Below are 55,241 nucleotides of genomic sequence, written 5' to 3'. Positions count from 1 at the left end.
CGAGCATCCCGCCGACCGCTCCCTGCTGACGGCCAAGGGCATCCTGAATCTGAACTGGGACCCGGACGTCGCCGCCGAGTGCTTCAGCCGCGCGCTGGCCGTCCAGCCGTTCGACGCCCACCAGCACTACAACCGAGGACGTGTCTACCTGAACACGTTCCGGCGCTCCGAGGCCCTGGCCGCCTTGGAGCTGGCGGTGCGCCTGGACGCCGAGGACAACTGGAAGTGGCACTTCCTCGGGGTGGCGCGGTACCTGCTGCGCGACTACGAGGTGGCACTCGGACACTTCCGCACGGCGATGACGGTCGCCGCCCGGCACGACGACGACCTGATCAGTTGCGAGATCGACTGGATGTGGCTGTGTCTGGTCCACCTCGGTCGTCCGGACGAAGCGGCCCGGGTGGTGGCCACGGTGACACCGGAGACCAAGGTGGTGCCGGTGATCGGTGACGACGAGGGGTACCGGGACATCTGCCTGCTGCTGAACGGCACGATCCCGGTCGACGAGTACGTCGCGCGCATCGATCCCGGCGGGGAGGGTGGCAGCTACGGGGCACTGTTCGCGGTCGCCCGGTACCACTACCACCTCGAGCGCGACATCCCCACGGCCCTGGAGTACTTGCACAGGGTCCTCAGCCTGCCGGATCCGCCCGACGACCGCGGCAACGGGATCCTGTCCCGGCAGAAGGGCTGGGGCTACCAGCTGGCGCTGCACGACCGGGACGAGTGGGAGCGGGCCGCGGCCGCGCTCGGCGGTCCGGCTCCGACCACCAGCACGACACCACCCGCAGCGAGCGGGAACTAGGGAGACGCAGCATGGACAGGGATGCGAGCCGTCGGCAGATGCTCGAAATCGCCTACGGCGGTGGACCGGCCAAGGGCTACATCTGGATGGAGCCCGAGGAGGAGACCAAGGTCGATGCCGCCCTGAGCTCGGATCCGGGCAACCGGTCGCTGCTGACCGCCAAGGCCATCCTCAACTTCAACCACGACGCCGAGGTCGCCATCGAGTACTTCTCCCGGGCGCTGGTGCTGGATCCCTTCGACGCGCATCAGTACTACAACCGAGGCCGCAAGTACCTCAACACCGGTCGCACCGCCGAAGGCATCGCCGACCTCACGCTGTCCGTGCGGTTGGACGCCGAGGACAACTGGAAGTGGCACTACCTCGGCGTCGGTCACTACCTGCGACGCGACTACCGCACCGCCATCGAACTGTTCGAGAAGGCCGACGAGGTCTCCGCTCGGCACGACCGGGACCTGATCAGTTGTGAGGCCGACTGGATCTGGACGGCTGCGGCCCACCTCGGCGACATGGAGCGCGCCCGGGCGGCCGTCGCCGGCATCACTGCCGACACCCTCGTCGTCCCGGTGATCGGTGACGACGAGGGCTACCGGGACATCTGCCTGCTGCTCAACGGCACCATGTCGCCCGAGCAGTTCCTCGACACGGTCGGACCGGACAACGAGGGCGGCGCCGTCAACGGCCTGTACGCGCTGGCCAAGTACTTCCATTACGTCGAAGGCGACGACCATCAGGCCAGGGCCTTCCTCGACCGCATCCTGGCGGACACCGCTGCCAAGGGATGGGGACTACGACTGGCCCGGATGGACGCCGAGGACGACTGGGGACGTGGATCCCGGACGCATCCCGCGCCGGGCTGACCGATCAGCACCGTCGAGCGGACGGTCAGGTGCTGCATCGCAGCACCTGCTGGTCGAGTGGCGACGGGAGTCCGCGGCGCTCAGATGTCGACCTTGGCCCGGTTGCGCACCTTGTTCACCGCGACGACCAGGATGCCCAGGGCCAGCAGGCCGTACAGGCTCAGCGCCAGGGCCGAGTCCAGCAACGCCCCCGGGTCGCCCTCGCTGACGGCCAGGGTGCGGCGCAGGCTGGTCTCGGCCAGCGGACCCAGGATGACCGCGATGAGCACCGGGGCCAGCGGCAGGCCGTAGCGCCGCAGCATGAAGCCGATCAGCCCGATGAGCACCAGCAGGATCAGGTCGACCAGCGACGAGCTGGCCGCGTACACGCCGAGCACCGCGAACACGGTGATGCCGGCGTACAGGTACGGCTTGGGGATGAGCAGCAGCTTGGCCCAGATCGGCGCGAACGGCAGGTTGATGATCAGCAGCACCACCATGCCGACGAACAGGCTGGCCAGCAGGGCCCAGACCAGGTCCGCGTTGCGGGTGAACAGCAGCGGCCCCGGCTGCATGCCGTACTGCTGGAATGCGGCCAGCATGATGGCCGCCGTGGCCGACGTCGGAAGCCCAAGTGCCAGCAGCGATCCCATCGCCGAGCCGGCCGTGGCGTTGGCAGCCGACTCCGGCGCGGCCAGCCCGCGGATCGCGCCACGACCGAACTGCGGGTGCTTGCGCCGGCGGTCCAGCCGGCGTTCCAGCCCGAAGGCCAGGAAGGTCGGGATCTCGGCCCCGCCGGCCGGGATGGCGCCGAACGGGAGGCCGAAGGCCGATCCGCGCAACCAGGCGGGCAGCGCCTCGCGGAACTCCCGCCGGTCGAGGTAGGGCCGTCCGCTGATCGTCATGGCCGTGACGGTGGCGTCCTTGTGGATCCGGGACGCCACGTGCAGCACCTCCCCCACCGCCAGCAGCCCCACGGTGATGACCACGATGTCGATGCCGTCCAGCAGCGACGGCACGCCGAACGTGTAGCGCGACGCCCCGCTGATCGAGTCGACGCCGACCATGGCCAGGGAAAGGCCGATGGCCAGGGCGGCCAGCCCCTTCACCGCGGAGTCGGCCACCACCGCGGCGGTGGCCACGAACGCCACGATGGCCAGCGCGAAGTACTCGGCCGGGCCGAACACGGTGGCCAGGTCGGCCAGCACCGGGGCGAAGAACACCACCAGGATGGTGGCCAGGATGCCGCCCACGAACGCCCCGATCGCCGCGGTGGCCAGGGCCTGGGGCGCGCGGCCGCGTTTGGCCATCCGGTGGCCCTCGAACGTGGACGCGATGGCGGTGGAGTTGCCCGGTGTGTTCATCAGGATGGCCGTGGTCGAGTCGCCGAACAGCCCCCCGTAGTAGATGCCGGCGAACATGATGAAGGCCGCGATCGGGTCGAGAGTGAAGGTGATCGGCAGCAGCAGCGCCACCGCCATCGACGATCCCAGCCCGGGCAGCACGCCGACCGCGGTGCCGAGCAGGCAGCCGACGAACACCCACATCAGGTTCATCGGGGTGAGCGCGTCCCCGAAGCCGCCGATCAGGTTCCCGAGTTGGTCACCCACGTCAGAGCACCCCTTCCAGGAAGCCGGCCGGCAGGTTCAGCCCGAGCAGGTTGCCGAAGATCAGCTGGATGGCGGACGACATGACCAGGGCGACCGAGATGTCGAGCACCGGACGCCGGGACCCCATGGCGTACGCGACGCCCCAGAACAGCAGCCCGGCGGCCAGGATCCAGCCGACCGGCCGGAGCAGCACGATGAAGGCCACCAGCGAGCCGAGCACGATGCCCAGCGCCCGCCAGTCGCTCACCGCCCCGGCCGGCCACGGCGCCCGTCCGGGCGGCACGTCCGGGGGCGTCTCGTCGATGGGATCGCCGTCGGCGTCGCGCGTCTCCTCAGCCACACGGTCGACACGGTCGATACGGTCGCCGGCAGCCGGTGACGACGACGCCTGCTGGCGGGCCCGGGCGCGCAGCGTCGACACGGCCGACAGCACGGCCATGACCACGAGCAGCCCGATGACCAGCCAGGGGAAGAACGTCGGCCCCGGCACCTGCACGCTCGGCGGGACCTCCATGCCCAGCGTGCCCACGATGAGGAAGCCGGCCAGCGCGAGCAGCACCAGCGGCACCACCAGCTCCGAGAGGCCGCCCCAGCGGGCCGTTCCCAGCGGTCCCGCCGCCCCGGCGTCGTCCGGCGGGGTGGTCGCCCCGCCGGTCCGTGCCGGCACCGCGGCGACCGCACCCGACGCGGGTTCCCGACCCGCGCTCCGATCGTCCATGCTCATCCTCATGCTCCGATCCCGAGTTCGGTGGCGATGTCCTGGATCCGGGCGGTCTCGGCCTGGATGAACTGCTCGAAGTCCGCACCGGTGAGGAAGGTGTCCTTCCAACGGTTCCGGGCGACGGTGTCCTGCCAGGCCGCGCCCTGCACCATCTCGGTGACGATGTCGGTGAGCTGCTCCCGCTGGTCGTCGCTCAGGCCGGGCGGGGCGACCAGCCCACGCCAGTTGGTGAGCTCCACGTCGACGCCCTGCTCGCCCAGGCTCGGCACGTCGATGCCTTCGACGCGCTCCCTGGTGCCCATGGCCAGTGCCCGGACGTTGCCGGCCTCGATCTGGTCGGCGAACTCGTTGTAACCGGAGATGCTGGCCGTCACCGTGTTCGCCAGCAGCGCGTTGAGCGCCTCGCCACCGCCGGAGAACGCGAGGTAGTTGAGCTGCGTCGGGTCGATCCCGGCGCTCTCGGCCACGAGACCGGCCAGCAGGTGGTCGGTCCCGCCCTTGGAGCCGCCGCCGATGGCGGTGCCCGGTGGGTCCGCCCGCCACGCCTCCAGCAACTCGTCCAGGGTCTGGTACGGCGAGTCCCCCGGCACCACGATGACCTCGAAGTCCTCGGCCAGCCGGGCGATGGGCGTGACGTCGGCCAGGGTGGCGTCACTGTCGTTGGCGATGATCCCGCCCACCATCACGGTCCCGGTGACCATGAGTGTGCCGCCCTGGCCGGTCATGTCGGCCAACTGGCCCAGTCCGATGGTGCCGGCGGCCCCAGGGATGTTCACCACCTGCACGTTGTTGACCACACCCTCGGACTTCAGCGCCTGTTGCGACTCGCGGGCGACCAGGTCCCAGCCGCCACCGGGGGCAGCCGGGGCGATGACGGCGAGGCGGGCCCGAGCCGAGTCGCCGCCGCCGGACCGGGCCGTGGCGATCAGCCCGGCGCCGATGACCAGCACCGCGACCACCGTCCAGACGACCATCGGCCAGCGACGGCGCGGACGGGGCCGGGAGGCCGCGCGGACGACGTCCCCGCCGTCGACACCGGGGGGAACAGGAGTGCGGGTGGATGCCATCGTCGGCCTTCCAGGGATGCGGATGCGATGCGAGAACGGAACAGCTGGTGGACATCCGACCGGGCGGTCGGCGCGGTGGTCTCAACCGACGGCGCGGACGGCGAGGACCGGCACGGTCGCGTTGAGCAGCACGTCCTGCGCGGCGGAGCCGAGGAACAACTTGCCGACCGGGGAGCGCTTGCGCAGCCCGATGACGATCATCTCGGCGTCCAGTTCGCTGCCCAGGTCGACGATCTCGTCGGCCAGGTGCTCCGGCCGGTGCGCCGGCCGGACCGCGACCGGCACCGGTCCCCCGGCGTCCTCGGCCAGCAGCCGGTCCAGCTCATTGAGCCGGACGAGCGGGTCGTCCCCGGGGTGCGCCGGCGCGGTGAGGACGACCAGATCGGTGTTCCGCAGCCGGGCCTCGGCCACCGCCCGGTCCAGGGCGGCCTGCCCCTCCGGCGTCTGCTGGTAGGCGGCGAGGATCGTCATGCGCGCTCCCGGACGGCGATGGCCGCGGCGGCGGCGCCGGGGACGCCGGTCCGGAGCCACCGCGGCGACCGAGCGCCCCGCGGGAACCCGGCACCGCGTTCCCGTCACCGTCGCCGCACGGCGACTCGATGTGACGTGCAGCACGCTAACTCCGGCGACGGCCCGGCGCGCGGTTCTGGTCGTTCCCGCCGCTTTCCCGCGTTGACCCGACTTCTGCGCATTGTGCGCACGGCATCAGCGCCGGCGGCCGGGCCGTTACTGTCGCCGCATGCGCCGTCCCCGGCTGCGGTTCACCGGCCAGCTGCTCCTGCTGCAGCTGGCCGTGGTCACGGCCGTCGTCGGACTGGGCTTCAGCCTGTTCGGCACCCTGCTGGACCGTCAGCTGTCGACCGAGTACGGGCAGCGCGCCCTGGCGGTCGCCCGCAGCACGGCGGAGAACCCGGTGGTGCGGGATGCCGTGGCGCGCTGGGCGGCCGACGACCGCGCCGCCCCGGAGACCGGCACCGAGCTCGCAACCGGGGCGGTGCAGCAGCAGGCGGAAGCCGTCCGGGGGCGGACCGGGGCGCTGTTCGTGGTGGTGACGGACGACCGCGGCATCCGGCTCGCCCACCCGGACCCGACCCAGCTGGGCCGCCCGGTGTCGACCGATCCGTCGGTGCCGCTGGCGGGCGGCGAGGAGGTCGTCGAGCAGCGCGGCACCCTGGGCGAGTCCGCCCGGGCCAAGGTGCCGGTGTTCGCCCCGGACGGGTCGGGAGTCGTGGTGGGTGCGGTCAGCGTCGGGATCGACGCCGACGTGCTGGCCTCCGCGCTACGGGCCGACCTCCTCATCGCGGCGGGCTACGCGGCGGCCGCCCTCGGCCTGGGCACGGTGGCGTCGGTGCTGCTGGGCCGCCGGCTGCGACGGTTGACGCTCGGCCTGGAGCCGGAGGAGATGGCCGGACTGGTCTCCGAGCACGAGGCTGTGCTCGGCGGCATCGCCGGCGCGGTGGTCGCGGTGGACGCCACGGGTCGGATCACCGTGGCCAACGACGAGGCCCGGCGACTGCTGGGCGCGCGCATCGGTCCGGGCCGCACCCTCGACGACGCCGACGTGCCCGCACCGTTGCGGCACGCCATCTCCGACCGGCTGCGGACGGCGGCCCCGACCACGGCGCCGATCGATCAGCCGCTCCTGGTCGTCACCGGCGGCCGCGTGCTGGTCTGCTCGGTCCGACCGGTCAGTCGCGGCGCCCGGGACCTGGGCGTGGTGCTGTCGGCCCGCGACCGCACCGAGATCGAGTCGCTCACCCGCCAGTTGGACGCCGTGCAGACGATGAGCAGCGCCCTGCGGGCGCAGCGGCACGAGTTCGCCAACCGGCTGCACGTCGTGCACGGACTCATTGCCGCCGGGCGCAGCGTCGAGGCCGACGAGTACGTCCGCACGCTGCTGGGGTCCGGACCGCTGGGCACGCTGCTCGACGGGCTGGAGGCGGTGCGCGACCCGTCGGTGCAGGCGTTCCTGTCGGCCAAGGCGGCGCACTTCCGCGAACGCGCCGTGGACCTGCGCATCGGAGCGCAGACCTGGCTGCCGGAGCTCGTCACCGACCCGGTGGCGGTGACCACGGTGCTGGGCAACCTGCTGGACAATGCCATCGATGCAGCCGTCGATGCAGCCACCACCGAGCGCGGTCCGGTACCGGACCGCTGGGTCGACGTCGAGCTGCTCAGTGACGCCGGGACGCTGTACGTGACGGTGGCCGACAGCGGCCCCGGCGTCCCGGAAGCGTTGCGAGAGCGCCTGTTCGAGCCGGAGGTGACCGGCCACCCGATCGGCTCCGGGCGGGGGCTCGGGCTGAGCCTGGTCCGTCAGGTGGCCCGGGCCACCGGGGGCGACGTCTGGCTGGCCGAGCCCGGCGGCGACGGGTCGGCGGGCGCGGTGTTCGTGGCCAGACTCCCGGGGGTCCTGGCGAGCCGCGGAGGCGCCACGGCCGGTCCGGTCGGCCGGCCGGCCGGCTCCCCGCAGACGGAGGCGTCGTGGCGCTGACCGTCCTGGTCGTCGACGACGACTTCCGGGTGGCCCGGTTGCACGCCGACATCGTCCGGGCCACGCCGGGATTCGCCGAGCCGGACAGCTGCGCCTCCGTCGCGGAGGCGATGCGGCTGGCCGCCCGCGGGGTCGACCTGGCCCTGGTCGACCTGTACCTGCCGGACGGCAGCGGCCTCGAACTCGTCCGGTCGCTGGACTGCGACGTGTTCGTGCTGTCGGCAGCGGCCGAGGCGGGCACCGTGCGGACCGCCCTGTCCCGTGGCGCGCTGGCCTACCTGGTGAAACCGTTCGGCGCCGAGGCACTCTCGGACCGTCTCGGCGCCTATCGCCGCTACCGGGCGCTGCTGGACGGCGCCGACGTGGTGCAGCAGGATGCCGTCGACGCCGCGATCCGGGTGTTGCACGGGCAGGGCGCCGGGACCCGCCCGAAGGGACACTCCGCGTTGACCGAGCAGGCGGTGGCGCAGGCGGTGGCGGCGGCCGGCGAACCGGTGTCGGCCGCCGAGGTGGCCGAACAGGTGGGCATCTCGCGGGCCACCGCCCAGCGGTACCTGGCCCTGCTGGCCGACCAGGGCCGGCTGGACGTGCAGCTCCGCTACGGCACCACCGGACGGCCGGAGCACCGGTTCTCGCCGGTGCGGGCCGGAGCCGGGCCGCTCAGCTGAGCGGCCCGGCTCCAGGACTCAGATCACCACTGGTCCCAGTGGATCACCGCATCCGGCTCCGGCCGGTCGGCCGGCTTGAAGTCGGTGCCCTTGGTGAACGCCAGCGGGGTGAGCACGGCCTGGGCCACGGTGTCGAACGGGATGCCGAGCACGTCGGCGACGTCCTTCTCCCGGGACAGGTGCATGGAGGTCCAGGCGGTGCCCAAGCCGCGCGCGCGGGCGGCCAGCATGAAGCTCCAGGTGGCGGGCAGCACGTTGCCGGTCGCCGCCTTGGCCGCGTCGCGGTTCGGCCCGACGCTGCAGCTGAGCACCAGCACCGGCGCCTCACCCATGTGCTCGCCCAGGAAGTCGGCCGAGCTGGCCACCCGCATCCGGGTCCGAGTGTCGGCCGTCTCGGCCGCGCCCTCGGTCAGCTTGCCGGGGTATCCGGCGGAGGCGCGGTACCCCGCGTACACCTCGCCGTAGATCCGGCCGACCTCGCGCCGCTTGTCCTCGTCGGTGACCACCACGAACTGGGTGGTCAGCACGTTGGACCCGGTGGGCGCCTGCAGGGCCATGGCCACGCACTCGCGGACCAGGTCCTTGGGCACCTCACGGGAGAAGTCCAACCGCTTGCGCACCGCGCGGGTGGTGGACAGCAACTGGTCGGGATCCAGGGGCAGCAGGCTCACAGCAGACCTTCCGGGTCGGTGGTGGGGATGTCGGGATCTCGGGCTGGTTCAGACGGCCTGGTGGGTCGACCGCATGATCATCTCGTTGATGGCGGTGCCGGCCGGGCGGGTGATCATGAACTCGACGGCGTCGGCGACGTCGTCCACGGTCAGGAACACCGACGACGCCACCGACCGGTAGGCCTCGGTCATCGGGGTGTCGACCATGCCGGGCGAGACGATGCCGACCCGCACCATCCGCTCGGTGACCTCCTGGCGCATGGCCTCGCTCAGTGCGGTCACCGCGTGCTTGGTGGCCGAGTAGATGTTGTTGCCGGCGAGCGGACGTCGGCCCGAGGTCGAGGAGATGGACACGAAGTCGGCCACCCCACGCGGCCCGTCGGCGGCCGCGGCCAACAGGTGCGGCATCGCGGTGTGGGCGGTGTTCACGAAGCCGGAGACGTTGGCGTCGATCATCGACTGCCAGCTGCCGGGCTCGGCCGGTACGAACGGGGCGAGGCTGGCCACCCCCGCGCTGCTGACCACCACGTCGAGCCGACCGTGTCGCTGCACCGTCCCGTCGATGGCCGCGGTGATGGCGGACAGGTCGGCCACGTCGGCGATCGCGGTCTCGGCGGCGCCACCGGCCGCCTCGATCTCCTGACGGACCCCGTCCAGCGCGTCGGCCCGGCGGCCGACCAGCACCACGGTCGCGCCCAGTCGGGCCAGGCGGCGGCTGATCGCGGCGCCGATGCCGCTGGAGGCGCCGGTGACCAGCGCGACGGCGCCCTCCAGCGGCCCGCTCACTGGATCTCGGAGGCGGCCGTGGGGACCACCCGGGTGACCTTGATCAGGTCGCGGATGAGCATGGTGCCGACCTTCGGCGAGATCTCGTTGACCCAGGTGTCGTCCTGGTAGACCGCCGCGTACAGCTCCTCGCGCTGCTCCTCGGACTCGAAGCGGCGCGACCACACGTACTTGTCCTCGTCCTCCTCGTCGAGGAAGGACCCGTTGATCACCATCCCCTTCGACGTCTGGAACGGGATGATGACCTCCTCCATGTACTTGACCCACTCGTCCCGGGTGCCGGGCTGCAGGGTGTAGTGGCGGATCTCGTAGAACGCCATCGGTTCCTCCTGGAGGTGGACGGTCGACCACGGTGGCGACCGGTCCGCCCGGGCCACGGTGCCCGGACGGGATGCACTGTCGGCGGGGACGGTCAGGGACAGCCAGTGACGGTCAGCCGAGCCGGGCGGCCAGCTGCCGGTTGTCGAACTGCTCGTCGGGACCGGCCAGCCGGCGCACGGTCCTGGTCGGATCGGCGAACACCGTCTCGGACGTCATCAGGCCCTGGTCGTCGAAGTCGATGAAGACGGCCGAGTGGCTGGTGGTCGAGTACCGGGCGTCCGGGCCCGCAGCCGGATCGGCCGGGATGCCCATCGCCGCGGCCAGCCCGGCCGGCACCACCATCCGGACCGCACCGATGCCGGCGAAGGTGTGGGCGTCCACGGCGAACTGCTCCCACTCGACCCAGACGGTGCTCTGCCCGCCGGCACACAGCCCCTCGAACGCCGCCCGGACCGCCGCGCCACGGGGACCCTCGGTCCGGGTGCCGTCCGGCGCGACGTTGACCAGGTGGAAGTCGTCGGCCAGCGTCCGCATGATGCCCTCGACGTCCCCGACCAGCTCCGCGGCCAGCCGGTCGATCGAGGTCTGCAGGGTCCGTCGGGTCGCGCCGTCCACCTGGTCCAGGCGGGCCTGTAACTTCCGGATCGAGTCCAGCGGATCGATGCCCGGGTGCGTGCTCATGTCGTCCTCCGCGTCGAGTCCGTCGATCGAGCGGCAGGCCGGCCGTCTCCACCGGGCACCGCCGGGGAGCAGGCTACCGGCACGAACGAACGTTCGGTCGTTCGGGTGAGTCAGAGCCGAGCACCGAAGCGTCCGTCGCGTCACGGTCGTTCGCCTGCTCGCAGGTGGACCGAGTGCACCCGAGCGGCGCCGTCGGCGCGCGACGGTTCGATCGGACGGCGTCAGCGAGAGCCGAACCGCGCGATCGCGTCGGGCGTGACCGGGCTGAAGAGGTTGACCACATTGCCGTCGGGGTCGCTGATCAACATCGAACGGTTGCCCCACGGGAGCGTCGTCGGTTCCATCAGCACAGCCACGCCCGATCCAGTGACGCGGTCCCGCTCCGCATCAACGTCGTCGACCATCAGCTCGAGCATCACCGTGCGGTTCGACGACGGTTCGACGGACCCGGCCGCGAACGCGTCGGTCAGCCTCGAGCTGCTGATGGCCACGGTGGCGCCAGGCAGGACGATCTCGGCGAACTCCTCGTTGGTCCACTGCGCTGCAACTCCGGTGAGCTTCTCCCAGAAGCCGACCAGTCGCAGGACATCTGACGTCGGCATACGGATGGATGCGAACTTCATCGGTACCTCCTCGATGGTTGTCAGCCAACTTATATCAGCTCCCTGATATCTTTGCCAGGTGACGGATGACTTCGGGCGGCGGTTGACGTACCTCTTCCGCCGGGTGAACGGCGCGTTGTCACAACGGCTCGACCGCATCCTGAAGGGCTTCTCGTTGACCCAGGCACAGCTGTCAGCGCTGGCCCTGCTCGATGCAGAGCCGTCCGGCACTCTGTCCGGAGCCGAGTTGAGTGATCGCTCAGGCGTGACGCCGCAGTCGATGTCCGCCGCTGTCGCCGGCCTGCTCGACCGCGGCCTGGTCGTCCGCACCCCGCACCCCAGCCACGGCCGCATCCTGCAGATACACCTCACCGCCGCCGGTTCTGATCTGCTCCACCAGGTTCAGGCGGAGAGCGCCGTCGATGACGAGGCGGCTGGCCTGGATCGCCACCAGGAGGACCAGCTCCGCGCCCTCCTGCGCCAGATGATGCGGGCATTGGACCTCTACCTGCCGCCCGACGACGCAGACTGACCACGAGGCCTGTGCAGGCGATCCGGCAACGATCCGAGCGTCGCCCAGCCGGCGATGGCCGCAGGATCCATCCAGGTGAACTCCCGGAAGCGTTCGGCCGGGTCGGCGAGGGTCCGGCCGTCCATGAAGCTCATGTCCTCGTCCCCCCGGTCGGGGTGGCTCCGTTGGCCAGCACGGTCTCGAGGATGCGGTCGACGCCCTCGCCGGCCTCCGCGCTCAGCGCGAGCAGCATCACCACCTGGCCGCCAGGCTCGGACACCGGCCGCTCCGGACGGGAGGGGCGGAGTCCCTCGCGCTCCAGGAGCAGCACCACGATCACGTCACCGGTGACGGCGGAAACGGTGGTGTCGCCGAGAACTGGTCGTGGATCGAGCAGTCCAGCTTCTCGACGACCGCCCGAGTTGTGGTCCCCGTCGGTCGCCGGCAGGTTGACGAAGATCCTCTGGGCCATGGCGGCTTCCTCATGGCCCCGTGGTCGTGTTCACCGGGCCACGCCGGCAGCGCCACAGCGGTGGTCGCCGACCCAGCACCTGGTTCCCCCCTTCCCGCTCCTGTCCCCGGACGGCGGCGTGGCCCGGCCGAGCAGCGCGGGCCTCCAGCCCGCGCCTCGCTGAACTTGGTCGCTGAATTCGGTCGCGAAAGTTCTCATCGACCCGGTCTTGGCCGTGAGTACGGTCGCAGATCGCGAATGCATAGCGTTTTATGGACAGTATGTTCGCTAGGCGGTAGGTTCGGTCGGTACTCAGAGAGGAGTTCAGCGTGACTCATCACACCGCATCCGCCGAGGAACTCGAGGCCCTTGCCCGGCACGCCCGCTGGCTGGTACTCAGCACCGTGGCCGACGCCGGCGCCGGCCACATCGGGGGCCCGCTGTCCCAGATGGACCTACTCCTGGCGCTGTACTTCAACCACCTGCGGATCGATCCCTCCGACCCCCACAGGGACGACCGCGACCGGTTCGTGCTCTCCAAGGGACACACCGCGATCGGGCTCTACACCGTGCTGGCGCTGCGCGGATATTTCGATCCCGCCGAGCTGGCCACCTTCGACCACGGCGACTCGCGACTGCAAGGACACCCCGACATGCGCATGCTGCCGGGCATCGACGCCTCGACCGGTTCATTGGGACAGGGCCTGTCGGTCGCCGTCGGGATGGCCCTGGGTGCGCGACTGCAGCAGCGGGACTTCCACACCTGGGTGCTGCTCGGCGACGGCGAGATCGAGGAGGGCATGGTCTGGGAGGCCGCGTACGCAGCGTCGCGGTACGGTCTGGACAACGTGACTGCCATCGTGGACCGCAACGGTCTGCAGCAGTACGGGTGGCCGGCCGGGGCCAGCGACCGCTTCGACCGACGAGACCCGTGGGCGGGCAAGGACGTCGGTGCGATCTTCCGCGGCTTCGGCTGGGACGTCATCGACATCGACGGCCACGACCACGCCGAGATCGACCGGGCACTGGAGACAGCCTGCGGGGCGCGGGGATCCGCGGGCCGTCCCACGGTCATCCTCGCGGAGACCGTCAAGGGCAAGGGCGTGAGCTTCACCGAGGGCACCTACCGGTGGCACAACGGAATCGCCACCGCGGACCAGTTGGCGGCGGCGCGTGCCGAGCTGGGCCAGCCCGAGACGGTGGGAGTGGCTCGGTGATCGCGCAACGACAGGTGTGGGGCGAGACGTTGGTCGAGCTCGGTGCCTCTGACGACCGGATCGTGGTGGTGGACGGCGATCTGGCCAATTCGACCAAGGCAGACCTGTTCGCCGCCGCTCACCCGGAGCGCTTCGTGGAGGTGGGCATCGCCGAGCAGAACATGGTCGGCATCGCCTTCGGGCTGTCCACGCTCGGGTACCGCCCGTGGCTGTCCACCTTCGGGGTCTTCCTCACCCACCGGGCGCTCGACCCGATCCGGATGCTGGTGTCGCAGACCGGTGCCGCGGTCCGGATCGCCGGGGCGTACAGCGGGCTGCTGAACGGCCGGTCGGGCAAGACCCACCAGGATGTCGCCGACCTGGCCATCATGCGGACCATGCCCGGGATGACGGTGCTCGCGCCCGCGGACGAACACGAGATGCGCGCCGCGGTGCGCTGGGCCGCCGACCATGACGGGCCGCTGTACCTACGCATTGCGCGGGACGCCGTGGCCCCGGTGTTCGACATCGACACCACGTGGGAGGACTGGGCACCGCGCATGCTGCGGGACGGTGGCGACATCACCGTGGTCTCCACCGGGGTGCAGACCTCCCGGTGCGTCGACGCGGTGCGCCTGCTGGCCGACCGCGGGATCGATGCCCGGCACATCCACGTGCCCATGCTCAAGCCGCTCGACGAGGACCGGTTGGCCGGTCTGCTGGGCGAGCGTGTCGTCACGGTCGAGGAACACACCATGATCGGCGGCCTCGGCGGATTGGTCGCCGAGATCGTCGCGGCCCGACGGTCCACCCAGACGGTGACCCGACTGGGACTGGCCGACGGCTGGTCGGAGTCCGGTCCCGACGCATTCCTGCTGGACAAGTACGGCCTGTCCGCGTCCCGCATCGCCGACCGGATCGTCGGCGTCCATTCCCGTCCCGTCGGCACCCCAGGAGTCTGACCATGAGCGTGCAACGCGTCCTCCTCACCGGCGCGGCCGGCTACATCGGCCAGGCGGTGGCGCAGCGGCTGCTGCGAGCCGGCCACGTGGTGACCGGGCTGGTCCGCTCGGACGTCGCCGCCGCCACGGTGCGCGCCCAGGGGGTGATCCCGGTCCGCGGGGACCTCGACAACGTGGCCGACCTGGGCCCGTTGACCGCCTACGACGCGGTGATCGACACGGCGACGGCAGACCATGCCCAGTCCACGACGCAGTTCCTCGAACTGCTGGCCGGGACCGGCAAGACGTACATCCGCACCAGCGGGACCGGCGTCTACACGGACATGGCCGCGGGCCGGGCATCCGAGGTGGTGCATCGGGCCGGCGAGTGCTTCGATCCGGCCGAGGTCGTTGCGGAGCGCTACCGTTCCGATCTGCGGGTCGCGGCGGCAGCATCGGCTGGGGTGCGCACCATCGTCATCCGGCCGTCGATGATCCACGGTGACGGCGCGTCCGAACAGCTCCCGCTGTTGATCCGCACCGCGCTGCAGGCGGGCGAGAGCATCTACGTGGCCGAGGGCGAGAACCGTTGGGCCAACGTCTTCCTGGCGGACCTGGCCGACGTGTACGCGCGCGCGCTGGACGCCGCACCACCGGGCAGCATCTACGACATCGCAGCCGGCGAGCTGCCCATGCGCCGGATCGCCGAGGGCGTCGGCGAGCTGACCGGCGTCCCAGCGCGGTCGGCGACGCTGGCCGAGGCTCACGCCGCGCTCGGGGAGCGCTGGGTCGACGTGGCGCTGGCCAGCAACAGCCGGGTCGACTCGGCGCCGGCTCGGGAGGAGTTGGGGTGGCAGCCGACAGGCCCGGCGCTGCTGGATGACCTGGTGCGGGGGTCCTACCGGCGGCTCTGGGCGTTCAAGGCCGATCCGCACGACCATGTCGCAGCGGTGTCAGCATGACCGCGGTGGAGCATGACCACCTGGATCCGGCGAGGAGGCCGCAGCGATGAAGGACGGCATGATCGTGTTCGACTGCGTGGTGCACACACAGGACTTCACCGACCGGCAGATCGCGCCGGGGACCGACGGCCGCAACGTGGTCGCCCACCGGGTGAATCAGGCGGCGTTCAACGATCTGATGGCCAGTCGGGGCGGTCCCGCGTCCAAGCCGGATTTCTTCGACCCGGTCGATCCGCAGTGGGCGGAGGCGCAGCTGTTCGAGCGGTCGGACACCGACCTGGCCATGGTGCAGACGGTACCGCTGTTCGGTCCCTGGCAGGACTCATTGGGGCCGGCCCGACTGTGCTGGGAGCTGACGCAGGTCAACCCGGATCGGCTGTTGTTCTGCGGCGGGGTGGACCCCAGTTGGCAGGGCGTGCAGGCGGCGGTCCAGGAGATGGAGCGTCAGGTGCTCGAGTGGGGGGCCGTGAGCTTCAAGTTCTACACCTACCAGGATCGGCACCACTCGTGGCGGGCCGACGACCCGGAGATCGCCTACCCGCTGTACGAGAAGGCGCTGGACCTGGGGGTCAGACTGGTCCAGTTCCACAAGGGCTACCCGCTGGGACTGCATCCGGTGGAGGCGTTCCGCCCCAACGACATCCAGATGGCCGCGTACGATTTTCCGGACCTGAACTTCGGCCTGCACCACATGGGCGATCCGTACGTCGACGAGACCATCAGCATCGCCGGGCGGTTCCCCAACATCCACCTGATGCTCCCGCTCTGGTTCAACCAGTCGTTCCTCGAGCCGTACCCGATGCTGCACCGTCTCGGACAAGCGCTGTTGCGCATCGGGCCGGACCGATTGGCCTACGGCTCGGAGGGTTTCATCTGGCCGGACATCCAGGCGTACATCGACCTGTGGGCCGATCTGGAGATGCCTGAGGAGCTGCAGGACCGCTACGGGTACCCCGAGCTCACCCGGTCGATCAAGGAGAAGATCTTCGGACGGAACTTCGCGAACGCGCTCGGCATCGATCTCGACGCCAAGGTCTCGGGGCTCAGCCGTGCGTGAATCCGTGGTCTGCGCCGATCTGGACGACGCGCTGCGCGAGATCCGTCCGCGGCTGCGCGGTCACGCCGGGGACATGCGAGCCGAGCTCGACGACGGCGGAACGGTTCGCGTCTGGTTCGAAGGTGCCTGTGAGACGTGCCCGGCGATGGCTGTGACCTTCGCCGGCCTGGTGCGGACGGTGTTGCTCGGGGTGCCGGGCGTCCGCCGGGTCGAAGCCGATCAGGTGCATGCATCGCCGCGCAGTCTGGATCGGATCGCCCGGGCGCTGGGGGGCCGGATCGTGGTGGAGGTTTCAACCCGGGCCCCCGATCGCCGCCGGACCGGGGCGCCCCCCGGAGCCGGGTGCCGCCACGCGGCGTCCACCGGCCTCGACCGGTTGCTTCATGGCGATCCCATCTGGCCGGCGGCCTCGGTCAGCGACCTCCGCAGGACGTCGACCCGACCGAGGATGTCCTCCCGGCGGCCAGCCACCGACAGCGCGGCGAGCAGTGCACCTCCGTCCAGGACCGGGACGGCGATGGCGGCGACCCCGATGGTCACGTCCTGGTCTGACACGGTGGCGCCGGTGGCCTGGCTGGTCTCGATGTCTGCCTCGAGCTCCGGTCGTGTCACCAGGCTGTGTTCGGTGACCGGATCGAACGGCGCTCGGTCGAGGTACTCATCGGCGTCCTGCGGCCCGAAGGCAAGACTGATGCGTCCGACGCCGCCCAGGTGCAGCGGCAGACTGCCACCGGGACGCAGCACCAGGATCTTGTAACTGCGTCCGTGCAGTCGGCGGATGCACACGGTCCGGTCCGGGCGGGGCACCGACAGGAAGACGGTCAGCCCGGTCCGGTCGCGCAGCTCCTCGAGCAGGTCGTCCCGATCGAACCAGGACGAGGCGGATCGCAACGCCGCCTCGCCGAAACCGAGCCACCGGGTGCCGAGCGCGAACGACCCATCGGCCGACGGAACGACAAGTCCCTCGTGCGCCAGAGCGGTCAGCAGGCGGTAGACGCTCGGCCGCGGGACGCCGAGGCGACGCGCCAGGTCCGCCGGAGGGAGCGCGCCCGCATGGGCGAGCGCCTCGACCGCCGCGCGTGTGTGCCTCAGCACCCGATTGGACTTCTCGGCCATCACGCGGTACCCACCGTGGCCCCGAGTCCGGCCGAGATCTGTTGCCCTGCTTCCACGATCAGCGCCGGGAAGTCGACCCCCGGGGCCGCGGCCCGATCGCGCAACCCGCTCAGGGACACCGAGCCGACCACGGATCCGCGATGGTCGAACACGGGTGCAGCCGCCGTGAGGATGCCGGGCGTCACGTCACCGTCGGACACCGCCACGCCGCGGGAGCGCACCGACCGCAACGCCCGCTCGAGTTCCACGACGTCGGCCTCGGTGAGGGGGTTGGTGTCCGCGGCGGCCAGGGCGGCGATGTATCGCCGGCGGAACTCCTCGGATTCGAAGGCCAGGATGGCCAACGGGCCGGCACCGCGGTGCAGCGGCAGCGAGCCGCCCAGCGGGAACTCGGCGCTCTGGATGTCCGCGCCGTCGAACCGCTCGATGCAGACCGCCCGCCGGTCGTGTCGCACGCACAGGTAGGTGACCTCCCGCGTCCGGCCGTTGAGCCGGAGCAGGACCGGCGACGCCAGCTGGCGGATGTCCAACGATGTCTCGACCGACTGTGCGACGTCGGCCAGGTCGATGCCCAGCCGGTACTGGCCACGGGCTGGGCCCTTCTCCACCCACCCGATGCCCTCGAGATGACCCAGGATCCGGTACACCGAGGTCACTGGCTCGCCGAGGTCGGCGGCCAGACGGGCCGCGCTGGCATCAGGACTGCGCTGCAACGCGGACAGCATGCGGGTCATCTTCGACACGACGCTCATCCCGGCGTTGTCATCGCCACCGATGCCAGCTTCCGACTCCGGCGCCGCCGCACCTCGGACCGCCCTGCCTGTCCCCGTCATCCATCCTCCCGGAATCCGGACACAATGCTAACCCTCGACCGAAGCGCCCGGAACGAGGGGCGCGTCACCGATGACGCGTTTCGTGAACACAATGTCCAGAAAATGCTAGACAGCCTCGGGTGAAGACCGTACTGTCCTCGGCGACGGACCGGAAACTGTCCGAGCGGAAGCAGGCCTCGCGACGCGGCGAGAGCTGGGCGTCCGCGCACGCGAGGAGGCGTTGATCATGCAATCTGGTCCGGAGACGCCATCGCTGATCACTGGGGCGGTGTCCGGGTTCGACGGCGCGGTCGCCATGGTCACCCGCGCGGCGTCCGGCATCGGGCGGGCCGTGGCCATCGCATTGCTGGCCGCGGGCGCCGCCGTGGCCGTCGTCGACCTGCCGGGGCCGGCCATCGAGACGACGAGTCGAGCGCTCACCGAGCTGGGTCCGGTGGTCGCCCTCCCGGTCGACGTCACGGACGGTGGCGCGGTCGAGGATGCGGTCCGGACGGTGCAGACCCGCCTGGGGCCGCTGACCTTGGCGGTGAACGCCGCCGGTGTCGCGCAGGCGGTGCCGGCGGAATCGATGGATCAGCAGTCCTTCTCCCGGCTCCTGGAGATCAACGTCACCGGGGTGTTCCTGTCCTGCCGGGCTCGGGCCCTGGCGATGTTCCCGTCCGGCGGCGGCTCCATCGTCAACCTGGCGTCGATCTCCGGGATCGTCGCGCACCGCGAGATGCTCCAAGCGCACTACAACGCGAGCAAGGCCGCAGTCGCTCATCTGACCCGGTCGCTGGCCACGGAGTGGGCCGACCGCGGGATCCGGGTCAACAGCGTGTCCCCCGGCTTCACCCTCACCCCGATGAACCTGCGGCCGGAGGTCGCGGACGTCCGTGAGGCGATCTCGCGCCGCATCCCGCTGGGCCGGTTCGCCATTCCGGAAGAGATCGCCGCGCCGATCCTGTTCCTGCTCTCGCCCGCCGCCGGGTACTGCACCGGCACCGACCTGCTGGTCGACGGCGGATACACCGCGCTCTGACTCCGGGTGCGCCCGCACCCGGCTCACGTCCCCGAACCTGTTCTCCCGGAAAGAAGGTCGACGATGACCGAGCCCATGGACCGTGCCCGATCACGGCGGCCGCTGCGTCACCAGGTGCGCTGGCACCGCGGTGCTGCGGCGGCCGGAGCCGCCACCGTCCTGCTGTTGGCGGCCTGCAGCACCGAGCCGGCGGCCGGATCCCCGAACACCGACGGTGGCTCGGACACCCGGACCATCGGCGTCTCGATGTCGTTCCTGAACCAGTTCTACGCGGCGGCTGTCGAGGGCATGGAGGACGAGGCCGCGGCGCAGGGCTGGAAGTTGGTCGTGCTCAACGCCAACTCCAACAGCTCCCAGCAGGTCAACCAGGTGCAGAACCTGGTCAGCCAAGACGTCGGCGCCGTGATCTTCGCGCAGCTGGATGCGGCGTCCGGTGGTGCCAGCCTGACCGCGGCCAACGACGCCGGCGTCCCGGTCATCGCGATCGATCAGGTGCCCGCCGCGGGGGACTACGTCACCTACATCGGCAGCGACAGCGTCCGGATGGGCGAGCAGGCCTGCGACTTCCTGGTCGAGACCATCGGCGGTAGCGGCGACATCGCCATCGTGCAGGGCGTTCCGGGCTCGTCCACCCAGCTGCAGCGGACCGAAGGCTGCGATCGGGTGCTCACGGCCACCAGCTCGGTCTCAGTGGTGTCGACGACCAGCGCCAACTGGGACCAGAACACCGCGGCCAACGTCTTCGCCAATGTGCTGACTGCCAATCCCGACCTGGACGGCATCTTCGCCCAGAACGACGACATGGCACTCGGGGCCGCCACGGCGATCGAGTCGGCCGACCATCCGGCCATCCCGATGGTGACCATCGACGGGTTCCCGGCCGCCTACGAGGCGATCGACGCCGGCACGGTGACCGCAACGATCAGCCAGCAGCCCTATCTGATGGGCCAGCTCGCCGTCCGCAACGCCATCACCGCGATCGACGGCGGCGCCGCCGACATCCCCAAGGACCAGATCCAGGAGGCGGTACTGGTGACCAAGGAGAACGTCGAGCAGGCCCGGGCGGCCAAGTACTACGGCAGCGCCGGCTGAGGCCGGCTCGCCGCGGGTCGAGGGAGACGCGACATGCAGCAAGGGAAGCAGGCGGCCGGCGGGCGACTCGTCGCCACCGGTCTGCGCAAGCAGTACGGCGGTGTCTTCGTCCTCAAGGGAGTCGATTTCACCATCACCCGGGGTCGGGTCACCGGCCTCATCGGTGAGAACGGGGCTGGCAAGTCGACGCTCAGCTCGATCATCGCCGGTATCCGTCGACCCGACGGCGGCGCCATGACGATCGATAGCGTCCCCTACCAGCCTTCGGGGCCCTCGGACGCACTCGATCAGGGCGTGGCGATCATCCACCAGGAGATCAAGATGATCCCTGAGCTGTCGGTCGCGGAGAACATGTTCCTGGGCCGGATGCCCACCCGGCGCGGGGCGGTCGCTCGCCGATCGATGCACGACCAGGCGCGAGCGGCCCTGGACCAGCTCGGGGTCCGCGTCGACCCGCGCCGACCGGTGGCCGGCCTGTCGACGGCCGCTCAGCAGGAGATCGAGATCGCCCGGGCCATCATCCGGCGGCCGGCCTTCGTCATCTTCGACGAGCCATCGGCGTCGCTGGGCAACCAGGAGACGGAGCGGGTGCTGGAGCAGATCGAGTTGCTCCGGGCGCAGGGCTCCGGGGTCGTCTACATCAGCCACCGGCTCGAGGAGATCAGCCGGATCGCCGACGACGTCGTGTGTCTGCGCGACGGCCGGTCGGTGGCGGGCTGGGAGGCGGCGGACGTCGATCGCGATGCGATGATCCGCGCCATGGTCGGCCGCGAGCTGGCCGAGCGCAACGTCGGGCCGCCACCCCACCGCGACCGCACCGTGATGCAGGTCCGCTCGCTGGGCTCGACCCGCTTCACCGGCATCGACTTCGACCTGCGGGAAGGCGAGATCCTCGGTGTCTCCGGACTGGTCGGCGCCGGCCGCAGCGAGATCGTCCGTGCCCTGGCCGGGGCCGACCGCTTCGACACCGGACAGGTCCTCATCGGGGATGTCCCGGTGCGGATCCGGTCGGTGCAGGACGCCATCACCGCCGGCATCGTCATGGTGCCGGAGGACCGCAAGACGCAGGGCCTGAACCTGGACCGGCGGGGCGGCGAGAACATGACGCTGCCATGGGAATCGCGGCTCACCCGGTCCGGCCTGATCACCGACAGGGTGGTCCGGGACACGCAGTGCCGGATGGCGCAGGAGCTGGACATCCGCGGCGACCTGGACGCGCCGGTCGGTCTGCTGTCCGGTGGCAACCAGCAGAAGGTGCTCCTGGCCAAGTGGCTGGTCCGGACGCCGAAGGTACTCATCCTCGACGAGCCCACCCGCGGCGTCGATGTCGGTGCCAAGGACGCCATCTACACGATCATCCGGTCCCTGGCCGCGTCCGGGGTCGGGGTCGTCGTGGTGTCCTCCGAGCTGGAAGAGGTGCTGCTGCTGGCACACCGGGTCCTGATCGTCGCCGGTGGGCGGCAGACCGGCCTGCTGGACCGCGCCGAGGCCACGCCCGAGCGCGTCATGGAGTTGTCCGTCCCCGCGGGCCGGGTGCCCGTCGCGCAGCGCTGAGGAGCAACGATGTCGAACATCACCGGGAACGCGCGCCGGACGGATCCCGCCGGACCGGCCGCCCCCACCGAGCATCCGGCGACCACAGTCACCGCACGGAAGCCGGACGAGGGCCCGAGGGCCCGAAGGCTGCTCCGGCGGCTGGGGCGCACGTCCGGCCCGCTGGCCGGACTGATCGTGCTGGTCGTGGTCATGTCCATCCTGTCCCCGGTGTTCCTGACCACGCACAACCTGGTCAACATCCTGGTCCAGGTGTCGTACGTCGGCATCATGGCTGCGGGCGCCACACTCGTGATCATCTTGGGCGGCATCGACCTGTCGGTCTCGTCCACCCTGGGCCTGAGCTTCATGATCGTGGCGGTGCTCTACGCCCAGGCAGGCTGGCCGTTCCCGCTGGCCGTGTTGGCCGGACTGCTGCTGGGCACCCTGATCGGCGTGATGAACGGGGTGATGATCGCCTACGGCGGGATCCAGCCGTTCATCGCGACGCTGGCCACCATGTTCGCGTCCACCGGGCTGGCGCTGTACGTCACCAACGGCACCCCGATCCTCGGCTTCCCCGACTGGTTCCAGGCGCTGTCGCGAACCCGGTTCATCGGGATCTCGTTGCAGGTCTACCTGATGTTGTTCGTCTTCGCCGCGGCCGCCATCTGGCTGCGGTTCCGTCCGGCCGGACGGTCGCTGTACGCCATCGGCGGCAACGAGGAAGTGGCCCGGCTGTCCGGCATCCGCGTCCGGTCGCTGCAACTGCGGGTCTACGCCGTGGCCGGATTCCTCGCGGCCGTCGCCGGCCTGGTCGTCGGGGCCCGCCTGGACGCCGCGCAGCCGACGGCCGGCAACTCCACCGACCTGCTCAACGTCATCGCCGCGGTCGTCATCGGTGGCGCCAGCCTCGCCGGCGGGGTCGGCACCATGTGGGGCACCTTCCTGGGTCTGCTCATCATCGGCGTCGTCAACAACGGCCTCACCCTGCTCAACGTGTCGCCCAACCTGCAGCCCGTCGTCATCGGTGCCGTCATCATCCTCGCGGTCCTTGGCGACGGCCGGCTGTTGCGGACCCTGCGGCACCGGAGGGGCCGGACTGCGCCAGCAGCCTGACTGTCCCACCGGCCCGGATCCCCGGTTCGTCCCCCCTGTCGTTCCCTCAGAAGGCTGGTTGCTGTGATCGACCCCTCCACATTCTTCGACAAGGTCGCGTTGGTCAGTGGTGTCGCGTCCGGTATCGGTGCCGCCACAGCCATCAGGTTCCTCGGGGCGGGCGCGGAGGTCGTCGGCGGTGATGTCGATGCCGCCGGGCTGGCTCGCTTCGCCGAGCACGCCGACGCGGTGGCGCCCGACCGCTTTCATCCGGTGGCCTTGGACGTCACCGAACCCGCATCGGTGGTGGCTGTGGTGGAGCAGGCCGTGGCCATGCGTGGGCGCCTGGACATCCTGTTCAACAACGCCGGCATCGCCCCGGTCGGTTCGGCGTTGCACACCGACGACGCCGCGTGGCGGCACGTCATGGCGGTCGACCTGGACGGCGCCTTCCGGCTGGCCCGGCATGCGCTCCCGGCGCTCATCGCTTCAGCCGGGTGCATCGTCAACACCGCGTCGGTGTCCGGGATCGGTGCCGACTACGACTACGCGGCCTACAACGCCGCCAAGGGCGCACTGATCAACCTCACCCGCAGCCTGGCCGTCGACTTCGGCAAGGCCGGCGTGCGGGTGAACGCCATCGCTCCCGGCCCGGTGCGGACGCCGCTGCTGGAACGGAACTTCGAGCAGCTGCCGGGACTTGAGCAGGCGTTCGCCCGCTTCGTGCCGTTGGGCCGGATCGCCGAGCCCGACGAGGTGGCCTCGGTGGTCCTGTTCCTCGCGTCAACGATGGCGTCGTTCGTCACCGGCGCCGTGGTGCCGATCGACGGTGGCGTCACCGCGTGGAACGGTCAGCCGAACGGAGCGTTCGTCCAGTGAGCGCAACGACCGACCATGGCGCCGACACCCCCGTACCGGTCGACGGCAGCGCTGAACACGCACTGCTGCAGCAGGTCCCCGACGGTCTGTTCATCGCTGGTCAGTGGCGGGGAGCATCCTCGGGTGCGACCTTCGATGTCCACGACCCAGCCACCGGGCACCTGCTGCGCACGGTCGCCTCGGCCACACCGCAGGACGGTGTCGCGGCGCTGGACGCGGCGGTGGGCGCGGCCGCCGACTGGGCGGCGACCGCGCCCCGCGTGCGCAGTGAGATCCTGCGGTCGGCCTTCGACCTGCTGCGGCGACGGCGGGAGGACTTCGCCCTGCTGATCACGCTCGAGATGGGCAAGCCCTTGGCCGAGGCCCGGGCGGAGGTCGACTACGGCGGAGAGTTCCTGCGGTGGTTCGCCGAGGAAGCGGTCCGGATCGCTGGCCGATACGGATCGACCCCCGAAGGACGCGGCCGGATGCTGGTCACGCATCACCCAGTGGGTCCCTGTTACCTCATCACCCCGTGGAACTTCCCGCTGGCCATGGCGACCCGCAAGATCGCGCCTGCGCTGGCCGCGGGATGCACCGTCGTCGTCAAGCCCGCCGAGCTCACCCCATTGACCACACTGCTGCTCGCCACACTCCTCCAGCAAGCCGGCGTCCCCGCGGGCGTTGTCAACATCATCCCCACCGCAGCGGCGGCGGTCGTCAGCGCGCCGATCCTGGCCGACCCGCGGCTGAGAAAACTGTCGTTCACCGGATCCACACCGGTGGGACAGGCACTGCTTCGCCAAGCTGCCGACACGGTGCTGCGGACGTCGATGGAGCTCGGCGGCAACGCGCCGTTCCTCGTCTTCGAGGACGCCGACATCGACCAAGCCGTCACCGGCGCGATGGCCGCCAAGTTTCGGAACTCAGGCGAGGCGTGCACCGCGGCCAACCGATTTCTCGTTCACCGCAGCGTCGCTCGTGACTTCACCGAACGGATCGCCGAACGGGTCGCAGCCCTGCAGGTGGGTCGCGGAACTCTCCCCGGCGTGTCGATCGGACCGCTCATCGACGCCCGGGCCGTCACCAAGGTCGACTCGTTGGTCCGCAACGCCATCGCCCGCCACGCCACCGTCCTCGTCGGCGGGCGACCACGTCCCGGGCCGGGAAGCTTCTACGAACCAACCGTTCTCACCCAGGTTCCGGACGACAGCGACGTCCTGGCACAGGAGATCTTCGGTCCCGTCGTTGCGGTCACCGTCTTCGACGACGAGGACGAGGCCGTCCGACTGGCGAACGCCACCGAGTCCGGGTTGGCCGCCTACGTCTGGACCAAGGACCTGGCCCGGGTGCAACGCATGATCGACCGACTGGAGACCGGCATGCTGGGCGTCAACGTCGGTGTCCTCTCGAACGCCGCCGCCCCCTTCGGGGGCATCAAGCGATCCGGCCTCGGTCGGGAGGGCGGACCCGAAGGCATCGCCGAGTACCTGACCACCAAGTACACGATGACCCCCGAGCCAACATCGAAGGGCTGAGCGTTGCCGGGAGACGCTGGACGCCTCGACGATCGGTCGTGCCGGTCCGAGTGCTGCGACCGGAGGTGTCGACGAGCGTGACGATCATCGGCAATGCTCGACTGCGGCGGGTAGCCGAGAAGTCATCGGTCGTCCCGGCACATCATCGCGCCGACGTCGGCAGTTGCGCCGGCCGACCTGTCCGGACTGGCCGCGAACGGCGGTGTCTCGAACGGTTCGGCCTGCCCAAGACCAGAGGAAGCCGACCGAGCGCGTACACAGCTGCGCGACAGTCTCCCTCGCCGCCGAGGGTGTTCACGTCGGGACGGGCTGGATCCGCAGCCACCGGCTCGCTCGGTCGAAGGCCCCCGGGCATGGACGAACGACGGTTGGATCCGAAGGGGCGACCCATCGCTGCCCGGTGTTCGTGTGCGGCTTGGCGTTCCCGTCGCAGGTGTCCCTGGGTGGTGACTGGCCCACCGTCGTCGACGACACCACCGGCGGCCACTGCCCCAGGTGCGGTCACCTGGCCACCATCTCGAACGGCATCGACGAGTTCAATCCGTTCGGCTACTTCGCCGTTCGCCGCCGTCCGACGAGGCGGGCCTGACGCCACGTCCAGACGCGCACCACCGTCCGGAGGATCAGCCGACCCGACCCAGCAGCAGCGCATCCGGCAGCACCGACGGTGATCGGGGTCGAGTGGGCGGCCCCGACGGTGACGGCGTCGTCCCGCAGCGCCCGGTCCGGGTCGCCGCGCTCGACCCGGACCGGCCACCTCGGTCCTGGCCGGTCCGGCGCAGCCTCGTCGATGTCCGTGATGTGACCGGCGGCGATGGTGGACACCACCGGCCAGCCGTGCACGAGTCGGTCGATCAGAACCTCAGCGCTGGACCGGGCGCTGTCGGTGACCTCCTCCCGGTCCCCGCCGGTACCGCGGCACCCCGTCGACGACCTGGGGCGCGCCCGGCACGTCGTCATCGCACTGCTCCGTCCTGCCGGCGCTCACCGCACCGCTGCGGCGTGGTCACGCTCCCGATCGGTCAGCGCGACCCACGGGCCGGTGGGTCCGGCGCCAGCGTCCCGTCCGGGGCGATGTGGTCGAAGATCTGCTCGATCATGGTGAGCACGTGCGGGTCGTCGACCGTGTAGATCTGGTGCCGACCGCGCCGGTCAGCACTGACCAGACCGGCCAGCCGAAGCTTGGTCAGGTGCTGGCTGGCGGTGGCGATGCTCACCCCGGACCGCTCGGCCAGGGCGCCGACGTCGTACTCACCGTGCGCGGCCAGCCAGGCCAGCCGCAGCCGCACCGGGGAGGACAGCAGGTCGAAGGTGCGGGCGGCCGCCCGCACCTGGGCGTCCGTCGGCTCGCGACGGCCGAGCGACTGGTGATCGGTCATGATGCGGGCAGTGTCGCACATTCAATGACTTGCGAAAGTGTCGAACCGACGGGCAGGATGGATGCCGGTCGCCGGCGACCAGCTCCCGCCGGCCCCCGGCCCGACCCCCGGATTGCGATCACCGCTCATGTCACCTCTGACCCTGCTGCTGCTCGCGCTGGGCGTCTCCGCCGACGCCTTCGCGGTCGCTCTGGCCAAGGGCCTGCAGTCACGCAGCCGGATGCTGCGCGACGCCCTGCTGCTGGCCACCGCGTTCGGGGTCGCCCAGGCCGCCATGCCGCTGCTCGGCTGGCTGCTCGGCAGCACCTTCGCCGAGCTCATCGCCCCGTTCGACCACTGGATCGTCTTCGGCCTGCTCGCCGTCGTCGGCGGCCGGATGATCTGGGAGGCGGTCACCGACGGCGGCGAGAGCGAGGACGACCATGACCGCCGACTGTCGATCGGCAGCGTGCTCGTGCTGGCCGTCGCGACCAGCATCGACGCCCTGGCCGTGGGCATCTCGCTGGCCTTCCTGGACGTCTCGGTCTGGGTCGCCGTTGTCGTCATCGGGATCACGACGTTCCTGCTGTCCTTCGCCGCCGTCTTCCTCGGGGCCAGGATCGGCACCCGGTTCCAGCAGCCCGCCGAGATCGTCGGCGGTGTCGTGCTCATCGTGCTCGGCGTGCAGACCCTGGCCGAGCACCTGCACTGGATCTGACCACGCCGCCGACGGCGGCTCAGCGAGCGGTGCCCAGCAGCATGTCCTCCGGCAGCACCGGCAGCGACCGCACCCGGATGCCGGTGGCGTGGAACACCGCGTTGGTCACCGCCGCGGCGGTGCCCACGATGCCGATCTCGCCGATCCCCTTCGTGCCCATCGGGTTCAGGTCGTCGTCGCGCTCGTCCAGCCAGTGCGCCTGCATGTCCCGGACGTCGGCGCACACCGGCACGTGGTAGCTGGCCAGGTCGTGATTGGCGTAGTCACCGAACGCCGGATCCATCTCGCCGTGCTCCATCAGCGCCATGCCCAGGCCCATGGTCATCCCGCCGAGGAACTGCGATCGGGCGGTGATCGGGTTGACGATGCGGCCGGCCGCGAACACCCCGAGGATCCGCGGCACCCGGATCTCGCCGGTGTCCACGTCGACCCGGGCCTCGACGAACTGGGCGCCGAAGGCGAACCGGGCCAGTTCCGGCCGGGCCTGGATGTCGTCGGCCGTCGACGCGTCGACGGTGATCGGTGCATCGACCCGGCCGCCGCGACCGGCGATCTCGTCGAGCAGCGACCGGCATGCCTTGTGCACCGCCCAGCCCCACGAGCTGGTACCGGATGATCCGCCCGCCACCCCGGCCTCGGGCAGGTCCGAGTGCCCGATGTGCAGATCCACCGCGTCGACGCCCACGCCCAGCACCTCGGCGGCCAGCACGGCCAGCGCAGTCCGGCCGCCGGTGCCGATGTCCGTCGCATTGATCGCGATCCGGAACCGCCCGTCCGGGGTCGCCGTGGCGGACGCGGAGGCGGGCATGACCATGGCCGGGTAGATGGACGACGCCACCCCGAGGCCGACGAGCTCCCGGCCGTCCAGCATCGCCCGCGGCCGCGGCGCGCGCTCGTCCCAGCCGAACAGTTCGGCGCCGCGGCGCAGGCAGTCGACCAGGTGCCGGCTGCTGAACGGGGTGCCCTCCTCCGGATCGACCTCCGGCTCGTTGCGGATCCGCAGCTCGATCGGGTCGAGCGACAGCTCGGCGGCCAGCTCGTCCATGGCCGACTCGAGGGCGTACATGCCGGGGCACTCCCCCGGCGCCCGCATCCACGACGGGATCGGCACGTCCAGCGGCACTGCGTGGTGCCGGGTGCGCCGGTCGGGGGCCGCGTACATGTGCCGGGTGGGCACGGCCGCCTGCTCGACGAACTCCTCGTGCCGGGACGTCTGCACGGTCACCTCGTGGGTGATCGAGCGCAGCCGACCGTCGCGGTCCGCCCCGAGCCGGAACGTGCTGATCGTCGGGGTGCGGTAGCCGACCAGGGCGAACTCGTGCTGGCGGGTGAGCACCAGGCGCACCGGCACACCGTGGGTCATGGTGGCCATGGCGGCCAGCACCACGTTCGGCCGCGCGGTGCCCTTGGACCCGAACCCACCGCCGATGTGCTCGGTGACGACCCGGACGTGTTCGGGCGGCAGCCCCAGGGCCGCGGCCAGCGACCGCTGGACCCCCGAACCGCCCTGGTTCGAGTCGTACACGGTCAGCAGGCCGTCGACGTACGCGGCCGTGGTCGCGTGCATCTCCATCGGGTTGTTGTGCAGACCGGGCGTGGCGTAGGTGGCCTCGAACCGCACCGGGCTGGCCGCGAACGCCCCGTCCGGGTCGCCGATCTCGGAGACCGACGGGAAGCCGGCGTTCACCTCCTCCGGCACGTACGCGTCCGGGTCGTCCTCCCGCAGCTCGACCGCGTGGTCGCGGGCCACGAACGTCACCGGCAACCGGGCCGCCGCCTCGCGGGCCTGCTCCGGGGTGGTCGCCACCACCAGCGCGACCACCTCGCCGCGGAAGTGCACGACGTCGTCCTGCAACTGGTTGAGCATCTGGGTGTCCGGTTCCTGCAGTCGCGGCGCGTTGCCGTGCCACAGCACGCCGAGCACCCCGGCCATGCCGGTGACTGCGGCCTCGTCGACCGCGGTGATCCGGCCGGAGGCGATGTCGGCCAGCACCGGCCAGGCGTGGACCAGCCCGTCCAGCGGGTACTCGGCCGCGTACCGGGCCGCTCCGGAGACCTTGGCGCCGCCCTCGAGCCGGTGCCTCGGCACCCCGGCCACCTGCTGGGGCGCGTCCTGCAGAGTGGTCATCGTCCCGCTCCATCCGTACCGGCACCCACGGAACCCACTGACATCTCGACTCCGGCCAGCCGACACAGCTGACCGACAGCCAGGTTCCTCACCAAGGGCACCTTGAACGCGTTGTCCGGGAACGGCTGCGCCGCCGACAGCTCCAGGTCGAGCGCCGCCTCGAACGCGTGCGCGGAGGCCGGCCCGCCGATGATGGCCTGCTCGGCGACCCGGGCGCGCCACGGCTTGTGCGCGACGGCGCCCAGCACCACCCGGACGTCGGTCACGGTGCCGTCGACCACGGTGATCGCGGTGGCCACCGATCCGATGGCGAAGGCGAAGGAGGCCCGGTCCCGCGCCTTGCGGTACCCGGAGTTGCGAGAGAGCTCGGATGGGGCCGGCAGCTCGATCGCCGTGATGAGATCGCCGTGCCGCAGTACGGTGTCCCGCGTCGGGTCGTCGCCGGGCAGCCGGTGGAACTCGTCCATCGGAATGCGGCCGGGACCGGCCGGACCGGTCACCACGACGTGGGCGTCCAGCGCGGTCAGCGCCACCGCCATGTCCGACGGGTGCGTGGCGATGCAGGCCTCGCTGTGCCCGAGGACGGCCAGGTCCCGGTGCAGGCCCTCGCGGGCCGGGCAGCCCGATCCGGGCTCGCGCTTGTTGCACGGCTTGGTCACGTCCTGGAAGTACAGGCATCGGGTTCGCTGCAGCAGATTGCCGCCACTGGTCGCCAGGTTGCGCAGCTGGCCGGAGGCGCCGGCCAGCAACGCCTCGGACAGCACCGGGTAGCCGCGCCGGACCCTCGGGTCGGCGGCCAGGTCGCTGTTGCGCACCGCCGCCCCGATCCGCAGCGCGCCGTCCTCGTTCTGCTCCACCGTGGCCGGCAACCGCGAGATGTCGACCAGCCGACCGGGAGTGGCGACGCCGAGCCGCATCAGGTCGACCAGGTTGGTGCCGCCGCCGAGGAACATCGCGTCCGGGTCGCCGTCGAGCATGGCCACGGCCTGCTCGACCGACTCGGCGCTGCCGTACGCGAACTCCCTCATCGGGTCACCGCCCCGTCGCCACCAGCCGCACCGGCCGTCAACCGCTGTGCCTCCAGCACGGCGGGCACGATGTTGGCGTAGGCGCCGCACCGACAGATGTTGCCGGCCATCCGCTCCCGCACTTCGGCCCGGTCCAGCTCGACCGCGTCGGGATCGCGGGTGACCGCGCTGGGCCAGCCGTTGGCGACCTCGTCGAGCACCGCGACGGCCGAGCAGATCTGGCCGGGCGTGCAGTACCCGCACTGGTAGGCGTCGTGGTCCAGGAACGCCTGCTGCACCGGGTGCAGCTCGCCGTCCGCGCCGGCCAGCCCCTCCACGGTCGTGATCTCGCGACCCTGCGCGGCGACGGCCAGCACCAGGCAGCTGTTGGCCCGGCGGCCGTCCAGCAGCACCGTGCAGGCGCCGCACTGACCGTGGTCGCAGCCCTTCTTGCTGCCGGTCAGGTCGAGCCGGTCCCGCAACACGTCGAGCAGGGAGGCCCGGTTGTCCAGGTCCAGCTCGTGCTCGGTGCCGTTGATCCGGAGGCGGTAGGCCGACCTGGTGACCGCCGCGGTGGCGGCGTCGGAGCGGCCGGAAGTGTCGGAAGAGGCTCCGCTCGGAGCGGTCGGGGAGCGCCCCGGATCCGCGGCGGTGGCCGGGCTGTGTGTCGGCGTCACTCCACGAACGTATGCCTGCGACCGACCGGCGGCCATGCCCCAGCGGCGATCATCACGGTGGTCGGCCGACGCTTCCCCGGAGACTGTTCGTCAACCACGGGATTGTCGCCTCGTCGCTGGATGTCGAACGGCCGTGGCGCTCCGTCGCCGAGTGCGATTGGATGGCCGAGCCGCACCGTCGCACCACCGGCGAGCACCCGACCGGCCGCGACGACCCGACCCCGGGGGGTCCCCATGGTCAGCACCGCCGAACTCGACGGCTTCCTTCGCACGCTGACCCAGCGCCGGTCCCGACTGGCCGAGCTGGGCGAATCGGACGCGAGCCCGTCGATGCGCGAGCTGTTCGCCGAAGCGTTGGACATGAGCCAGGAGCTGGTGCTCGCCGACGCGGAGCTGCGAGCCCAGCAGGAGCAACTCGAGGTGTCCCGAGGCGAGCTGGCCCGGCTGGCCGCCCGGCACGACCGCATCGTCAACGCGTCCGACCGCGCCTACATCGTCACCACCGACATGGGTGTCCTGCGGGACGTGAACCCCGCCGGGCGGGCACTGCTGTCCCTGCCGGACTTCGTCCGCTCGCCCCGGCCGATCGCCACCCGATTCAGCGAACTGGATCGCGCGGCGGTGCGGTCGCTGATCAACCGCGCCGCCCGAGAACCCGAGCTGACCCACCGCCTGGACAAGGTGGTCCTGATCGACCGACCGGCGCGCCCGGTCGCGGTGGCCGTCACCGGCTTCCACGATCCCACCACCGGCGAGTTGCTGCTCGACTGGGAGATCACCGTCGCGTCCCGGCCGGCGTTCGCGCCGGCCACCCCCGCCCTGCCGACACAGGACCGCTGGCGACACGCGGAGGCTCCTGCGGAGGCGGCCCGGCCGCAACCGGCCGATGCCCGGATGGTCGAGCTGGTGCGGGATCTCAGCGCGCTCGAGGAACCGGCCGATGCCCTCGCCCGGGTGGTCGACGAGGTGCGCACGCTGATCGACGGCTGCGAGCACGTCGGCCTGGTGCTGCCCGAACGAGGCGCCGGGACGAGCCAGCTGGCGCATCAGGAGCCTCCATTGCGCGCGCTGCACGAGCTGGAGGCCCGCCACAAGCAGGGGCCGGTGCAGGACGCCGAACGGACGCGGCACGCGGTGCTGGTCAGCTCACTGGCCCATGACCTGCGGTGGCCGGCCCTGGCCCGGGACGCGACCGATCTGCCGATCAGCAGCCTGGTGGTCATCCCGGTGGCGTTCGCCGGCCGGCAGGCCGGGTCGCTCACGGTCGCCACTCACGCCGCGCAGGGGTTCGACGAGCGCACCGTGGCTCAGCTGAACTGCCTGACCGGACTGGTCATGCCGGTGCTGGGCCTGGTCCGGCAGCGACAGAACCTGCGGACGGCGCTCGCCAGCCGGCAGGAGATCGGCACCGCCGTCGGCATCCTGGTCGAGCGGCACCGGATCACCGCCGATGCCGCCTTCACGCTGATGGTGGCGGCGTCCCAACGGCTGAACGTCAAGCTGCGCACGATCGCCGCCGAGGTGATGCACACCGGCTCGGACCCGGACGACCTCACCATCGCGCCGTCCGGGACGCGCCGGTCCGCGCATCCCTGACGCGTCCCTGATCGGCACCGGCGCGCCGTCAGTGGGCGCGGTGGTCCTGGATGGTCATCCGCGGGCCGAAGCGCGGTTTGCGGAAGCCGCTGACCTCGATCAGCCGGACGATCCGGTGCCGGTGACCGGCCCACGGCTCGAGCAGTTCCAGCATGCCGTCGTCGTCCACCGGGCGGCCGATCAACGCCCAGCCGACGTACGCAGCCAGGTGGTAGTCGCCCACGCTGACGTGGTCCGGGTCGCCGTGGGCACGCTGCACGACCTCCGCCGCCGTCCACGGTCCGACGCCGGGCACGGACTGCAATGCGGCGACGACCCTGGGGCCGCCCCGGCCCCAGCGGACGGTCCGGTCGAGCGAGTCGGCCACCCGGGCGGTGGCCAGCACGGTGCGGCTGCGGGACGGGTCCACGTTGACGCGGTGCCACTCCCAGGATGGGATGCGGCGCCACTGCTCGGGGCTGGGCGGCACGACCATCCGGTCGGGCGCGGGCCCGGGTGGTGGCTCGCCGAACTGGCGGACCAGATGCCGGTATGCGAACCGAGCCTCCTTGCCGGTCACCTTCTGCTCGATCACGGTCGGCACCATGGTCTCGAAGACCAGGCCGGTGCGGGGCAGCCGCAGCCCGGGGTTGCGGCGTCGGGAGTCGTGCAGCAGCCGGTGCCCGGAGCAGTCGAACCCGGTCCAGTCGTCACCGTGCCCGAGCAGCTCGGGCACCTGGCTGATCATCCACTCCGCGCCGTCGCCCCACGCCGTGGCCCGGACGCCGCCGCCTACGGTGGGAACCAGGTGCAGGGTGGCCGAGCCGAGCGGCGTCCGGCTGACCCGCCAGACCCGGTCGCCCTCGAACCGCAGGGTCGGGTCCCCGGTGCCGCGCCGCAGCGGCGCCAGCGTGCTGATCAGGTCGACGGGCTCGGCCGGTGTCCAGGTGGAGGTCAGCGGCGAGCACGTCCGATCCGTCCGCTCCGGCCGATCCGCGACGGCGGGGGCGGGAGGCGAGGCCGGACGGAGCACCGGTCCAGAGTGCCATTCCGCGTGGTGGTGGTCCGCCGCACCCGGCCCGGATCGGCGTCGTGTCGGCCTGACGGCGGGTAGCGCGTGAAGGGTCACGGAGACGGCGCGCCGGAACGGCGACAGGTGTTCGACGAGCCGGGGGGCGCTGCTCGGTGCTGCCCTTCCAGCGAGATCGATTGATTGCCAGGCACTGTCGACGATTCGCAGACAGCGGTGTGGCAGATGCGCAGCCGCACATCGTCTGGTCGCTGGTGATCGAGCTGCTCGTCGGTCTGACGCCCAACGACCACCCGTCCAGGGGTGTGGACAACCTCGATCACCCCTGTTCGTCGCCGTATGATCGAACACATGTCGACCACGAGAAGCCCGTTGCCGGTGACGCCGGCCGCGGTTGCCGCGTGGGTCGACGCGCTCGCCAGCACAGGACCGGACGGACTCGACGCGCACGCACTGGTCGAACTCATCTCCGCCGCGGAGACGCTCAAGGCCGCGGCCGCGTCACTGCAGGCCCGCGCCACCACCTGCCTGCTGGACCAGCAACTCACCGGCTCCGACCGGTCTGCTTCGGCCAACGAGCCGGGGGACGCGGCCAAACGCCGCCGGGTGGCGGTGCGACGATCCGTCGGAGCGCAGGTCGCGCTCGCCCGGCGGGTCTCACCCGCCCAGGGCGGTCGGCACCTCGGGTTGGCCCTGTCCCTGCGCGACGAACTGCCCCACCTTGCGTCCGCGCTGCGCCGCGGCGAGGTCAGTGAATGGAAGGCCACCCTCGTCGCCCGGGAGACCGCCTGCCTGACCCGCACCGACCAGCGAGAGGCGGACGCACAATTGGCCGACTCCTACGTCTCGCTCGGCGACCGGGCGTTGGCCGCCGAAGCGACCCGGATCGCCTACCGACTCGACCCAAGACAGGCGGTGGCGCGGAACGCCAAAGCCCACCACGACCGCCGGGTCAGCCTGCGCCCGGCACCGGACTGCATGACCTACCTGACCGCGCTGCTGCCCGTCGTCCAAGGCGTCTCCGTCTTCGCGGCACTGCAGCGGCACGCCGACACCATCTTCGCCACCGGCGACGAGCGTGGCCGCGGCCAGGTCATGGCCGATGAGTTGGTTGCTCGCGTCACCGCCGGAACCGTGACCGAGTCAGGCGATCCCGATGCTGAGGACGACGTCAGCGAGCTGCCCACCGTCCCGGCCGGGGTCGACCTGACCATCAACCTGGTCATGACCGACCGCACCCTGCTCGACGGCGACACCGAACCCGCCGTCGTCATCGGCCACGGCCCCATCCCGGCCAGCCTCGCCCGACACCTCATCCGCCAAGCCCCCGAATCATCGCGCGTCTTCGTCCGGCGCCTGTTCACCGACCCAGTGACCGGCGGACTCACCCACGCCGACCCCAGACGCCGTCGGTTCGCGTTCTTGGACCGACAGTTCCTCATCGCCCGCGACCAGACCTGCCGAACACCCCGGTGCGACGCCCCCATCCGGCACGCCGACCACATCCAGCCCCACGCCGCCGACGGCCCCACCACCACCGACAACGGCCAAGGCCTCTGCGCGCGCTGCAACCTCACCAAAGACCACGACGGCTGGCGCAGCCTGGGCTCGGGCACAGCAGCGGTGGTCATCACGCCCACCGGCCACACCTACGCCAGTGCCCCACCCCCACCGCCCCGATCGTCCTCGTGGAGCACGCCCGCGCCAGGCAGCGCTTCCGCGGCGATCGGCGCCGGTGAGGTCGGCCGATGAGGCCGAGATCCGCGCCACAGCACCGCGGGAACCCGACCGGACCAGCCCGTCGGTCGGGCGAGGATGTCCCCCATGCGCCCCCGCGACCTGCTGCTCGCCGTGCTCGTTCCGCTGATCTGGGGCGTCAACTTCGTCTTCGTCGACCGCGGCCTGGACGACATGCCGCCGTTCGCCTTCGTCGCGCTGCGCTTCGTGCTCGTCTGCATCCCGGCGATCTTCTTCGTCAAGCGACCCGGGGTCGGGTTCTGGCCGGTGGTGTGGATCGGGATGAGCATCTCGGCCGCCCAGTTCGGTCTGCTCTTCCTGGGGATGCACCTCGGGGTCCCGGCCGGCCTGGCGCCGCTGGTCCTGCAGGCCCAGGTGCTGTTCACCGTGCTGCTGGCGGCACTGACCCTCAAGGAGATCCCCACCCGCTGGCAGTTGCTCGGCATCGGTGTCGGCGCCGTCGGCCTGCTGGTCGTGGCCATCGGCCGTGGCCAGGTCGCGCCGGTGCTGCCGCTACTCATCGTGATTGCGGCCGCGCTGGCCTGGGCGATCGGCAACGTGCTGACCCGGCGGGTCAAGGCGGCGTCCGGTCTGTCCCTGGTGGTCTGGTCCGGCCTCGTCGTGCCGGTGCCGATGCTGGCGATGTCGTTGATCTTCGAGGGCCACGACGTGATCGCCCGCGTCGCCCACGACCTGACCTGGTGGGGAGTGGCCGGCGTCGCGTTCACCGCCTACGCCGCCTCCCTCCTGGGCTACGGCATGTGGAACACCCTGCTGGCCCGGTACCCGGCGTCGATGGTCGGACCGTTCGCGATGCTCGTCCCGGTGATCGGCTTCCTCGCCGCCTGGGTCGTCCTCGACGAGCTGCCCACCACCGTCGAGGTGATCGGCGGCGTGCTGCTGCTGGCCGGGGTGGCCGCCACCGCCCTGCTCGGTCGCCGGACACGACCGGCTCCCGCCGACACCGTGCCGGCCGAGAGTCCCGGACCCCCCGCCGCAACCGACACCGCCACGCCCACCCGCTGACCTGACGCCCCGGCCAGTGCGCGTCGGACCGCCTCCCAGCGGGTACCGGCGCAGGCGATCACCGCAACAACAGGGAGCGTGCGATGGACTTGAGACTGCACGGCAGGGTGGCGCTGGTGACTGGCGGCGACTCGGGCATCGGCTGGGCCACCGCCCGGGAGCTGCTCACCGAGGGTGCCCGGGTGGCGATCACCGACCACGACCCAGACCGGCTCGGCACGGCGGCCGAACGGCTCGGCGGTGAGGTGCTCGCCGTGCCGGCCGACGTCACCGACACCGCGTCGGTCACGGCCATGGTGGACACGGTGATCGCCCAGCTCGGCGCCCCCGAGCTGCTCGTGCACGCGGCCGGCATCACCGGCGCGCAGGGACTGTTCCACGAGATCGACGACGAGGGCTGGCAGCGGACGCTGGAGACCGACCTGATGGGCGCGGTCCGGGTGGTACGGGCAGTCCTACCCGGCATGCGGGCGGCGGGGCGCGGTCGCATCGTGCTCATCGCGTCCGAGGACGCGGTGCAGCCCTACCCCGACGAGCTGCCGTACTGCGCGGCCAAGGCCGCGGTGCTGAACCTGGTCAAGGGCCTGTCCAAGACGTACGGCGAGGAAGGCGTGCTGGTCAACGCGGTGTCGCCCGCCTTCGTCGCCACCCCGATGACCGACGCGATGATGGAACAGCGGGCGCAGCAGGAGGGCACGTCCGTCGACGAGGCGATCAGCAGTTTCCTGGACGAGGAGCGGCCGTTCCTCACCGCGAAGCGGCGCGGTCGGGCCGACGAGGTGGCGGCGGTGATCGCCTTCCTGTGCTCGGAGCGGGCCGGGTTCGTCAACGGCAGCAACTACCGCGTCGACTCCGGCTCGGTCGCCACCATCTGACGCGTCGTCGCCCGGTGACCCGGCTCACGCGTCCGGGCACTGGGCGTGACGCCCGGCGACGCGCATCCTGTCCGGAACCCGATGGTCAGGAGCGTGTTGGTGTCGACGTCCCCGGTGTCCGCCTCCCCGCCCCCGTCGCCCGACGTCGAGCGGTACCTCGCGGACTTCGACGTCGAGGTGCGGGAGCGGCTGCAGGACATGCGACGGGCCATCCACCAGGCGGTCCCGGGCGCGGGCGAGACGATCAGCCACCAGATGCCGGCCATCACCCTCGACGGGACGCCGGTGGTGTGGTTCGCCGGCTGGCGACGGCACCTGAGCATGTACCCGGTCCCGCCCGCCGATGAGCTGCTCGAGCGCCGGATCGGCCGCTACCGGCACGGCGCCGACACCGTCCGGTTCCCGCTGGCGGACCCGTTGCCGGTCGAGCTCGTCGGCCGGATCGCCCGACTGATCGTGGGCGCCCGGCCCTGACACCGGTCGGACGGTCGCGGTCCGCGATGACCGTCCGAACGGGACCAGAGATCCACGACATTCGGGCCAGTCACACGCGGAAGCCAGTGCGTCCTCCCGCGGTCGTGTGCGCCGTCCCGTCACGGTGTGATGACAGTCGGTACGAAGCGACGGATCCGCTCGACATCCGCCGGTCAGCCTTCGCCCCGACCCGGGACACCTCGGAACGAGGGTGTCCGGCAGCGTCGGAGGCATGGACCGCGGCCAGCAGTCATGACGCCGTGGCCCGGATCGACCAGCTGCACGACGACGCCGGCACCGGCCCGTGCACCGACGGGGTGCGGAACGAGCAGATGGTGCGGATCGACGACCTGCCCAGCGGTCCCCGGTGGTCCGACTTCGCCGCCCTGACCGCGCCCCTGGGCGTCCGCTCGATCCTGTCCGTCCGGCTGCTCGCACACCGCCGGGAGCACGCGGCGCTCACCGTCTCTCCCCGTCGGCCGGGGCCTTCGACAGCTCCGCCGAGCAGGCGTGCCGGTGGCTGGGCACGCACGCGACGGTCGCCCTCATCGGCGTGCGACAGACCCAGAACCTGCACGCCGCGCCGCGGAGCCGCAACGTCATCGGCCAGCCAACGGAATCCTGATGGCGCGCGCTGCACGCTGACCGAGGACGATGCCGTCCAGGTCCTGGTGCGCGCGTCGCAGCACAGCGACCGCAAGCTCGTCGACGTGGCGACCCGCGTGGTCGAGACCGGAGCACTGCCCGAGCTGGAATGATCCCGGACACCGTCCGCCAACTGCATACAGTGGTATGCAGATCGGCGGGACGTCCGGCTCCCGCCCGATCCGGGATCCCCGGAAGGACGGCCCATGCCCAGCCCACGCCGCATGCACCTCGCCGCGTTCATGAACGCCGGCCCGCAGGGGACGGTCGGGTGGCGTCATCCCGACGCCGGCGACGGCTTCCTCACCGCTGCGCACTACGCGGACCTGGCCCGGTTGCTCGAGGACGCCTGCTTCGACCTGGCGTTCATCCCGGACGCGCTCTCGGTGCCGCGCAGCCTGGGCGGCACCTTCGACCCGGCCGTGCGGTGGGGCACCGGCACACCGCGGCTCGACCCGATGCCGGTGATCAGCATCATGGCCGCGGCCACCCGGCACCTGGGCGTGGCGGCGACCATCTCCACCGGGTACCAGGAGCCGTTCAACGTGGCCCGCAGCATGGCCACGCTCGACCACCTGGTGGGCGGCCGGGCCGGCTGGAACGTCGTGACCAGCTTCCAGGACGCCGAGGCGCAGAACTTCAACCAGGACGCGCTGCCACCGCGCGAGGCCCGGTACGAGCGGGCGGAGGAGTTCCTGGAGGTGACCACCCGGCTCTGGGACAGCTGGTCGGACGACGCCCTCGTCCGGGACAAGGCCAGCGGCGTCTTCGGCCGCCCGGAGGACGTGCAGGCGCTCGACCACGTCGGCCGGTACTTCAAGGTGCAAGGCCCGCTGGGCGTGCCGCGCACCCCTCAGGGTTACCCGGTCATCATCCAGGCCGGCGCGTCCCCGGCCGGTCGCGACTTCGCCTCCCGCTGGGCCGATGTCATCTTCTCCAGTCAGGAGTCGCTGGAGTCGGCGGTCGCGTTCGCCACCGACATCAGGCAGCGGGCCGCGTCCGCCGGCCGGGACCCCGAGCAGGTCAAGATCCTCACCGCGGCCACCACTGTGGTCGGCACCGACCGCGCCGACGCCCTGGCCAGGCACGAGGCCTTCGTCCAGCTGGTCGAACCGGAGGCGGGCCTCTCCCGGCTCGCGTACCACGTCAACGTCGACCTGACGCAGTACGACCTGGACGGGCCGCTCCCGCCGCTGGAGGAGGTCGGCGTCGAGGGCCACTACCGCGAGGTCGTCGAGTTCGCCGAACGCGAGCAACTCAGCATCCGGGAGATCGGCCGCTGGTACGGCGCCCGCACCGAGGGCGACATGATCGGCTCCGCGTCCGAGATCGCCGACACGATGGAGCAGTGGATGGACGCCGGGGCCTGCGACGGCTTCATGATCCAGGCCACCCACGTCCCGGCGGCGTTCCAGGACTTCGCCGCGGCGGTGGTGCCGGAACTGCAGCGGCGCGGCCGGCTGCGCACGCAGTACGAGGGGGCGACGCTCCGGGAGAACCTGGGCCTGGCCCGGCCGGAGCGCGGCGAGTGGCGGCACCGGGCTGCGTCGGCGCTGCCGACCCGCGCCGCGACCGATCAGGAGGCATGAGCATGGGTTCCCACTTGGTCGACGTCGCGTGGCTGGCCGAGCACGCCGGCGAGGTGATCGTCCTGGACGCGTCGATCACCCGGACCGTCGATCCCGACGGCCGGCCGGTGTTCGCCGACGGCCTGGCCGGCTTCGAGGCACGGCACATTCCCGGGGCGCGGTTCGCCGACCTGGTCGAGGACTTCTCCGACCCGGCCGCGCCGTTCAACTTCACCCGCCCGACCGCGGCGCAGTTCGAGCGGGCCGCCCGGGCCGTCGGCGTCCGCCCCGACTCGACGGTGATCGCCTACGACAGCCTCACCGGCGCGTGGGCGGCCCGGCTCTGGTGGGTCTTCCGTTCGTTCGGGTTCGACGGGATCCAAGTGCTGGACGGCGGTCTCGCCGCCTGGGAGGCGGCCGGACAGCCGACTGCGACAGGACCGTCGCCGACCCCAGCACCCGGCACGCTGGTCGCGGCACCGCGGTCCGGGTGGTTCGTCGACACCGACGCGGTGCTGCCGCTGGCACAGCAGCCCGATCCGGAGCACCCGGTGGTGTGCGCGCTGCGCCGCGAGGAGTACCTCGGCGAGGGCGGCGCCGCCGGGCACATCCCCGGGTCCCGCAGCCTGCCGTACCCGGACGTGCTGCGGCCAGACGGCACGCTGTCGGTGCCGGCGGTGCGGGCCGCCGCCGAGTCCCTCGGCCTGGACCGGGCGCAGGGCGTGACCCTGTACTGCGGCGGCGGGATCAACGCGGCCGGGCTGGCGCTGGCGCTCACCGAAGCCGGCTACGACGGTCTGACCGTCTACGACGGGTCGCTGGGCGAGTGGCGCGCCGACCCGTCCCGGCCGCTGGCCACCGGCTCCGCGGACGGCTCCCTGGCCCTCGGCCTGCGACCGGAGTCGCGGTGACCGTCCCGCCGAGCAGCCCGGCGCTGCACACGATGTCGGCGGCCGCCCTGACCACCGCCTACGCCGACGGCTCGCTCACCCCGACCGAGGTGGCCGAGAGCGCGCTCGATCGGGCCGATCTCGCGGCCGAGCGGTACGCGGCCATGGCCAGCGTCGACCTCGACGGCGCGCTGCGGGCCGCCCGGGAGAGCACCGCCCGATGGCGCGCGGGCCGGCCGCTCGGACCGGCCGACGGGGTGCCGATCTCGTTCAAGGACAGCTTCCACGTCGCCGGGTTGCCCCGGTGGCACGGCACCGCGGTGAGCCCCGGGCCCCGGTCGCAGGCCGACGCGGCGCCGGTGCGGCGGGCCCGGGAGGCCGGCATGGTGCTCGTCGGCAAGACGACGACGCCCGATTACGCGATGCTGATGTCGGGGCTGAGTTCTCAGCACGGCGTCATCCGCAACCCGTGGGATCCGGGCAGCAACCCGGCCGGATCGAGCTCCGGCGCCGGGCCGTCGGTGGTCAGCGGCGCGGTCACCGTGGCGGTCGGTACCGACATGATCGGGTCCGTTCGGTTGCCGGCCGCGGTGTGCGGGCTGGCGTCGCTGAAGCCCACGCAGGGCCGCATCGCCTACGACCCGGCCGGTGACCACCGCAGCGCCGGCCCGATGGCCCGCACGGTGGACGACGTCGAGCTGGCGCTCACCGTGCTCGGCCGGTTCGACGACGTCGACCAGTACGCGCTCCCCGGTCGGTACGAGACAGTCTCCCCGACACCGGATCTGACCGGACGGCGCATCGGCGTGGTGCGGTCGCTGTCCTGGGGTACGTCGGTCGACGAGCAGACCCTGGCCGCCGTCGGCGATGCGGCCGCCGCGCTGGCCGCGGCGGGTGCGCAGCTGGTGGAGCTGGACGACCTCGACGTCACGGCCGAGGACCACCGGGCGGTGGCCTGGTTCGCCGTCGAGCAGGGACTGCCGGACTACCTGGCTCGCACCGCCGCCGACCGCGGCCGGATCCTGCCCGCGGTGGGACGGCTGCTGGAGGGCGCCTTCTCGCGCACCGCCGTGGACGTGGCGATGGACCGGCACCGGATCGCCGTGGCGTCCGAGCGGCTGCGGCGCCAGTTCACCGGCCTGGACTTCGTGCTGTCCCCGGTGCTGCCGGTGCGCGCGTTCCCGGCCGAGGCACTGGCTCCCGAGATCGACGCCCCCGAGCTCGAGCGGTCCGTCGCGCACATGGGGTTCGCCTGCTGGTTCAACCGACTGGGCCGCCCGGCCGGCACCGTGCCGGTGCGGCTGCCGGATGACGGCGGGGTGCCGGTGAGCGTGCAGATCGCCGGGCGCCGGTTCGACGACGCCGGCGTGCTCGCGGTGCTGCGGCGGCTGGAACGGGCGCGCGGCGCCGACATCGACTGGCCGGGGGTCCGACCGTGACCGGCGCGCGGGACCGCGACGTGCTCGTGGTGTTCGACATCGACGGCACCGTGGTGGCGTCCGCCGGCGACCACCACCAGGTCATCGTCGGCTCGCTGGGCCGGGCCGGTGCGGCCCACCGCGCGGTGCGGCAGCGGACCGGTGCCGACCTCGACGTGGTGGTGCTGGGCGACGGGGTCTGGGACACCAGCGCACGGCGGCGGCCCCGGGCATCCCGTTCGTGGCCGTGCAGACCGGGTCGTACGAGTTCGGCGCAGGCCCCGTCCGGAGCCTTCGCGACCTGACGGCGATCACCGCCACCGAGCTGGTCGAGCTGGTCCGGCCTGTGCCCGCGCTCCGGTAGCGTCCCGCGCGGCGATCGGCCGGGACACCGGGATCGACCCCGGCGGCGACGGAGCGGGAGGACCGGATGGCACGCAGCGCCCGCGACACCGTCTACGACACCCTGCGCGCCCGACTGGCGTCCGGCCACTACGACCCGGACGCCTCGCTCATCCCCGCCGTGCTGAGCGAGGAGTTCGCCGTCTCCCGCACGCCGGTCCGCGAGGCGCTCGGGCTGCTGGAACGCGACGGCCTGCTGGTCGCCACCACCCGCGGGTTCGTGATCAGGCGGCGCAGCGACGAGGAGATCCTGGAGATCTTCGAGGTGCGGGCGGTGCTCGATTCCGCCGCCGCGTTCGCCGCCGCCGGCCGGCACAGCCCGATCGACCTGGCCCGGCTGGACGAGCTGAGTACGCAGGCCCGGCGGGCGGACGACGCCGCCACGGTGCGCCGGCTGCTCAACGAGTGGCACGACGGCATCCGGCGGGCCGCGCACAACGACACCATCTCGGCGTTGCTGCGGACCCTGGACGCGCAGGTGAAGCTGAGTGCGCCGTGGCGGACCCCGGCCACGCCGTCCGACGCTGACCCGGCGTTCGCCGACAGCCTGCGCGAACACGACGCGGTGCTGGAGGCCGTGCGGGCCGGGGACGCCGAGCTGGCCCGGCACCGGATGCTCGAGCACCTGGCCCACGACCGGGACACCCGGATCCGACAGCTCGTCGCGCCCATGGCGCAGGAATCGGCGCCCGCCGACGGCGGCTGAGGTCCGGCCGGACCGTCCTACTCGCGCGACTGCTCGACGCGTGGCCCGCCCGTCACGGTCATCGCGGCCGCGGCGCCCACGGCCAGCACGATCAGGCCGACGGCGTACACCGTGCCGGTGATGACCAGACCCACCGAGGCGGCGGCGAACCCGGCGATCACCGCGGGGATGCTGAAGGCCAGGTAACCGACCACGAAGAAGGCGGCGAAGAACTCGGCCCGCTCGGCGGGCGCCGGCAGCGGGGCCAGCACCTTGAAGGTCCCGCTGAGCGCGGCGCCGACGCCCAGCCCAGCGACCGTGGAGCCCACCGCGAACCACAGCGTGGACGACGCGTGCAACGCCGGGATCGTGATCGCGGCGCCGAGCACGACCAACGCGGAGGCGGCCAGCGTGGCCGGCCGACCGGGCGTGTCGCGCAGCACGAACCCGCTCGCCGCCCCGGCCGAACACGGCAGCGCGACCAGCAGGCAGACCAGGAACGGGTCGTCGACACCGAGGACCCGGCCCGCCACCGACGAGGTCAGCGACAACGTGAGGCCAGCTGCGCCCAGGGGAACACCATGGCCGGGACCAGCCGGAGGAACGTCGACCGGGCGTGGACGGGGATCCGGACGCGGGGCGCCAACGACCGCAGTGCTCCCGGCCGCCGCGCTCCGGTCTCGCGGATCGCCAGGACCGCCCCGGCCAGGAGGACGAAGACGCCGGTCAGGATCCAGAACAGCAGCTGCGTGGGATGCGGGAGCCAGCGCACGAAGGCGCCGGCCACCACGGCGCCGGTCGCCAGGCCGATCGCGGGCAGCAGTGCGCTCAGCACCGCGGCGAACCGGATCCGGCCGGGCGGAGCCAGGTCGATCATCCCGGCCGACAGGGCACCGATCGACAGGCCGGCGGCCACCCCCTGCAGGATGCGCGCGGCGAACAGCCAGGCCACCCCGTCGGCGACGGCGAACACGACCATGTCGGCGGCGAACAGCACCATGGCTGCCACCACCACCGGGCGGCGGCCGATGAAGTCCGACAGGCCCCCGACGGTCAGCAGGGCGATCAGCAGCGCCACGGCGTAGACGGCGAAGATCTCGGTGAGCGTGCTGGTCGCGAACTGCCAGTGCTGCTGGTAGATCGGGTAGATCGGTGACGGTGCCCCCGCGGCGACCATGAGGCCGAAGTAGGCCAGGGTCATCGCCCAGAACGAGCCGGTGGGCGACAACCGCCGCCGAGAGCGGGATGTCGCGTCCGGCATGGCGGGTCCGGCGGTCCCGGTGGCCGGATCGACGGTGGTCATGCCCGTGTCCCGCCGGCCGACACGAGACCGAAGGCGTGGTCGAAGAAGTCGTCGAGCGGCGTCATCGACCGTTCCACCTTGGCCCGGGTCACCGCGCCCTCGAAGGCGTCGAGCAGGAAGCGCGCGTAGGCCTCCGGTCGCACGCCGCCGGGCAGCTCGCCGGCCGCCACCGCCCGGGTCACCAGGTCGGCCACCCGCGCGGTCCACCCGCGCCAGGCCTCGTCGACTGCGTCGCGGACACGCGGGACCGACCCGCCCAGCTCGGCACCCAGGTTGGCCAGCAGACACCCCCGGGCGAAGTCGCGGTCCCGGTGCCGCTCGGCCACCGCCCGGAACCGGCCACGCAGCTCGGTCAGCGGGGACTCGTCCCCGGCCGGCTCGTACTCGCGGAACGCCGACCGGCTCTGGTAGAGCCCGACCACTTCGGCCGCGAGCTCGTCCTTGCCGGAGAAGTGGTTGTAGAAGGACCCTTTGGGGACGCCGGCGGCCTTGGTGATGGTGTCCACGGAGCAGCCGTGGTACCCGAGCCGGTGGAACTCGGACACGGCCGCCTCGACGATCTGCGGACGGCAACTGGGGCGAGGCACCGCTTGAATATGACCGGTCGTCTTCATTCCGTCAAGCCATCGTGCGGACCGTCGGGAGGTCGACGCGCGGCACCGTGGGACGATCGGCCGGCCGATGCCGTCGACGGGGAGGCCCGATGTCCGTCAACGACCTGGCCCGCGCCGAGCGGGCTGACCTGGTCGAGCTGCTCGAGCAGCTGACGCCCCGCCAATGGGCGGCACCGTCGCTGTGCGACCGGTGGACGGTCCAGGACGTGGCGGCCCACGTCATCAGCTACGACGGCCTGTCGGCGCGCGAGCTGCTCCGACAGATGGTCCGCGGCCGCGGCAATCCGCACCGGGCCAACGACCTCGGCGTCCGGGCCGCCCGCCGCGCCGACCCCGCCGCCGTGCTGGAGCAGTACCGGCGCCACCCGGAGCCGCGGGGACTGACGGCGCAGTTCGGCGGCCGCATCGCGCTCACCGACGGACTGATCCATCAGCAGGACATCCGGCGGGCGCTGGGCCGGCCGCGAGCGGTTCCACCGGAGCGTCTCCGCGTCGTGCTGCCGTTCGCGCTCACGTCGCCGTTGCTCGGCGGCCTGTGGCGGGTCCGCGGGATGATGCTCCGGGCCACGGATCTGGACTGGCGCCACGGCCGCGGCCCCGAGGTGACCGGCCCGGCCGAGGCGCTGCTGATGGCCATGGCCGGGCGGCCCGATCCCCTGCCCGAGCTGGCCGGTCCCGGTCTGCCCGTCCTGCGCCGCCGGCTGGAACGCCCGTGATCGGTGATCAGCCGCGGACGACACCCAGCCAGGTCTCGATCGGGGTGATGGCGAAGTACAGGACGAACAGCACGGTCACGATCCAGAGCAATGGATGGATCTTCCGGATCCGGCCGGTGGCCACCTGCAGCACCACGTACGAGATGAAGCCGGCGCCCACCCCGGTGGTGATCGAGTACGTGAAGGGCATCAGCACGATGGTCAGGTAGGCGGGCAGCGACGTGGTGAAGTCGTCCCACTTGATGTCCTTGACCTGCGCCATCATCAGCACCCCGACCACCACCAGCGCGGGCGCGGCGGCCTCGGAGGGCACCAACTGGGCGAGCGGGGCCAGGAACACGGTGATCAGGAACAGCACCCCGGTGACCACGCTGGCCAGACCGGTCCGGGCACCCTCGCCGATGCCGGCGGCCGACTCGGCGAAGATCGTCGCGGACGAGCTGGACGCCGCACCGCCGGCGACCGCGCCAGCCCCGTCGACCAGCAGCACGGTGCCGACCCGCGGCAGCTTGTCGTCCTTGTCGAGCATGCGACCCTCGCTGGCCAGCCCGATCGTGGTGCCCATCGAGTCGAAGAAGTCCGAGAGCAGCAACGAGAAGACCAGCACCACCACGGTCAGCACGCCGGCGGTGGAGATCCCCGCGCCGAGCGAGAAGTTGCCGAGCAGCTGCAGGTCGGGCAGCCCCCACTCCTTGCCGGCGAACGACGGCACGTTCAGGTGCCAGCCGGTCGGGTTGTCCGGGCCGCCGGCGCCGATGTCGGCGATCGCCTCGATGATCATGGCCAGCACGGTGGCCACGCCGATGCCGATGAGGATGCCGCCGGTGACCTTGCGGGCCATCAGCACCGCGGTGAGCAGCAGACCGACGATGAAGACCAGGATCGGCCAGCCACCGAGCTGCCCGTCCGGACCGAGCTGCAGCGGGGTGCCCGCACCGGCCTGCACGAAGCCGGCGTCGACGAATCCGATGAGCGCCAGGAACAGGCCGATGCCCGCGGCGATCGCCTTCTTCAGCGGCGCCGGGATCGCGTTCATCACCGCGGTCCGGAACCCGGTGACCACCAGCAGGCAGATGACCAGGCCCTCGATGACGATCAGGCCCATCGCCGCGGCCCAGGACATCTGGCTGGCCACCTGGTACGCGACGAAGGCGTTGAGCCCGAGTCCGGCGGCCATGGCGAACGGGTACCGCCCGACGATGCCCATGACCAGCGTCATCACCCCGGCCACCAGCGCGGTCACCGCGGCGACGGCGGCCAGGTCCGGTCCGGCCCCGCCACCCAGGAAGCCACCGGTGGCATCCGGCACCGTGCCGATGATCAGCGGGTTCAGCACCACGATGTACACCATCGTCACGAAGGTGACGAGGCCGCCGCGGATCTCCCGGCCGAACGTGGAGCCGCTGCGGCGGACGCCGAACCAGCGGCCGACGGCCGACCGGTCGACGCCGCCGGTGGTGGTGGCGGTTGCCGCCTCGCCGGTCGTGCCGTCCCGAGCGGTGCGGGCGAACGCGGCCTCCAACTCGGTGTTCTGGGCGTCCGGCGGAGCTGCACCGCGGGACGGATCCGGGCGGGCGGGCTGATCACTGCTGGTCACGAGAGCCCCTTCGCGGCCGGGTCCACCGGACCCGGAGTTGATCACCTTCAGTCACCGATGACTGCACTGGGCACTCTGACAGACGGCGGGCCCGCCGGCCGAGTCGGCCCGGGGACGCGTCGCCGACCGGTGCCCGGCTCACGCCACGGCACGATCGGGAGCAGGGGTCACTGAGCGGTGTAGCCGCCGTCCACCGCGTGGTAGGAGCCGGTGATGTAGGAGGCGGCGTCGCTCACCAGGAACGCGGTCAGCTGCGCCACCTCCTCCGCAGTGCCCAGCCGGCCCAGCGGATGTCGCAGCCGCAGCGCCTCGAGCCGTTCACCTTCGAAACGACCCGTGAGCAGCGGGGTGTCGATGTAGGCCGGTCCGACGGCGTTCACCCGCACCCCGTGCGCGGCGTACTCCAGCGCCGCCGTCTTCGTCAGCCCCACCACCCCGTGCTTGGCCGCCACGTAGGCCGAGATCTCCTGGGTGCCCACGGCGCCCATGACCGACGACACGTTGACCACGGCACCGCCTCCGGCCGCGACCATCGCCGGCAGCTCGGCCCGCAGGCAGAGGAAGACCGAGTCCAGGTCGATGTCGATGACCCGCCGCCACAACTCGAGCGGGTACTCGCCGACCGGCCCACCGGTGCCGCTGATCCCGGCGTTGTTGACCGCGATGCGCAGCGGGCCCATCGCTCCGGCCGCGGCGACCATCGCAGCGACCGAGTCGGGATCGGTGACGTCCCCGGCGAACGAGCGGGCCACCCCACCGGCCTCGGTGATCTCGCGGACGACCGACTCCGCCGCGTCCCCGGCGCGGTCGGCCACGAGCACGGCGGCACCGTTCGCGGCCAGCAGGGTGGCCACGGCGCGGCCGATCCCCGAGGCGGCGCCGGTGACGAGCGCGACACGGTCATGGACGTCATAGGTGGCCATGCCGAGAGCGTCGCTGCCGATCACTTCCGATGCAAGGTCGGTCCGGGAGACCGGCCACCGAGGGACGAGCGCAGGACCTGCCGACGCGTTCAGCCGCCGGCCACCGCCCGATCCGCCGCGACGGCTCCCGAGGTCGCCCCGAGGACGTACTCCCGCGCCGTGTGGGCCGCACACTCGGCCCGGGCCCGGTCCGGATCCCCGGCCTCGATCGCGGCCAGGATCGCCCGGTGCTCGGCGTTGACCTCGTCCCCGGACACCGTCCGGCGCCGGATCCGGCCGCTGTCCACGTGGGTGCGGAGCGCCCCGATGAGTCCCGCGTACATGTCCGAGAGCAGCTGGTTGCGGGCCGAGCGGACCATCAGGAAGTGGAAGTCGCCCGGCACCCGGCCCCGCTCCACGTTCGGCGAGACCCGTTCGCTGGCGTCCAGGCTGGCGTGCAGCGCGGCCAGGTCGGCCTCGGTGCGCCGGGACGCGGCCAAGCCCGACGCCTCGATCTCCAACGCCCGCCGCACCTCGACGATGTCGGTGCCGTCGTTCTCCTGCAGGTAGACGCTCAGCACCCGGTCGACCGGGCTGAGCGCCCGCACCCAGGTCCCGCGGCCCCGGCCGCTCTCCAGCATGCCCAGGTGCACCAGCACCCGGAGCGACTCACGCAGCGTGGACCGACTGACCCCCAGCTGCTCGATGAGCTCGGACTCGGTCGGGATCTGCGAGTTGATCGGCCAGTGACCCTCGACGATCTGCCGCCGGAGCCACCGCTCGACCCGGCTGCCCGGCGTCTCCCCGACCGCGGCCGGTCCCAGGCCGGCGGAGCGGATCCGGTCCGGTCGCACCGGCTGCGCCGACTGCTCCGTGAAGTGGGTGGTCACTGGACGTCCTCTCGCTCCACGGCCGATCGGCCGGCTCAGCCCGACCATTCTCCGTCGTCGTCGGCCCGCCACCGGCTCTTGATCGTCGGAGCACGCGACACCCACCTCACACCCGGTGTTGTTAGGCTCACCTAATGACCTGCACCGGGCCGTCGCCCAGTCGCGCGCACGTGGGTGCTGCGTGACGGTGCTGGAGCGACCCGACGCCGGGTCCCGGGTCGGCGGTGGCCGCAGGGCGACCGCGGTGGTCGTCGGCGTGATCCTGCTGGCGGCCCTGGTCATCGCGAGCCTGTTCGTCGGATCGGGCGACATCCCGGTCGCCGACGTGTGGTCGGCGCTGTGGCACGACACCGGCAGCTCGACCGACCTGATCGTGCGGGACTACCGGGTGCCGCGGACGCTGCTGTGTGTCGTGGTCGGTATCGCGTTGGGGCTGGCCGGCGCGATCATGCAGCCGCTGACCCGCAACCCGCTGGCCGACCCGGGCATCCTCGGGGTGAACGCCGGTGCCTACACGGCCGTGGTCTTCGCCGCCGCCATCCTGGGCACCGCGGTCAACATCACCCTGGTGATCTGCGCGCTGGCCGGCGCGCTCATCGCCGCCCTGGTCGTCTACGGGGTCGGCAACCGTGGACCGGCCGGCGGAACCCCGACCAAGCTGGTCCTCACCGGTGTCGCGGTGAACGCCGTGCTCACCGGGATCAGCTTCGCGGTGACGTTGGTGGAGCCGGCGGTGTTCGACCGGGTCCGGTTCTGGAGCGCCGGGTCGCTGCAGGGGCGGCAGTTCGACACGCTCTGGGCGGTGCTGCCGTTCGTCGCGGTGGGCGTGGTCATCGCGCTGTGCATGCCCAAGGCCCTGAACGCGCTCTCGCTGGGCGACGACCTGGCCGTCGCCCTGGGGTCCCGGCCGGCGGCGACCAAGGCCGCCGGGGTCGTCGCCGTGACACTGCTCTGCGGTGCCGCCACCGCCGCCGCCGGGCCGATCGCCTTCGTCGGCCTGATGGTCCCGCACGCCATCCGCAGCATCGTCGGCCCCGACCAGCGCTGGGTGATGCCGCTGAGCCTGCTCGGCGCGCCGATCCTCATGCTCACCGCGGACATGCTGGGCCGGGTCGTGGTGTCCTCCGAGCTCCCGGTCGGCGTGGTCACCGCCTTCCTCGGCGCGCCGGTGCTCATCGCGCTCACCCGCCGCAAGGCGGTGCGCGGCCTGTGACCAGTACCCGACCGCGGACCGGGCCCGACACCGTGACCGGCACCGACGCGCTGCGTTGGCCGCGCGGCATCGCGCCCGTCCGGTTCGGCGGATTCAGCACCCGCATCGAGCTCCGGGCGGCCGCGCTGACCGTGCTGTTCCTGCTCGTCGCGCTGGCGGTCGCCGTGTGGTCGCTGACCGTGGGCAGTGCCGGCATCGGGGTGGCGCAGGTGTGGTCCGCGTTCACCGGGACGGCCTCCACCGGCACCAGCCGGATCGTGCTCGAGTGGCGGCTGCCGCGCGTGGTCTTCGCCCTGCTCGGTGGGGCGGCCCTGGCCATCGGCGGCGCCGTGTTCCAGTCGATCACCCGCAACCCACTGGGCAGCCCGGACATCATCGGCTTCAGTTCCGGCGCCTACACCGGCGCCCTGATCGCCGGTCTCATCGCCACCGGGAGCGCGGTCGGCACCTCGATCGGCGCCCTGACCGGGGCCCTGCTGACCGGCGTCGCGGTCCACCTGCTCGCCTTCAAGCGCGGTGTCTCGGCCACCCGGATCGTGGTGATCGGCGTCGGGCTCAGCATGTTCCTCAGCGCGTTCAACTCCTGGCTGCTGACCACCATGCAGCTCGAGGCGGCCATCACCGCGGCCAGCTGGGGCGCCGGGTCGCTGGCCGAGATCGCCTGGGGCAACGTGCTGCCCGTCGTCATCGGGCTGGTCGTCTGTGGCCCAGTGGTGCTGTGGCTGGCCGCGGACATGCGGATGCTGGAGATGGGCGACGACGCCGGCCGCGGCGTCGGCGTCCGGGCCGAGACCGTCCGCGTGGTGCTGCTGCTCATGGGCGTGCTGCTCATCGCGCTGGTCACGGCGTCGGCCGGACCGATCGCCTTCGTCGCCCTGGCCGCGCCGCAGCTGGCCATGCGCCTGACCGGCACCCCCGGGATCCGGATCCTGCCGGCGGCGGTGTTCGGAGCGCTGCTGCTGGCGGCCAGCGACCTCGTCGCCCGCACCGTCATCGCCCCCACCCAGCTGCCGGTCGGGGTGGTGACGCTCTGCCTGGGCGGTGCCTACCTGGTCTGGCTGCTGGCCACCTCCCGGAGAGGCAGTCGCCGATGACCCGGCCGACGAGCAGCGTCGATCCCGCCCCGTCTCGCCTGCACGCCACCTCGCTGTCCACCGGGTACGGCGACCGGCGCATCATCGACGACCTCGACGTCCGCATCCCCGACGGCAGTTTCACGGTGATCATCGGCCCGAACGGCTGCGGCAAGTCCACGCTGCTGCGATCGCTGGTGCGCCTGCTCAAGCCCACCGGCGGGTCCGTGCTGCTGGACGGCACGGACATCGCCCACACCCGGTCCAAGGAGCTGGCCCGGCAGATCGGGCTGCTGCCGCAGACCTCGATCGCCCCCGAGGGGATCACCGTCATCGACCTGGTCAGCCGGGGCCGGCACCCGCACCAGAGTGCGCTCAAGCGGTGGAGCGAGCACGACGAGCGCGCGGTGCAGAAGGCGTTGACCCGCACCGGCCTGGCCGACCTGACCACCCGGGTCGTCGACGAGCTGTCCGGCGGCCAGCGGCAACGCGTGTGGATCGCCATGGCCCTGGCCCAGGACACGCCGATCCTGCTGCTCGACGAGCCGACCACCTACCTGGACATCTCGCACCAGATCGACGTGCTCGACCTGTGCACCAGCCTGCAGCGGGAGGGCCGCACGTTGGTCGCCGTGCTGCACGACCTGAACCAGGCCGCCCGGTACGCCACCCACCTGATCGTGCTCGACCAGGGTCGGATCATCGCCGAGGGTGCCCCCACGGACGTGGTGACCGCCGACCTGGTCCGCGACGTGTTCGGTGTCGGCGCCCGCGTCATCCCCGATCCGGAGACGAACACCCCGCTGATCGTCCCGCACGCCCCCGTCTTCCCCGATCCCGGCGCTCACCCGGCGCCCGCTGGACCCAGCACCGCCCTGATGGAAGGAACCCGATGAAGCTCCCCCGCCCGAGGCTCGCGATGGCCGGCATCGCCGGCGTGGCCGCCGCCGCGATGCTGCTCAGCGCCTGTGGTGGCAGTGACGATGCCGCCAGCAGCTCGAGCACCAGCAGCAGTGCCGCGTCCTCCAGCGCCGCCTCGAGCAGTGCCGCCTCGAGCAGTGCCGGTTCCAGCAGCACCGGCGGTGGCGCGGCCGCGGCCGGCGGTCTGCCCGCCACCGTCGACACCATGTTCGGTCAGGTCGAGATCCCGGTGCCGGCCGACGGTGAGCTCACCGTGGTCGCGCTCGGCTGGTCGGACGCGGAGATCGCGTTGGCCCTCGGCGTGCAGCCCGTCGCCGTCTACGACTGGCAGGGCTTCGGCGAGGAGCACAAGGGCGTCGGCCCGTGGGCCACCGAGCGGTTCGGCGACGTCGAGCCGACCGTGCTGGCCAACACCGGTGACTCGCTGGACTACGAGGCCATCCAGGTCCTCGACCCCGACCTGATCCTGAACACCCGCTCCGCCGGCGACCAGGCCCAGTACGACCGGCTCTCGCAGATCGCGCCGACCGTGTCCCCGCCGGCCGACACCGCGGCGTTCGGCACCGCGTGGGACGTGCAGACCCAGCTGGTCGCCGACGCGCTCGGCCTCTCGGCCGACGGCGAGACGCTGGTCGGCCAGGTCGAGGAGACGATCACCGAGGCCGCCGACGCGAACCCGCAGTTCGCCGGGAAGACCGCGGTGTCGGGCACCAAGTTCGGCGACGCGTACGGCGCGTACATCGCCGGCGACGCCCGCTGGGACCTGTTGGCGGACCTGGGCTTCGAGCAGAACCCGCCGGTGCTCGCGCTGCCCGCCCAGGGCTTCTACGTGCCCGTGTCCGCCGAGCAGATCACCGCGTTCGACGCCGACGTGGCCGTGATGTTCCCGATCGGGTACACCCTGGCCGAGATGGAGGCCGACCCGCTGATCGCCTCGCTCGCGGTGGTCAAGGACGGCCGCACCGTCTTCCTGGCCGCGGACGACCAGGTGGCCCAGGCCTTCAGTGCGGCCAGCCCGCTGTCCATCCCGATCGCCGTCGACGGCATCGCCCCGCAGCTGGCTGCGATCGTCACCGCGTGATGCCGGTCGCCCCGGCCCCGGGCGACCGTCCCGGGGCTGGGGCGCCACCCCCGGGAGTACCCCGTGCCTGAACCCGCCGCCACCGCCGCGCCAGCGGGCGCTGCCGCGCACCTGCTCGGCCGGGTGCTGGCCGCCCTGCCGGCGACCGAGCACGGCCCGCTGGTGCCGGCTCCGGGGACCGAGGCGCTGCCGGCCGAGCTGCTGCTCGACCGGGACTGGCTGACCGAACAGGTCCGGCTGCGTGGCCGGCTGTGGCAGGCCGACGACGACCGCGTGCGCACGACGCTCTGGTGGTACTCCACCTCGGCCTGGCTGCCGCACCCGGCGCTCGCCTCGCTGGTCGTCACCGGGCAGGCGCTCTCGCCCCGGCTGGCCGACATGACGGTGCACTGGGCGCCGGACGGCCGGATCACCGGCTTCACCTCCCGCGCGGTGCTCACCGGGAACGACCCGGTGACGGCGCTCGGCGCGGCGCTCCGGGAGACCCTGACCGAGGTCATCCCGCTGCTGGCCGAGGTCGGCGGCATGCGGCAACGGCCGCTGTGGGCGCTGGCCGCGGACTCGGTCGGCGACCGGTTGGTGTGGATCGGCCGGGCCCTGGGGGACGTGCCGGCCGCCACCGCGCTGGCCCTGCCGGTGGCCCGGGCCATCGGGGCGCCGTTCCCCGCCCCGCACTACGTCGACGTCCCGCCCGCCCACACCCCGCTCGACAGCGGCGCGGCGACAACGACTCCCGCGCGCTTCCTGCGTCGCTGCTCGTGCTGCCTGGTGTACGAGACGCCCAGCCTGGGCAAGTGCGATGCGTGTCCCAAGCGCAGCCGGCACGACCGCGAGCACCTGCTGCAAGCCGCGGCCACCCGGCTGGCGGCCGACTGAGCCGCCTGGTTCGAAGATCACGGCGGGTGTTACGGTCGGATCCGGCCCGTTCTGGTCGGCGACCGTCAGGTATGGACGTCGTTCCCGGCCGATCGGATCCCACGCGAGTCAGAGCCGATTCGACGATGAGGGGCGCACATGTTCACGGTCGACGTCGCCACCTGGCTGGCCGGCAGACGGGCAGTGGTCACCGGCGGAGCGTCGGGCCTGGGCCGGGCGGTGGCCGCCCAGCTCGCGGCCGGCGGCGCCGACGTGTGGACCATCGACCTGTCGGCGGCCCGTGAGACCCAGCACCACGGCGCCGGCACCATCCACCAGATCCCCGGTGACATCACCCGGGAGTCCGACGTCGACGACTTCCTGGCCGCCG

General features: G+C 72.0%; 58 protein-coding genes and 1 pseudogene (2 of these 59 only partly in view). 36 read left to right on the top strand and 23 right to left on the bottom strand.

Annotation, left to right across the window (positions count from 1 at the left end; translation table 11 throughout):
- Both JL106_RS14845 and JL106_RS14840 read left to right on the top strand, forming a co-directional pair.
- Positions 1 to 805 carry the 3' portion of a tetratricopeptide repeat protein gene (locus tag JL106_RS14845; protein WP_205261512.1) on the top strand. 116 nt of this gene lie to the left of the window's left edge, so the window shows 805 of its 921 coding nt (coding positions 117-921); its start codon lies beyond the left edge, outside the window; it ends in the stop codon at positions 803 to 805.
- 11 nt (positions 806 to 816) lie between these two features.
- Positions 817 to 1,665 (top strand): tetratricopeptide repeat protein, encoded by an 849-nt coding sequence (locus JL106_RS14840; protein ID WP_205261511.1) that lies wholly within the window; start codon positions 817 to 819, stop codon positions 1,663 to 1,665.
- An 80-nt stretch (positions 1,666 to 1,745) separates the two neighbouring features.
- Here JL106_RS14840 and JL106_RS14835 read toward each other — a convergent pair whose 3' ends face one another.
- The 4 genes from JL106_RS14835 to JL106_RS14820 all read right to left on the bottom strand — a co-directional run bounded on the left by JL106_RS14835 (position 1,746) and on the right by JL106_RS14820 (position 5,513).
- Positions 1,746 to 3,200: a tripartite tricarboxylate transporter permease gene (locus JL106_RS14835; protein WP_205261541.1), complete on the bottom strand. Its 1,455-nt coding sequence runs from the start codon at positions 3,198 to 3,200 to the stop codon at positions 1,746 to 1,748.
- 55 nt (positions 3,201 to 3,255) lie between these two features.
- Complete coding sequence (locus JL106_RS14830; protein ID WP_205261510.1) at positions 3,256 to 3,972, bottom strand: tripartite tricarboxylate transporter TctB family protein; 717 nt, start codon at positions 3,970 to 3,972, stop codon at positions 3,256 to 3,258.
- An 8-nt stretch (positions 3,973 to 3,980) separates the two neighbouring features.
- Positions 3,981 to 4,949, bottom strand: coding sequence for a tripartite tricarboxylate transporter substrate binding protein (locus JL106_RS14825; RefSeq protein ID WP_407940174.1), 969 nt, complete (start codon positions 4,947 to 4,949; stop codon positions 3,981 to 3,983).
- Between the two features lie 174 nt (positions 4,950 to 5,123).
- Positions 5,124 to 5,513, bottom strand: coding sequence for a universal stress protein (locus JL106_RS14820; protein ID WP_205261508.1), 390 nt, complete (start codon positions 5,511 to 5,513; stop codon positions 5,124 to 5,126).
- Between the two features lie 268 nt (positions 5,514 to 5,781).
- Here JL106_RS14820 and JL106_RS14815 point away from each other — a divergent pair, with 268 nt between their 5' ends.
- Both JL106_RS14815 and JL106_RS22170 read left to right on the top strand, forming a co-directional pair.
- Positions 5,782 to 7,536 carry a sensor histidine kinase gene (locus tag JL106_RS14815; RefSeq protein ID WP_205261507.1) on the top strand — a complete coding sequence of 585 codons (1,755 nt, stop codon included), beginning with the start codon at positions 5,782 to 5,784 and terminating at the stop codon, positions 7,534 to 7,536.
- Positions 7,527 to 8,204: a response regulator gene (locus JL106_RS22170; protein WP_205261506.1), complete on the top strand. Its 678-nt coding sequence runs from the start codon at positions 7,527 to 7,529 to the stop codon at positions 8,202 to 8,204. The genes JL106_RS14815 and JL106_RS22170 overlap by 10 nt, the downstream gene beginning before the upstream one ends.
- A 23-nt stretch (positions 8,205 to 8,227) precedes the next feature.
- On the opposite strand, the gene JL106_RS14805 is transcribed toward JL106_RS22170, so the two are convergent.
- The 5 genes from JL106_RS14805 to JL106_RS14785 form a co-directional block, all read right to left on the bottom strand.
- Positions 8,228 to 8,875, bottom strand: a complete 648-nt coding sequence (locus tag JL106_RS14805) for a nitroreductase family protein (protein WP_328842474.1) — start codon at positions 8,873 to 8,875, stop codon at positions 8,228 to 8,230.
- Between the two features lie 48 nt (positions 8,876 to 8,923).
- Positions 8,924 to 9,661 carry an SDR family oxidoreductase gene (locus JL106_RS14800; RefSeq protein WP_205261505.1) on the bottom strand — a complete coding sequence of 246 codons (738 nt, stop codon included), beginning with the start codon at positions 9,659 to 9,661 and terminating at the stop codon, positions 8,924 to 8,926.
- Positions 9,658 to 9,981, bottom strand: coding sequence for an NIPSNAP family protein (locus JL106_RS14795; protein ID WP_205261504.1), 324 nt, complete (start codon positions 9,979 to 9,981; stop codon positions 9,658 to 9,660). Before JL106_RS14795 ends, JL106_RS14800 begins: the two co-directional genes overlap by 4 nt.
- 112 nt (positions 9,982 to 10,093) lie before the next feature.
- On the bottom strand, positions 10,094 to 10,663 hold the full coding sequence (locus JL106_RS14790; RefSeq protein ID WP_205261503.1) for a hypothetical protein: 570 nt from the start codon (positions 10,661 to 10,663) through the stop codon (positions 10,094 to 10,096).
- Positions 10,664 to 10,884: 221 nt separating this feature from the next.
- Positions 10,885 to 11,286: a VOC family protein gene (locus JL106_RS14785; RefSeq protein ID WP_205261502.1), complete on the bottom strand. Its 402-nt coding sequence runs from the start codon at positions 11,284 to 11,286 to the stop codon at positions 10,885 to 10,887.
- A 58-nt stretch (positions 11,287 to 11,344) separates the two neighbouring features.
- Here JL106_RS14785 and JL106_RS14780 point away from each other — a divergent pair, with 58 nt between their 5' ends.
- Positions 11,345 to 11,797: a MarR family winged helix-turn-helix transcriptional regulator gene (locus JL106_RS14780; RefSeq protein WP_205261501.1), complete on the top strand. Its 453-nt coding sequence runs from the start codon at positions 11,345 to 11,347 to the stop codon at positions 11,795 to 11,797.
- Positions 11,798 to 11,927: 130 nt separating this feature from the next.
- Here the strand turns inward: JL106_RS14780 and JL106_RS14775 are convergent, their stop codons facing one another.
- Complete coding sequence (locus JL106_RS14775) at positions 11,928 to 12,248, bottom strand: hypothetical protein (protein WP_205261500.1); 321 nt, start codon at positions 12,246 to 12,248, stop codon at positions 11,928 to 11,930.
- Between the two features lie 308 nt (positions 12,249 to 12,556).
- Between JL106_RS14775 and JL106_RS14770 the strand changes: the two genes are divergently transcribed.
- From JL106_RS14770 to JL106_RS22585, 5 genes and pseudogenes are all read left to right on the top strand, one after another.
- Positions 12,557 to 13,444 (top strand): transketolase, encoded by an 888-nt coding sequence (locus JL106_RS14770; protein WP_205261499.1) that lies wholly within the window; start codon positions 12,557 to 12,559, stop codon positions 13,442 to 13,444.
- Positions 13,441 to 14,385: a transketolase family protein gene (locus tag JL106_RS22165; RefSeq protein WP_205261498.1), complete on the top strand. Its 945-nt coding sequence runs from the start codon at positions 13,441 to 13,443 to the stop codon at positions 14,383 to 14,385. Before JL106_RS14770 ends, JL106_RS22165 begins: the two co-directional genes overlap by 4 nt.
- 2 nt (positions 14,386 to 14,387) lie before the next feature.
- A complete protein-coding gene (locus tag JL106_RS14760) occupies positions 14,388 to 15,326 on the top strand; it encodes an NAD-dependent epimerase/dehydratase family protein (protein WP_205261497.1) in 939 nt (312 codons plus the stop codon).
- A gap of 46 nt (positions 15,327 to 15,372) precedes the next feature.
- Positions 15,373 to 16,383 (top strand): amidohydrolase family protein, encoded by a 1,011-nt coding sequence (locus JL106_RS14755; RefSeq protein ID WP_205261496.1) that lies wholly within the window; start codon positions 15,373 to 15,375, stop codon positions 16,381 to 16,383.
- 73 nt (positions 16,384 to 16,456) lie between these two features.
- Positions 16,457 to 16,537, top strand: a pseudogene (locus JL106_RS22585) (hypothetical protein); the annotation flags it as partial.
- A 227-nt stretch (positions 16,538 to 16,764) separates the two neighbouring features.
- On the opposite strand, the gene JL106_RS14745 reads toward JL106_RS22585, so the two are convergent.
- Positions 16,765 to 17,478, bottom strand: coding sequence for an IclR family transcriptional regulator (locus JL106_RS14745; RefSeq protein ID WP_205261494.1), 714 nt, complete (start codon positions 17,476 to 17,478; stop codon positions 16,765 to 16,767).
- 20 nt (positions 17,479 to 17,498) lie between these two features.
- Positions 17,499 to 18,251 carry an IclR family transcriptional regulator gene (locus JL106_RS14740; protein ID WP_205261493.1) on the bottom strand — a complete coding sequence of 251 codons (753 nt, stop codon included), beginning with the start codon at positions 18,249 to 18,251 and terminating at the stop codon, positions 17,499 to 17,501.
- Between the two features lie 307 nt (positions 18,252 to 18,558).
- Between JL106_RS14740 and JL106_RS14735 the strand changes: the two genes are divergently transcribed.
- From JL106_RS14735 to JL106_RS14705, 7 genes are all read left to right on the top strand, one after another.
- Positions 18,559 to 19,353, top strand: coding sequence for an SDR family oxidoreductase (locus tag JL106_RS14735; protein ID WP_205261492.1), 795 nt, complete (start codon positions 18,559 to 18,561; stop codon positions 19,351 to 19,353).
- Between the two features lie 63 nt (positions 19,354 to 19,416).
- On the top strand, positions 19,417 to 20,445 hold the full coding sequence (locus JL106_RS14730; protein ID WP_205261491.1) for a sugar ABC transporter substrate-binding protein: 1,029 nt from the start codon (positions 19,417 to 19,419) through the stop codon (positions 20,443 to 20,445).
- A gap of 33 nt (positions 20,446 to 20,478) precedes the next feature.
- Positions 20,479 to 21,999: a sugar ABC transporter ATP-binding protein gene (locus tag JL106_RS14725; RefSeq protein WP_205261490.1), complete on the top strand. Its 1,521-nt coding sequence runs from the start codon at positions 20,479 to 20,481 to the stop codon at positions 21,997 to 21,999.
- A 9-nt stretch (positions 22,000 to 22,008) separates the two neighbouring features.
- Positions 22,009 to 23,097 carry an ABC transporter permease gene (locus tag JL106_RS14720; RefSeq protein ID WP_205261489.1) on the top strand — a complete coding sequence of 363 codons (1,089 nt, stop codon included), beginning with the start codon at positions 22,009 to 22,011 and terminating at the stop codon, positions 23,095 to 23,097.
- A gap of 63 nt (positions 23,098 to 23,160) precedes the next feature.
- Positions 23,161 to 23,955, top strand: a complete 795-nt coding sequence (locus tag JL106_RS14715) for an SDR family NAD(P)-dependent oxidoreductase (RefSeq protein ID WP_205261488.1) — start codon at positions 23,161 to 23,163, stop codon at positions 23,953 to 23,955.
- Positions 23,952 to 25,472 carry an NAD-dependent succinate-semialdehyde dehydrogenase gene (locus JL106_RS14710; protein WP_328842463.1) on the top strand — a complete coding sequence of 507 codons (1,521 nt, stop codon included), beginning with the start codon at positions 23,952 to 23,954 and terminating at the stop codon, positions 25,470 to 25,472. The genes JL106_RS14715 and JL106_RS14710 overlap by 4 nt, the downstream gene beginning before the upstream one ends.
- Positions 25,473 to 25,887: 415 nt before the next feature.
- Complete coding sequence (locus JL106_RS14705; RefSeq protein ID WP_205261487.1) at positions 25,888 to 26,061, top strand: hypothetical protein; 174 nt, start codon at positions 25,888 to 25,890, stop codon at positions 26,059 to 26,061.
- A 433-nt stretch (positions 26,062 to 26,494) separates the two neighbouring features.
- On the opposite strand, the gene JL106_RS14700 is transcribed toward JL106_RS14705, so the two are convergent.
- On the bottom strand, positions 26,495 to 26,851 hold the full coding sequence (locus tag JL106_RS14700) for an ArsR/SmtB family transcription factor (RefSeq protein WP_205261486.1): 357 nt from the start codon (positions 26,849 to 26,851) through the stop codon (positions 26,495 to 26,497).
- 127 nt (positions 26,852 to 26,978) lie between these two features.
- On the opposite strand from JL106_RS14700, the gene JL106_RS14695 reads away from it, so the two are divergent.
- The gene (locus JL106_RS14695; RefSeq protein WP_205261485.1) at positions 26,979 to 27,548 is read left to right on the top strand and encodes a manganese efflux pump MntP; all 570 of its coding nucleotides are present in this window, start codon (positions 26,979 to 26,981) and stop codon (positions 27,546 to 27,548) included.
- 19 nt (positions 27,549 to 27,567) lie between these two features.
- On the opposite strand, the gene JL106_RS14690 is transcribed toward JL106_RS14695, so the two are convergent.
- From JL106_RS14690 to JL106_RS14680, 3 genes are read right to left on the bottom strand one after another with little or no spacing between them, the layout of a single operon-like run.
- Entirely contained in the window at positions 27,568 to 29,676 is a 2,109-nt protein-coding gene (locus JL106_RS14690; RefSeq protein ID WP_205261484.1) for a xanthine dehydrogenase family protein molybdopterin-binding subunit, read from the bottom strand.
- Positions 29,673 to 30,704 (bottom strand): FAD binding domain-containing protein, encoded by a 1,032-nt coding sequence (locus JL106_RS14685; protein ID WP_205261483.1) that lies wholly within the window; start codon positions 30,702 to 30,704, stop codon positions 29,673 to 29,675. Before JL106_RS14685 ends, JL106_RS14690 begins: the two co-directional genes overlap by 4 nt.
- Positions 30,701 to 31,396, bottom strand: a complete 696-nt coding sequence (locus JL106_RS14680) for a (2Fe-2S)-binding protein (RefSeq protein WP_205261482.1) — start codon at positions 31,394 to 31,396, stop codon at positions 30,701 to 30,703. The genes JL106_RS14685 and JL106_RS14680 overlap by 4 nt, the downstream gene beginning before the upstream one ends.
- 198 nt (positions 31,397 to 31,594) lie before the next feature.
- On the opposite strand from JL106_RS14680, the gene JL106_RS14675 reads away from it, so the two are divergent.
- Positions 31,595 to 32,956: a GAF and ANTAR domain-containing protein gene (locus JL106_RS14675; RefSeq protein ID WP_205261481.1), complete on the top strand. Its 1,362-nt coding sequence runs from the start codon at positions 31,595 to 31,597 to the stop codon at positions 32,954 to 32,956.
- 28 nt (positions 32,957 to 32,984) lie between these two features.
- Here the strand turns inward: JL106_RS14675 and JL106_RS14670 are convergent, their stop codons facing one another.
- Complete coding sequence (locus tag JL106_RS14670) at positions 32,985 to 33,893, bottom strand: DNA-3-methyladenine glycosylase family protein (protein ID WP_205261538.1); 909 nt, start codon at positions 33,891 to 33,893, stop codon at positions 32,985 to 32,987.
- A 423-nt stretch (positions 33,894 to 34,316) separates the two neighbouring features.
- Here JL106_RS14670 and JL106_RS14665 point away from each other — a divergent pair, with 423 nt between their 5' ends.
- The 10 genes from JL106_RS14665 to JL106_RS14620 all read left to right on the top strand — a co-directional run bounded on the left by JL106_RS14665 (position 34,317) and on the right by JL106_RS14620 (position 43,706).
- Positions 34,317 to 35,717: an HNH endonuclease gene (locus JL106_RS14665; protein WP_205261480.1), complete on the top strand. Its 1,401-nt coding sequence runs from the start codon at positions 34,317 to 34,319 to the stop codon at positions 35,715 to 35,717.
- Between the two features lie 72 nt (positions 35,718 to 35,789).
- On the top strand, positions 35,790 to 36,728 hold the full coding sequence (locus tag JL106_RS14660) for an EamA family transporter (protein WP_205261479.1): 939 nt from the start codon (positions 35,790 to 35,792) through the stop codon (positions 36,726 to 36,728).
- Between the two features lie 83 nt (positions 36,729 to 36,811).
- Complete coding sequence (locus JL106_RS14655) at positions 36,812 to 37,603, top strand: SDR family NAD(P)-dependent oxidoreductase (RefSeq protein ID WP_205261478.1); 792 nt, start codon at positions 36,812 to 36,814, stop codon at positions 37,601 to 37,603.
- 99 nt (positions 37,604 to 37,702) lie between these two features.
- Positions 37,703 to 38,077 (top strand): iron chaperone, encoded by a 375-nt coding sequence (locus JL106_RS14650; RefSeq protein ID WP_205261477.1) that lies wholly within the window; start codon positions 37,703 to 37,705, stop codon positions 38,075 to 38,077.
- 332 nt (positions 38,078 to 38,409) lie between these two features.
- Positions 38,410 to 38,835, top strand: a complete 426-nt coding sequence (locus JL106_RS14645; protein WP_205261476.1) for an ANTAR domain-containing protein — start codon at positions 38,410 to 38,412, stop codon at positions 38,833 to 38,835.
- A 93-nt stretch (positions 38,836 to 38,928) separates the two neighbouring features.
- Positions 38,929 to 40,311 carry an LLM class flavin-dependent oxidoreductase gene (locus JL106_RS14640; protein ID WP_205261475.1) on the top strand — a complete coding sequence of 461 codons (1,383 nt, stop codon included), beginning with the start codon at positions 38,929 to 38,931 and terminating at the stop codon, positions 40,309 to 40,311.
- A 2-nt stretch (positions 40,312 to 40,313) separates the two neighbouring features.
- Positions 40,314 to 41,201, top strand: a complete 888-nt coding sequence (locus tag JL106_RS14635; RefSeq protein ID WP_205261474.1) for a sulfurtransferase — start codon at positions 40,314 to 40,316, stop codon at positions 41,199 to 41,201.
- Positions 41,198 to 42,619 carry an amidase gene (locus JL106_RS14630; RefSeq protein WP_205261473.1) on the top strand — a complete coding sequence of 474 codons (1,422 nt, stop codon included), beginning with the start codon at positions 41,198 to 41,200 and terminating at the stop codon, positions 42,617 to 42,619. Before JL106_RS14635 ends, JL106_RS14630 begins: the two co-directional genes overlap by 4 nt.
- The gene (locus JL106_RS14625) at positions 42,616 to 42,903 is read left to right on the top strand and encodes a hypothetical protein (RefSeq protein WP_205261472.1); all 288 of its coding nucleotides are present in this window, start codon (positions 42,616 to 42,618) and stop codon (positions 42,901 to 42,903) included. Before JL106_RS14630 ends, JL106_RS14625 begins: the two co-directional genes overlap by 4 nt.
- 125 nt (positions 42,904 to 43,028) lie before the next feature.
- Positions 43,029 to 43,706 (top strand): GntR family transcriptional regulator, encoded by a 678-nt coding sequence (locus JL106_RS14620; protein WP_205261471.1) that lies wholly within the window; start codon positions 43,029 to 43,031, stop codon positions 43,704 to 43,706.
- Positions 43,707 to 43,723: 17 nt separating this feature from the next.
- Here the strand turns inward: JL106_RS14620 and JL106_RS14615 are convergent, their stop codons facing one another.
- Genes JL106_RS14615 through JL106_RS14605 form a run of 3 tightly spaced genes read right to left on the bottom strand, consistent with a single transcriptional unit; the run spans position 43,724 to position 45,575 of the window.
- Entirely contained in the window at positions 43,724 to 44,236 is a 513-nt protein-coding gene (locus tag JL106_RS14615; protein ID WP_205261470.1) for a hypothetical protein, read from the bottom strand.
- Positions 44,227 to 44,988, bottom strand: a complete 762-nt coding sequence (locus JL106_RS14610) for an MFS transporter (RefSeq protein ID WP_205261469.1) — start codon at positions 44,986 to 44,988, stop codon at positions 44,227 to 44,229. The genes JL106_RS14615 and JL106_RS14610 overlap by 10 nt, the downstream gene beginning before the upstream one ends.
- Entirely contained in the window at positions 44,985 to 45,575 is a 591-nt protein-coding gene (locus tag JL106_RS14605; protein WP_205261468.1) for a TetR/AcrR family transcriptional regulator, read from the bottom strand. The genes JL106_RS14610 and JL106_RS14605 overlap by 4 nt, the downstream gene beginning before the upstream one ends.
- 116 nt (positions 45,576 to 45,691) lie before the next feature.
- Between JL106_RS14605 and JL106_RS14600 the strand changes: the two genes are divergently transcribed.
- On the top strand, positions 45,692 to 46,318 hold the full coding sequence (locus JL106_RS14600; protein ID WP_205261467.1) for a maleylpyruvate isomerase family mycothiol-dependent enzyme: 627 nt from the start codon (positions 45,692 to 45,694) through the stop codon (positions 46,316 to 46,318).
- Between the two features lie 7 nt (positions 46,319 to 46,325).
- On the opposite strand, the gene JL106_RS14595 is transcribed toward JL106_RS14600, so the two are convergent.
- The 3 genes from JL106_RS14595 to JL106_RS14585 all read right to left on the bottom strand — a co-directional run bounded on the left by JL106_RS14595 (position 46,326) and on the right by JL106_RS14585 (position 49,707).
- A complete protein-coding gene (locus JL106_RS14595) occupies positions 46,326 to 47,915 on the bottom strand; it encodes an NCS2 family permease (RefSeq protein WP_328842451.1) in 1,590 nt (529 codons plus the stop codon).
- Positions 47,916 to 48,082: 167 nt separating this feature from the next.
- Positions 48,083 to 48,838: an SDR family NAD(P)-dependent oxidoreductase gene (locus JL106_RS14590; RefSeq protein WP_205261466.1), complete on the bottom strand. Its 756-nt coding sequence runs from the start codon at positions 48,836 to 48,838 to the stop codon at positions 48,083 to 48,085.
- An 89-nt stretch (positions 48,839 to 48,927) separates the two neighbouring features.
- Positions 48,928 to 49,707, bottom strand: a complete 780-nt coding sequence (locus JL106_RS14585; protein WP_205261465.1) for a FadR/GntR family transcriptional regulator — start codon at positions 49,705 to 49,707, stop codon at positions 48,928 to 48,930.
- 181 nt (positions 49,708 to 49,888) lie between these two features.
- On the opposite strand from JL106_RS14585, the gene JL106_RS14580 reads away from it, so the two are divergent.
- From JL106_RS14580 to JL106_RS14555, 6 genes are all read left to right on the top strand, one after another.
- A complete protein-coding gene (locus JL106_RS14580) occupies positions 49,889 to 50,920 on the top strand; it encodes an iron chelate uptake ABC transporter family permease subunit (protein ID WP_328842449.1) in 1,032 nt (343 codons plus the stop codon).
- Positions 50,917 to 52,014, top strand: a complete 1,098-nt coding sequence (locus JL106_RS14575) for a FecCD family ABC transporter permease (protein WP_328842447.1) — start codon at positions 50,917 to 50,919, stop codon at positions 52,012 to 52,014. The genes JL106_RS14580 and JL106_RS14575 overlap by 4 nt, the downstream gene beginning before the upstream one ends.
- Positions 52,011 to 52,889 (top strand): ABC transporter ATP-binding protein, encoded by an 879-nt coding sequence (locus tag JL106_RS14570; protein WP_205261464.1) that lies wholly within the window; start codon positions 52,011 to 52,013, stop codon positions 52,887 to 52,889. Before JL106_RS14575 ends, JL106_RS14570 begins: the two co-directional genes overlap by 4 nt.
- On the top strand, positions 52,886 to 53,995 hold the full coding sequence (locus JL106_RS14565) for an iron-siderophore ABC transporter substrate-binding protein (protein ID WP_205261463.1): 1,110 nt from the start codon (positions 52,886 to 52,888) through the stop codon (positions 53,993 to 53,995). The genes JL106_RS14570 and JL106_RS14565 overlap by 4 nt, the downstream gene beginning before the upstream one ends.
- Before the next feature lie 63 nt (positions 53,996 to 54,058).
- On the top strand, positions 54,059 to 54,871 hold the full coding sequence (locus JL106_RS14560; RefSeq protein ID WP_205261462.1) for a (2Fe-2S)-binding protein: 813 nt from the start codon (positions 54,059 to 54,061) through the stop codon (positions 54,869 to 54,871).
- A gap of 138 nt (positions 54,872 to 55,009) precedes the next feature.
- Positions 55,010 to 55,241 carry the 5' portion of an SDR family NAD(P)-dependent oxidoreductase gene (locus JL106_RS14555; RefSeq protein ID WP_205261461.1) on the top strand. Its footprint extends 602 nt past the window's final position, so the window shows 232 of its 834 coding nt (coding positions 1-232); the start codon lies at positions 55,010 to 55,012; its stop codon lies beyond the right edge, outside the window.

This window comes from Nakamurella leprariae (assembly GCF_016918035.1).
Lineage (GTDB): Bacteria > Actinomycetota > Actinomycetes > Mycobacteriales > Nakamurellaceae > Nakamurella > Nakamurella leprariae.
The sequence above is the reverse complement of the archived record's forward strand: the minus strand, read 5'-3'. Positions and strand labels throughout refer to the sequence as shown.

What these genes read in the sequence shown, in the direction of transcription:
- JL106_RS14840 (WP_205261511.1), top strand. Translation starts at nt 817, where the DNA reads ATGGACAGGGATGCGAGCCGTCGGCAGATGCTCGAAATCGCCTACGGC.
- JL106_RS14835 (WP_205261541.1), bottom strand. Translation starts at nt 3,200, where the DNA reads ATGAACCTGATGTGGGTGTTCGTCGGCTGCCTGCTCGGCACCGCGGTC.
- JL106_RS14830 (WP_205261510.1), bottom strand. Translation starts at nt 3,972, where the DNA reads ATGGACGATCGGAGCGCGGGTCGGGAACCCGCGTCGGGTGCGGTCGCC.
- JL106_RS14825 (WP_407940174.1), bottom strand. Translation starts at nt 4,949, where the DNA reads ATGGTCGTCTGGACGGTGGTCGCGGTGCTGGTCATCGGCGCCGGGCTG.
- JL106_RS14820 (WP_205261508.1), bottom strand. Translation starts at nt 5,513, where the DNA reads ATGACGATCCTCGCCGCCTACCAGCAGACGCCGGAGGGGCAGGCCGCC.
- JL106_RS14815 (WP_205261507.1), top strand. Translation starts at nt 5,782, where the DNA reads ATGCGCCGTCCCCGGCTGCGGTTCACCGGCCAGCTGCTCCTGCTGCAG.
- JL106_RS14795 (WP_205261504.1), bottom strand. Translation starts at nt 9,981, where the DNA reads ATGGCGTTCTACGAGATCCGCCACTACACCCTGCAGCCCGGCACCCGG.
- JL106_RS14790 (WP_205261503.1), bottom strand. Translation starts at nt 10,663, where the DNA reads ATGAGCACGCACCCGGGCATCGATCCGCTGGACTCGATCCGGAAGTTA.
- JL106_RS14785 (WP_205261502.1), bottom strand. Translation starts at nt 11,286, where the DNA reads ATGAAGTTCGCATCCATCCGTATGCCGACGTCAGATGTCCTGCGACTG.
- JL106_RS14775 (WP_205261500.1), bottom strand. Translation starts at nt 12,248, where the DNA reads ATGGCCCAGAGGATCTTCGTCAACCTGCCGGCGACCGACGGGGACCAC.
- JL106_RS14760 (WP_205261497.1), top strand. Translation starts at nt 14,388, where the DNA reads ATGAGCGTGCAACGCGTCCTCCTCACCGGCGCGGCCGGCTACATCGGC.
- JL106_RS14755 (WP_205261496.1), top strand. Translation starts at nt 15,373, where the DNA reads ATGAAGGACGGCATGATCGTGTTCGACTGCGTGGTGCACACACAGGAC.
- JL106_RS14740 (WP_205261493.1), bottom strand. Translation starts at nt 18,251, where the DNA reads ATGAGCGTCGTGTCGAAGATGACCCGCATGCTGTCCGCGTTGCAGCGC.
- JL106_RS14735 (WP_205261492.1), top strand. Translation starts at nt 18,559, where the DNA reads ATGCAATCTGGTCCGGAGACGCCATCGCTGATCACTGGGGCGGTGTCC.
- JL106_RS14730 (WP_205261491.1), top strand. Translation starts at nt 19,417, where the DNA reads ATGACCGAGCCCATGGACCGTGCCCGATCACGGCGGCCGCTGCGTCAC.
- JL106_RS14725 (WP_205261490.1), top strand. Translation starts at nt 20,479, where the DNA reads ATGCAGCAAGGGAAGCAGGCGGCCGGCGGGCGACTCGTCGCCACCGGT.
- JL106_RS14720 (WP_205261489.1), top strand. Translation starts at nt 22,009, where the DNA reads ATGTCGAACATCACCGGGAACGCGCGCCGGACGGATCCCGCCGGACCG.
- JL106_RS14700 (WP_205261486.1), bottom strand. Translation starts at nt 26,851, where the DNA reads ATGACCGATCACCAGTCGCTCGGCCGTCGCGAGCCGACGGACGCCCAG.
- JL106_RS14695 (WP_205261485.1), top strand. Translation starts at nt 26,979, where the DNA reads ATGTCACCTCTGACCCTGCTGCTGCTCGCGCTGGGCGTCTCCGCCGAC.
- JL106_RS14690 (WP_205261484.1), bottom strand. Translation starts at nt 29,676, where the DNA reads ATGACCACTCTGCAGGACGCGCCCCAGCAGGTGGCCGGGGTGCCGAGG.
- JL106_RS14685 (WP_205261483.1), bottom strand. Translation starts at nt 30,704, where the DNA reads ATGAGGGAGTTCGCGTACGGCAGCGCCGAGTCGGTCGAGCAGGCCGTG.
- JL106_RS14680 (WP_205261482.1), bottom strand. Translation starts at nt 31,396, where the DNA reads ATGGCCGCCGGTCGGTCGCAGGCATACGTTCGTGGAGTGACGCCGACA.
- JL106_RS14675 (WP_205261481.1), top strand. Translation starts at nt 31,595, where the DNA reads ATGGTCAGCACCGCCGAACTCGACGGCTTCCTTCGCACGCTGACCCAG.
- JL106_RS14665 (WP_205261480.1), top strand. Translation starts at nt 34,317, where the DNA reads ATGTCGACCACGAGAAGCCCGTTGCCGGTGACGCCGGCCGCGGTTGCC.
- JL106_RS14660 (WP_205261479.1), top strand. Translation starts at nt 35,790, where the DNA reads ATGCGCCCCCGCGACCTGCTGCTCGCCGTGCTCGTTCCGCTGATCTGG.
- JL106_RS14655 (WP_205261478.1), top strand. Translation starts at nt 36,812, where the DNA reads ATGGACTTGAGACTGCACGGCAGGGTGGCGCTGGTGACTGGCGGCGAC.
- JL106_RS14645 (WP_205261476.1), top strand. Translation starts at nt 38,410, where the DNA reads ATGGTGCGGATCGACGACCTGCCCAGCGGTCCCCGGTGGTCCGACTTC.
- JL106_RS14640 (WP_205261475.1), top strand. Translation starts at nt 38,929, where the DNA reads ATGCCCAGCCCACGCCGCATGCACCTCGCCGCGTTCATGAACGCCGGC.
- JL106_RS14635 (WP_205261474.1), top strand. Translation starts at nt 40,314, where the DNA reads ATGGGTTCCCACTTGGTCGACGTCGCGTGGCTGGCCGAGCACGCCGGC.
- JL106_RS14620 (WP_205261471.1), top strand. Translation starts at nt 43,029, where the DNA reads ATGGCACGCAGCGCCCGCGACACCGTCTACGACACCCTGCGCGCCCGA.
- JL106_RS14610 (WP_205261469.1), bottom strand. Translation starts at nt 44,988, where the DNA reads ATGACCACCGTCGATCCGGCCACCGGGACCGCCGGACCCGCCATGCCG.
- JL106_RS14600 (WP_205261467.1), top strand. Translation starts at nt 45,692, where the DNA reads ATGTCCGTCAACGACCTGGCCCGCGCCGAGCGGGCTGACCTGGTCGAG.
- JL106_RS14590 (WP_205261466.1), bottom strand. Translation starts at nt 48,838, where the DNA reads ATGGCCACCTATGACGTCCATGACCGTGTCGCGCTCGTCACCGGCGCC.
- JL106_RS14570 (WP_205261464.1), top strand. Translation starts at nt 52,011, where the DNA reads ATGACCCGGCCGACGAGCAGCGTCGATCCCGCCCCGTCTCGCCTGCAC.
- JL106_RS14565 (WP_205261463.1), top strand. Translation starts at nt 52,886, where the DNA reads ATGAAGCTCCCCCGCCCGAGGCTCGCGATGGCCGGCATCGCCGGCGTG.